Raw genomic sequence first — 57,148 nt, forward strand, 5'->3', positions numbered from 1 at the left:
CCGTTACCGCCACCCTGGACTCCGCCCTGAGTGTTACCCCTCCCGCCACCCTGGACTCCGCCCTGGGTATTGCCGTTACCGCCACCCTGGACTCCACCTTGGGTGTTCCCGTTACCGCCACCCTGGACTCCGCCCTGAGTGTTACCCCTCCCGCCACCCTGGACTCCGCCCTGGGTGTTCCCGTTACCGCCACCCTGGACTCCGCCCTGAGTCATGCCGTTACCGCCACCCTGGACTCCGCCCTGAGTGTTACCCCTCCCGCCACCCTGGACTCCGCCCTGGGTATTGCCGTTACCGCCACCCTGGACTCCGCCCTGGGTGTTACCCCTCCCGCCACCTTGGACTCCGCCCTGAGTGTTACCCCTCCCGAAACCCTGGACTCCGCCCTGGGTGTTGCCGCCACCCTTGCAGTTCCTTTGAGGGTTTCCAGGGCACGGCCTTTCCGGCAGCACCGTCGCGTGAGTGCCTGTAGCTGTCGGGGCAGCGAACGCGACGGAGGGCGTCAGGGCACCTCCCGCAGCCAGAGCAGCCGATGCGGTCAGCAGCGCCGTACGCTTTGCGAATTTCTTGGACACGATGATTCCTTTCCGATGAGCAGACCCTGCCGATTCCGATGAGTAGGGCCCTGCCGATTCGCAGCCCAATTCAATTACGGAAGATATTCTCCGCAAAATGCGCTGCTAGGTCGGTTCCCGACGGGATCGAGTGAGTCATCCGTTTGACCTGATGACTTGATTAAGCCCGGACACTCCGACCGCCTGACCCTCCGGAATCTCATGGCTCGACAGACGGCGGCAGCCGGCTGAACTCGCTGCCAGAGTCATTTCGGAGGCGCGGGGTGGGCGACATGCTCTGCGGGCCGGTTTGAGCCGCGAACCGGCAACCCCAGGTTCTGGGACTCATTGGCCAGCATGCGCTGCTGCAGCCGGAGGCACATCGGGTGAACACCCCAAGTTCCACCCCGGCACACCCCACATCCCACCCCGGCATCCCGCGACACCACCCCACCGGCCGACCTGTCCTGATCGGTCTGGATCTTTTGCGCGGGTCCGGACACGGAGGGAAACTGGCTGGTAATGGACCTGCTAGAGCGAGAGGCCGTACTCCAGGACCTCACCGGTCACCTGCGGGCGGCCGTGAACGGCCCTGGACGCCTGGCCCTTGTCCGCGGCGAGGCCGGCATCGGCAAGACCACCGTCGTCCGCCAGCTGGCCAAACTGGCCGATCCCCACATCCGGATCCTGGTCGGCGCCTGTGACCCGCTGGCCACACCCCGCCCCCTGGGCCCTCTGATGGACTCGGCCCCGCGCTTGGGCCGGGCGGTGCGCACTGCCCTGACCGGGGCGCTGGCCGGCACCTGCCGTCCTGATGAGGTCTTCGACTGCCTGCTCGCCGACCTGAGCGCCTACCCCAGCCTGCTGGTCGTGGAGGACATCCACTGGGCCGATGAGGCCACGATGGACCTGCTGCGTCACCTGGCCCGACGCCTCCCGAGCATTCCGGCGCTGGTGGTGGCCACCTACCGCGACGACGAGATCGGCCGCACCCACGACTTGACCACTCTCCTCGGCACCCTGGCCGGCTATCCGTGGGTGTACCGCCACGACCTCGCCCCCTTGAGCCGCCGGGCGGTGGCCCAGCTGGCCACCGGACACGCCGTCGACACCGAGCAGCTGTATCACGTCTCCGCCGGCAACCCGTTCATCGTCACCGAGATCCTGGCCGCCCCTGACGAGCCCATCCCGGCCACGGTGCTTGAAGCCGTCGCCGGCCGCCTGGCCGTCCTGTCGGCCGCAGCGCGCGCGGTCGTCGACGTGCTGGCCGTCCTGGGGCGCCGGGTCTCGCTGCCACTGCTGGCCAGCATCCTGCCGGCCCCGGAGGAGGCGCTCGACGAGGCCGTGGCCTGCGGAATCGTGCGCACCGACGGGCAGGTGACCGAGTTCCGCCATGAGCTGACCCGGCTGGCGGTGCTGGAGGCCGTCCCCGCCGCCTACCGTCTGCGGGTACACCGGCAGGTGCTGGCGGCGATGCGGTCCGGCCCGGTCGCTGCGGATGATCTGGCGCTGCTCGCTGATCATTCCGAGGGCGCCAGGGATCCGGCCGCCGTGTTGAAGTACGCGCCCGCAGCGGCTGCCCATGCTGCCGCGTCGGGCGCGCACCGGGAAGCAGCCGCCCAGTACGCCCGCGCCCTGCGGTACGCCGACCGCCTGCCGCCCGACCAACGGACCTCCCTGCTGGAAGGCCATTCGCAGGCCTGTCTCCTGTCCAGCCGACTGGATGAGGGGGTCGCTTCTCGCCGTAAGGCGGTGAGGCTGCGCCGTGCGCTGGGCGACCGGCTGCGCGAGGGGGAGGACCTGCGCTGGCTGTCGAGCTGGCTGTGGCCGGCCGGGCAGACCGCCGAGGCCAGACAGACCGGCCTGGATGCAGTGCGGGTCCTCGAAGGGATGGGGCCGAGCCGGGAGCTGGCCTGGGCGTACCTGAACCTCTGCCAGCTGGCCTGCTACGAACATGAGGGGGTGGCGGTGGCCGCCGCCTACGCCGAGAAAGCGATCGCTCTGGGTGAGCGCTTCGGCGATACGGGGGTGGTCGTCCAGGCGCGCTTCCATGCCGCGGCGGCACGAATGCTGAGCGAAGGGTACGGCTGGGAGGACTGCGAACAGGCGGTGTCCAGCGCGATGACGCAGGATCTGTCGGTGGACGCGGGCTTCCTGGGCCTCAACATGTGTTGGTTCGCCGCGCTGCAGCGTGATGCCGCCCGGACCACCGCGGCCGCGAGCCGGGCGGAAGCCTATTGCCTCGATCGCGACCTGCTGTCCTACCTACTGTGCACGAGGGCCTGGGGCAGCTGGGGGCTGCTGAACCGGGGCTTGTGGATCCAGGCCGCCGATGCCGCACAGCAGGTCCTGTCCCATCCTGGCTCACCACCGGTCGGCCGGGCCCTGGCCTTGACCGTCCAGGGCCTGGTGCGGGCCCGTCAGGGCAGGGCCCAGGTGTGGCCGCTGCTGGAGCAAGCGGCGAGCCTGGTCGACTCGAACTGCCTGCTGGACACGGGCCTGGGGTGGGAGGCCCGGGTCGAGGTGGCCTGGCTGGCCGGTGATCACAAGCTGGTGCAGGCGGAGGCACAACGCGGTCTGGACGCGTTGGCGGAGCGCACCCATCCCTGGCTGTCAGGGCCCCTGGCCTGCTGGATCCGCCGCGCCGGAGGGGATCCCCCGCAGGTGCCGGCGGCCGAACCCTACGCGCTGGAGCTGGCCGGCGACTGGGCCGGCGCCGCGGCACGATGGGACGGGCTCGGCTGCCCGCACGAGGCCGCGCTGGCCCGCCTGTCCGGCGACGCACCCGCGCTGCACCAGGCCCTGGCCGCCTTCGAGGCCCTCGGCGCCCGATCGGCCGTGGCGCGCACCCGCGCCGTGATGCGTACCCGCGGTGTCCGCCCGATCCGTCGTGGCCCGCGGGCGGCCACCCGGGCCAATCCGTACGGGCTGACCAACCGGGAACTGGACGTCCTGAAGCTGCTGGACGAGGGCCTGTCGGATGCCGAGATCGCCGCCCGCCTCTACATCACTCCCAAGACCGCCGGGCATCACGTCGGCGCGGTACTGACCAAACTCGGCGTCCACACCCGCCACGAAGCCGCCCGCAAACTCCACCATTCCGAGCGCTGACAGGGCCCGCAACAATGAAATGCCGAAGAGGTCCTTTCATTGCGCAACCAGCCCATGGCGGCTTTGCTTCCCTGACTGGAGCGCATTCCCACAAAGCCGGCCCGCAGCACCCATTCTCATTCAGGTGCCTACGCCTTCACATCCGCCGTCTGTGATTATCGTCAACAGTCCGAACGGCATTCGCCCGAGCAACACGAGTCCGGGCGACGGCTCAGAGCGCGTCTTTCGACGGCGTGATCGGCGTGCCGGACTTACGGCAGGGAGGCAGGACGGACCACGGGAAGTTGATCCACTCATCCGTGCGCTTCCACACGTACTCGCACTTCACCAGCGAGTGCGACTTCTCGTAGATCACGGCCGAGCGCACCTCGGCCACGGCGTCGAGGCAGAAGTCGTGGACCAGCTTCAGGGTCTTCCCGGTGTCGGCGACGTCATCGGTGATGAGCACCTTCTTGTCCGAGAAGTCGATCGCGTTGGGCACGGGCGCCAGCATGACGGGCATCTCGAGCGTCGTCCCCACACCCGTGTAGAACTCCACGTTCACGAGGTGGATGTTCTTGCAGTCGAGGGCGTACGCGAGCCCGCCGGCCACGAAGACGCCACCGCGCGCGATGGACAGCACGATGTCCGGCTCGTACCCGTCGTCGGCGATCGTCTGCGCCAACTCGCGCACGGCGGTGCCGAACTTCTCGTACGTAAGGTTCTCGCGTACGTCACTCATACTGCTGCTCACACCTGCGTTCGATGGAAATTGAGGAAGGAACGGGAGGCCGTGGGGCCGCGCTGGCCCTGGTAGCGGGACCCGTAGCGCTCGCTGCCGTACGGGTGCTCGGCGGGCGAGCTCAGCCGGAACATGCACAGCTGCCCGATCTTCATGCCCGGCCACAGCTTGATCGGCAGCGTCGCGAGGTTCGACAGCTCCAGCGTGACGTGCCCGGAGAACCCGGGGTCGATGAAGCCGGCGGTCGAGTGCGTGACGAGCCCGAGCCGGCCGAGGGAGCTCTTGCCCTCGAGGCGCGAAGCGAGATCGTCCGGCAGGGAGATGACCTCGTACGTGGAGGCGAGCACGAACTCGCCGGGGTGGAGGATGAAGGGCTCGTCGCCCTCCGGCTCCACGAGCCGCGTCAGGTCGGCCTGCTCCACCGCGGGGTCGATGTGCGGGTAGCGGTGGTTCTCGAACACCCGGAAGTAGCGGTCGAGCCGCACGTCGATGCTCGAGGGCTGCACCATGGATTCGTCGTACGGATCGATGCGGACCCGCCCGGCGTCGATCTCGGCCCGGATGTCCTTGTCTGAGAGAAGCACGTAGCGAGGATACGCAGAGCGCGCGGGCCCGCCACAATCCGGCCATTGCACCGCGACTGTGGCGCACCCGCGCGCCCGTTCTTCGGCTCCGCGCCGACTACCGCTTCTCGAACTCCACAGGAACTGCGTTCCTCAGCCGCGCACACCGCGGACATCGGATCAGCCGGCCGGGTCCGAGCCGGTCGGCCTGCTGCATCGGGAACGAAGCGGTGCTGAAGACGTGCCCCTCGGCACAACGAACAAAGGTGCGCTCCATCGAGTCCCAGAGTCCCTTCCCCACGAGCCACTACGCCATTTCTGGCTGACAACGAGGGGTCACATTACGGGATGAAAGGGACGCCGCTCCAGGCGGCACTCCGGCTACCGAAGGACCCTCGAAGCCGGCCCCACCGTACGCCTCAACTCCCTTCACCCGCAGTCACTTCCAGCACGCACAACGCAGCCAGGCCCCCGGGCAAAAGCACCGGGGGCCTGGCATGGGGTACAGTGTGCGACGTTACGACTCCGGATCCCCGGCGTCTTACGCGGGTGTAGTTTAGTGGTAGAACATCAGCTTCCCAAGCTGAGAGTGCGAGTTCGATTCTCGTCACCCGCTCCATAGTTGAGGCCCAGGTCAGCGACCTGGGCCTTGTTCGTTGTCCGGGCCTGTCCCGCCCTGTTCAGCTGTAGCGCACCACATCTGCACCGTCGGTCAGGCGGCTGTTCTTCCCGGTTCATACGGTGCCTTCCGCATGAACCGGGAAGCCGTAAGCCGTCTGCCAGTGCTTTGGATCTCAGATGGTGCAGCCGGGGCCGCTGAGGGGGCGGATGCAGACGTTGCGCGAGGCACCGCCGTTGTTGGTGTTGGTGCCCGGGCCGCCGTCGAGGAAGTCAGCGCCGTTGCCGCCGAAGAGAGCGTCGTTGCCGTTGCCGCCCCTGAGGACGTCGGCGCCGTCCTGGCCCTCGATGCGGTCGTTGCCGTCGCCGCCGCCGATGACGTCGTTGCCGTCGCCGCCGCACAGGATGTCGTTGCCGCCGCGGCCGTCGATGACGTCGTTGCCGCCGAGGCCGAAGATGACGTCGTTGCCGGGCGTACCGATGAGGACGTTGGCCCGGTTGGTGCCGACGATGGTGGGCGTCGCGTTGGCACAGGTGAGGGTGGCGGGCGGACGGACGGTGATCGTGAACTGCCTTGAGGCCGGGGGCACGTCCGGGTCGGGGTCGGTGGCCGTCACGGTGAACGTGTACGTGCCGGCCGTCGTCGGAGTACCGGAGATCACGCCGCTCGTCGTGTTGAGGTTCAACCCGGCAGGCAGAGAGCCGCTGGTGACCGCGAAGCTGGGGGCTCCGGTGCCGCCGCTGGTCTGCAGGGTGGTGGAGTAGGCGACGTTCTGGGTGGCGTCGGGCAGCGGACTGGTGGTGACGAAGGCCAGATCCTGGATCGTGTAGCTGATCTTCACCTGGCCGTTGGCGCTGGGTGTTCCGATCGGCGAGGCGCTGTACGTGGTGCCCGTTCCCGTGGCAGTGGCGAAGCTGCTGCCGCCGCCACCGCTCCCCCCGCCGGATGCACCAGCGGTGGTGGCGGAAGCGCCACCACCGCCACCGCCGAAGTAGCCGCCTCCGCCGCCTCCGCCGCCACTGACGACGAAGCTGGTGCCACAGCCGGTGTAGTCGCCGCCGGCACCTCCCGTACCGACCGTCGCACCGGAGAATCCGCCGCCCGCGTTGCCGGCCTGGCCCGTGCAAGACCCGGCGACAGCTCCCGTGCCTGCCGTACCTCCCGCGCTGGTGGTGCCTCCGCCACCGCCGCCACCGGGCGCACCGCCGAGAGACCCGCCTGTGGCTCCGTCGGTGCCGTCGGGGGTTCCGCCATTACCACCCTGGGTCGGGAGATTGCGTCCCCCGCCGCCGCCCCCTCCACCAGCTACCACCAGCAAGTTTGCGCCCGTCGCCACGCTTGACGCGCCGCCCCCGCCCGCGCCGGTGGACAGCGGAGTGGTGGTTCCGTTTCCGCCCGCACCGCCGCCGTTGTACCCACCGCCGCCCCCGGAGCCAGTACAGGACGCGCCGCCGGAACCACCCACGTTGACGGTGAGGACCGTGGGGGTCGCGGAGGCCGGAAGAGTGCTGACCACGCGCGCCCCGGTACCACCCGTCGACCCATTGGGACAGGTTCCGCTGACGGCACTGCCGCCTCCGGCGCCGTCAGCGGTGATCGTCGCCACCGCGTTCGCGGGGATGGTGAGACTCTGCGGGGCACCCGTGAAGGTGAAGGTCTGATCGATGTCGACTGCACGATGGGACGCCGTGGCCGCCGCCGCTCCAGGAGTCATCCCGAGACCGGACAGGGCCACGCAAAGGGCTGCCGCAGCGCCTGTGCTGTACCACCGCCGGCCATGGCCGGACCCTCCACGCCGTCGCCCCGCCCTCGCGATCAAAGACGGTCGCGCAAGTCTTTCGTTCACCGATCTCTCCCGGTTCCTTCGTGTCAGCCCTGTCTGAGCCCGTGCGCAGTCAGCAGCAGGCCGGCGCCTCCATACCCCACGGTGCGCGCAGGCGCACTCTATGTTACGAAAAGAACCACAACAGTAAATAAGTCCTTTTTGCGCATCCTTCGAGCGTGTCTGGCATGCCCCTGCCCAGGCAGGTGACCGCATCCATCCCCACCCGCTCAGAAGCAGACGGAGAACACCGGCGTGGGTCTGCGGGGCCCGGTCAACGGCTCCAGGACTCACGCGATGGGGGTGAGTTCAGGGGGACTTCAAGTGATGGGTGTCGTTGAGGGTCTGGACCGTGGCGGTGTCGTCGTTCTTGTACGTCACCGTCGACAGGGAGGCCGCTGCTACTTCCATGCGGAACAAAGTCTGTGGTGGGGCCTGGAGGGCCAGGCGGATCAGGGTTCTGAGGGGGACGACGTGGGAGACGACCAGAACCGTGGCGCCGGCGTACTGGGCCATGAGGCTCTCTCGTACGGCGGCGACCCGGCGGGTTACCTGTTGCATGGTTTCGCCCGCGCCCGAGGGTGGGCTGTCCGGTGAGGCGAGCCAGGCGCTCAGGTTGTCCGGGTAGCGTTCGCGGACTTCGGCGAAGGTCAGGCCCTCCCAGTCGCCGAAGTCCGCTTCCCGCAGGTCCCGGTCGACCTGGACGCTCAGGCCGAGGCGCGCGGCCACGGCGTCAGCGGTCTCCCGGCAGCGCCGCATCGGTGACGTGACGACCGCCTCGATGTCGCCGCGGTGGGCGAGGGCCTCTGCCGCCGCCTGGGCTTGGCGGTGTCCGACCGGTGAGAGTCCCGGGTCGGATCCCCCGCTGCCGGAGAGCCGCCGCTCCGGGGTGAGCGGGGTTTCGCCGTGCCGCAGCAGTACGAGCGTCGTCACGTCACTCACTTCGAGGTCTGCGCGAAGTGGTCCCGTACGGCGTCGGTCTGCTTCTCCATGATGTCGATGATGCCCTCGACCACGGTCAGGTCGGCGTCCTCGGCGATCTCCAGGGTCCGTGACCAGTCGAAGAAACTGCGGGCCGGGTCGTTGGTGATGGGGAAGACGCGGATGGTGGCCTCGTAGCTGGCGACTCCGCTGGTGGGGGCGACGGCCCGGTAGGACTGGGTCTTGTTGATCTCGTCGCGGGCGGCGATCTCCTGCTGGACGACCTTGCCGCTGAGCGTGAGCTTGAAGTCGTAGCGGGCCGGGACCGTTTCGACCGAGCCGCCGTCCACCCAGCTGGTGTCCCGGTGGACGTCCATGTCGCCGGGGGACACGATCTCCAGGATCTGCATGGCGTCGCGGATGGTCACCCACACGGTGTCCGGGTCGGCGTCGAGGATGGTCGAGTGGTACATGGTGTGCTTGCGCTGGATCGTCGGCACGGGTTGTTCCTTCTTCTGGTTGTTGTCGCTCAGGCTTCTGGTTGGTGGCGATCGGGAGTTGTCGCTCAGGAGTTGTCGGTCTTGGCTATGAGGTGGTTGCCGAGGATCAGGTAGTCGATCTCGGTGCCCATGAAGCAGTTCAGGGCGTCGGTGGGGGTGCAGACGATGGGTTCGCCGGCGACGTTGAACGAGGTGTTGATCAGGCAGGGGGTGCCGGTGAGTTCGATGAACTTCCGCAGCACCGCCGTGAGCCGCGGAGTTCCCTCGTCCGTCAGGGTCTGGATGCGGGAGGTGCCGTCCACGTGTACGGCGCCGGGGATGCGGTCCTTGTACGCGTCGCGGACGGGGAAGACGAACGTCATGTACGGGGAACTGGTCTTGCGCCCCATGTCGAAGATCTCCGGCGCCTGCTCTTCCAGGACGAGGGGAGCGAAGGGGCGGAAGGGCTCCCGGTGCTTGACCCGGGTGTTGATGATGTCCTTGATGTCGGCGAAGCCGGGGTTGGCGAGGATGCTGCGATGCCCCAGCGCGCGTGGCCCGTGCTCGACGCGGCCCTCGAACCAGCCGATGACGACCTTCTTCGTCAGCAGTTCCGCCACGTGGTCGACGACCTCGTCGTCGTCCAGGCGCGAGACGACGACACGGCCGGTGAAGCCCTCGAGCGCCTCCTCGATCTCGGCTTCGTCGTAGGACGGGCCCAGATAAGGGCTGACGGGTGCGGAGGCGGCGAGGACGTCCGCGGGAGCGGTGTCCGGGTGGCCCAGCCAGGCGTGGACCGCGGCTCCGATGGTGATGCCGGTGTCCGAGGCGCCGAAGCTGACCTGCATGTCCTCGAAGCGGGAGCCTTCGAACATCGGAGTGTTGTTCAGGCAGTTGAGGGCTACGCCGCCTTCGAACAACAGCCGGTCGAGATCCGTCCTCTTCTCCAGGTGACGGACCTGGTGGGCGGTCGCGACGTTCAGCATCTCCTGCGCGGCGGCGGCGATGCGGGCCTTGTATTCGAGGGTGTCTTCGAAGGGCCCGAAGTATTCCTCGAACAGGGCGTCATGGCTGTGGAGGTTGTCGGTCTGAAGGGGCTTGGTGAAGGTGTAGCGGCCGTCGTCGTGCAGCGTAAGAAGGCGTTCGACGAACGGGTTCGGAGTCGGCGGGCCGGTGTATCCCGCCAGGCCCATCACCTTGTACTCGTCGTTGTTGGGGACGAAGCCGAGGAAGCGGGTGATGGAGGAGAACAGGGTGCCGATGGAGTGCTGGGCGACGGTGACGGTGTCCTCGAAGACGGTGATCCGGCCGTCGCGGATCTCGCCCGTCAAGGTCGAGAAGCGCTCGGCGCGGCCGTCGCTGACGAGGAACGCGGAGTCCTTCATGCCGGCGAGGTAGTAGCCGGTCGTCGCGTGGGCCAAGTGGTGAGGAACGAACCGGACCTTGGCCGGGTCGGGGCGGTGTCCGGTGCGGGCCTCGAAGTCCGCGAGCATCGCTTCGTGGCTGACGACCTGGTCGAACAGGTCGGCCATGTCACACATGAGTCCGGTCTTCGCGTCCCGCGCCAACGGCGAACTGCGGATGCCGTCCAGGATGTCGTCCAGAACCTGGGGAGACCAGTTCCAGGGGAAGGCGAACAGGTCGACGTCATCGAACGTGATCCCGGCTTCCTTCAGGCACCAGTCGATCGCGTTCTCGGGGAAGTCGGTGGTCTTCTTCTCCCGGTTGAGGCGCTCTTCCTCCACCGCGGCGACCAGGCGGCCGTCCACCAGGACCGCGGCGGCGGCGTCGTGGCCCAAGAGGTAATGCTTGTTGATGCCGGTCGCACCGAGACGTTCGGAGAAGAACTCCGACACCCGGCTGAAACCATTACATCCAAGAACAATCACGGCATTCTTTCCTGTTCTGGCCTGTTATGGGGCTACTTGACGATCAGCAGGTCGCGGAGCTGTTCCCCGGCCGCGGGTGCCTGGCACAGGCCCGCACCGGTGAATCCGGCCGCGTACAGGAAGCGGCGGGTGGGGTGTTCGCCGATGAAGGCGGCGTTGTGAGGGCTGGCGTCGAAGTCGCCGCTCCACGCGCGATGCAGACCGATGCCGTCCAACGCGGGGAACAGGGTGCCGAGATGGCCGGCGACGCGACCGAGCCAGGCCTCGCGTGCTTCGCCCGCCTTGGGTGCGCCCATGGCGAGGAGGATGCGGTCCTTCCATGAGCGGATCCGCAGGCCTGATGTGGCGTGCATCGTCATGGGCATCTCGCGGTGCGGGGAGGGCGGGACGTCGGTGAACAGCATCTCCATCGCGTGGGGTGCCAGCGGCAGGTCGACCGATGCCAGGGCCGCCACCTCGCCGGACCAGGGCCCGGCCGTGCACACGATGCTGTCCGCCTTGATGCTGCCCTGCGGGGTGTGGACGGTGTTGTCGTCGTCGATGCGTGTGACGGGTGTGTGGGTGAACAGGCGGGCGCCGTGGTTGCGGGCGGCGGCGGCGTAGCCGCGCACGATGTCGAGGCCGTCCACGTGGTACGCCTCAGGGGCCCAGGCGGCGGCCAGGACGGCGCGCTCGTCGATCAGCGGGTTGAGCTCGGCCGCTTCGCGGGCACTGATCAGGTCGACTTCGACGCCGGCGGCCTGCTGGGCTCGACGGCCGGCCTCGAAGTCGGTGATCTGCTGTTCTTCGGTGAACAAGGCCATGAACCCGAGCCGCTTCAGGCCGAGGGAGACTCCGGTGTGGCGCGCGAAGTCGTGATAGGCGTTCAGGCTGCGCACGGCCCTTCGCCCGGTGTCGGGGTTGCCGGGGAAGTAGGTGCGGACCATGCCCGCCGTGTGCGCGGATGCCCCGCCACCGAGGCCTCCGCGTTCGAGCAGCACGGTGTTCACGCCGACTTCGGCGAGGTGGTAGGCGGCGGAGGTGCCGATCACTCCCCCGCCGATGACGACGGCGTCGGCGCGGGCAGGCAGGGCGCTCAAGATCGTCCTTCTCCAGTGGTGTGGGGTTCAGGTGCGGATGGCAGGGCTCAGTGCCGACTGACTGCCGGTGCCGTCATCTCCTCGGCGGACTCCGCTACGGACTGCGCTACGGGCCGCTACGGGCTCGGCTACTGACTGCGCTACGGGCTCGGCTACACGCCTGCCGCGGCGCCCTGCTGGCGCAGGTGGTCTCCGGTCTCCCACGGGTACAGCTGGAGGTTCCAGCCGCCGAGGCAGTTGATGTAGAGGGCCATCTGACTGGTGACGGCGTAGAAGTCGTCACGGTCGAGGCGGTCGACGACCTCGAGGAAGCGCTGGGTGAACGCCCACAGCTTCTCCAGGCCGCAGTAGCCCAGGAACTCGGCGGGGACGCCGACCAGGAGGCGGGCCATGTGGACCAGGGAGTCCATGGGCATGCCCTGGACGGCACCGCGGACGAGACCGCCGTAGGCGGCGTAACCCAGGGGCCGGGTCTCGCCGTTGACGAACAGCAGGGTGGGCAGGACCGTGCCGAAGTTGCCTGCCTGGGAGGGGATGACGCCCTGGTGGAGGTCATCCAGCTCGGCCGGGGGCACGAGCCAGATCTTCTCGGTCTCGGCGCGGATGTCGGCGATCAGGCGGCCGGCGTCCGCGTCGGTGGCGTGGAGCATCGGGATGCCATGACCGCCCTGCTCGCCTGCGCGGCGGACCTCGGCGACGATCTCCTTCTTCGTGGAGTAGACGGCGTCCCAGATCGCGGCCCCGGCTTCCAGCAGGGCGGGCATGTCCGCCTCACGGATCTGACCGACGGGGGTGGCGGGCATCGGCTCGGTCAAGGTGCCGTACTTGATGCCCAGGTGCTGCAAGCCGGAGCAGAACACGGTGCCGTTGGGGGCCTCGCGCCGGTCGGGGATACGGGTGGTGTGGGGGGTGTGCAGCAGAGTGGGTATCGGCGCCACGTGGTAGAGGTGTTCCCCCGCGATGAGGGCGTGTCCCTGGAGGCTCTGGTAGGGCAGAGACTCCCACAGGGCATCGGCGAGTGCCGGGTTGCGGTCGTCAAGGTCGGCGGTGACCGTGATGCCGAGGTCGGGCCAGGAGATCTCGATCTGACGGCCAGGCAGCTTCTCGGGCAAGGCTTATCCAGTTCGTCGGTTCGGCTTGCTTTTCCGAGGAGTACACCGGCAAGTGGCTTGATTCAGGCAGGCGTTGAAGACATGAAACCTTGATCAGCTCGGGATCCGTAGTTTGTAGGATTCTACGAAACCGCAGCTCAGTCGGCCGGAAACCGCAGCCCGGCGCCGTACGCGAGCACAACGTGACGCGCATGAGCGTGACGGACACAAACGTGACGGGCATGAGGCAGCTCCCACCCCGTCTGCCGTCGAGCCAGGCAGAGCCGAGCCGACACGGCCACGGCGTCCAGGGCATTCGCACCTGGCGCTCTCCACGGTGTGCGGGTCGACTGCATACGGGATGGGAGCTGGGGGGAGGGCGGGAGTTTGAGGAACTACGCCCTGGGTTGATTTGAGGAACTACGCCCCGGGTTCGAGGAACTACTACGAGTTCAGTTGCGGAACGAGTTCAGCGGTGGCACGAGTTCAGCGGTGGCCGCACGACGCCTGGCGGAGTCCGGATTTGAAGCCGTCCTTGAATCCGCGCTGGTAGTCCTGCCTCGAGTCCTTGTGGAAGGCGGCGTTTTCGCCGTTCTTTCCGTTGCCGTTGCCGTTCCCGTGATGGTCGTTGTGGTGGTTGCAGTTCCTCTGCCCCTGGTGGAGCCCGGATTTGAAGCCGTCCTTGAAGCCGCGACGGTAGTCCTGGTTCGAATTGGGAACCTTGACGCTCGTACTTGTACTGACGTGAGTCTCGCTCGGTGTGGCCGCGGAAGCCGCCTGCCAGCCGATCGGCGCAAGAGAAACCGCCGCGGCGACGAAGACCGAGCTCAGGACGACTCGGCTTCTTTTGATTGCGAGCATAACTATCCCCTTGGACTAGTTCCTCACAAAGAGTCAATTTCACTGTAGCCGTCCATATGGGTGACGCAACCGCGCCGGATGACCAGCTGTTTCCTGCCCGAGCGCCTTTCCACTCCCCGGATAAACGGACGCTTGTCATGCCGCCATGCGGTATTCGATTCGGCCAAGCGCTGTCCCCTTCCCGGCCCCGGCCGGTACCCCCTGCGACGGGCCCTGGAGCGCTGCGTATCGTCTCCGGGACTTTGTCGGTCACTCTTTTCTGGAGTCCTGCATGGAACACAACTCCCGTATGTCCCTCACTCGTCGGGGACTGCTGCGTGGTGGCGCCGGGGTCGGGCTTGCCGCGTTCGGGGTCGGGTACGGGGCCGCGAGTGCCGCCGCTTCGGTGGGCACGACCTCGCGGTTCGATCTGTCGCAGCCGTCGTACGACCTGTTCCGCGACAAGAACCTGCACAGCAACCGCGTCCAGCAGAGCTTCGCCTTCGACTCGGTCAACAAGCGCCTGTTCGTCGCCGCCAAGCGTCTCGACAGCCCGGAGTCGGCCGGTGACCTGTGCATCAGCGAACTCGACTTCGCCGGCAACTACGTCTCGTACATGCACCTCAACGGCTTCGGGCACGGTGTCGCCTTCGGCATCCGTGCGATCGGCAGCGCCAGCTACCTGTGGATCGAGACCGAGGCCAACGGCAACGGGTACGGCTCGAAGCTCGGCTTCATCCGGTACAGCCCCGGGACCACCGTCGACGCCGCCGCCGAGGGCTACGGAAAGTTCACGCCGGTCGCCGGCGCCACCGAGTTCACGTGTTCCATGGACCCGGTCTACGACCGCATGATCGTCCGCTACCACAAGGACGGCGCCAAGCGCATCGCGGTCTACAACAACTCGGACACCGACAACTCCGACTTCAGCTCGCCCGTCGCCATGTTCACCCCGCCGGCCATCTCCGGCACGCCGCAGGGATACACGCTCTACGGCTCCTACATGTACTTCATCACCGGTGACGGCTACTCGGCGTCGAACCCCGACCCGGGCAATACGTACATCACCAGCATCAACATCAACACCGGCGCCATCGCCCAGGGCCCCACCCTCACCAAGGCCGGCTCCACGCTGGTCTACCGGGAGCCCGAGGGGCTCGCGATCTACCGCACCGACGCGGGTGAGTCTCGTCTCTTCCTCGGCTTCGCCTCCGGCGAGGAAGGCGACCGGCGTTCCAGCATCTTCTATAAGAACGCGCTGGTCTGACGCGCCGGCTTGTGACGGAGGGGCCCGGGTCGCTGCTGCGGCTCGGGCCCCTTCCGTCACAGGCGTCACACATCTTCGCAAGAGCATCACACTGTGCTCGCATTGCCTTCGGAAAGCGTCGATAGCGTTGCTGGCCGCTCGATCTCGCGTGCGAACGTGACCAAATGCCCGGCGTCCCGGCGGCGCAGTCAGCCACAGAAAGATCGAAGATGGACTACTGCTCCTCGTGCCGTCGGACCCTCAACGGAGCGCTGGTGTGCCCGGGTTGCGGCGCCTACGCCCCTGACATCGCCCCGCCCACGGCGACGTCGTACCAGTCGACCGTTCCGCGCCCCTCGCACGCGGCGGGCTCGGCGTCCTCGGCTTCGTCGTCGGCGCTCTTCGGAATATCCCCCGCCGCCGACCGTGGCCGTGGTGGCGGTTCCGCGGCGGCTGCCGGTGCCTCCGGCTCGTACGCCGACTCAGGCTCGTACGCCGACTCGTTCGACGACTTCGACGCCTTCTCCACGGCCAAGGCCTTCGACGTGGCCGACGCGGGCGGCGAGGCCGCCACCGTCGGTTCCGTGGACGTCTCCGCGCCCGTGGCCTCTTCGCAGACCGGCCGCGCCGCCCGGCGGCGGAAGCTGGCGCAGTGGAAGAAGAACAAGCGCCGGGCCGTCGCCGCGACGGCCGTCGCCATCGTCGGTGGCGGGCTCACCATCGCCGCGCTGCCGAACAACGCCTCCCCCGACCGCACCCACGCCTCCGCGGCCCCGGACCCGGTGACCACGTCTCCGGCGCTGGCCAACACGGACTCCTCTACGGACACGCCGGACGACCGGGCCTCGCGGAGCGGCAGCGACCGTTCGCACAAGTCCACCGGCCCGCGCCACGCCCGCCCGGCCACCGCGCCCGCGCCGGCCACGTCCGCCGCGTCGACCGGCGCCCCGCGCCACGCCGCCCCGGCCCGGACCGCCGCCCCGCACACCGACTCCGCGCCGGCCGCCCCGCACACCGCCCCCGCCCCGCAGACCTCTTCGCCCGCCCCCGCCGGCCAGTCCGGCGGCGGTACGGCTACGGGTTCCGGCTCAGGCACGGCTACGGGTTCCGGCTCGGGTACGAGTACGGGTTCCGGCTCAAGTACGGGGTCGGGTTCGTCCGGCGGGGACCAGGCGACGACTCCCGCGCCCGCCCCCTCCACGGCGTCACCCCAGCCGGTCTGCGTGCTCGGCATTCTCTGCATCAGCTGAGCAGCGCCGCAACGACCGAGGCCCGGCCCGGGGTTCTGACCCCCGGGCCGGGCCTCTGCACGTAAGTGACGTGACGGTTACGCCGCCACCGCCAGCGGCGCGGGCGCTGTGAACTTGTGGGCCGGTACGTCCGGCAGCGCCCTGCGGGCCAGGCCCGCGAGGGTGCCGCCGGGTCCGATGTCGAGGAACGCCGTGCAGTCGAGCTCCTCGTGGAGCGTGTTCAGGGACTCGACCCAGCGGACCCTGCTGACCAGCTGGCGGGTGCTGAGTTCCTGCCACTGGCTGCCGCCGTAGTGGGCGCGGGCGTCGACGTTCGCGACCACCGGCAGCACGCCGGCCGCGAAGTGGGTCAGCTCCAGGGCCCGGCGCAGGGCCGTGCTCGCGGGCTCCATGTAGGGGCTGTGGCAGGCGGCCGTCACCGGCAGGACGCTGTAGCGCAGGCCGGACTCCGCCGCGCGTGACGCCGCCGCGCCGATCGCCGCACGGCTGCCGGCGATCACGGTCTGCTGGGGGCTGTTGTGGTTGGCCACCCACAGGTCCTCGCCCTCCTGCTGGAAGGTGTCGACGAGGGCGGCGACCTCGTCGACGGTGCCGCCCATGACAGCGGCCATCCCTCCCGGCCGGCGCCGGGCGACCTCCGCCATGGCGCGACCGCGCTCGCCCACCAGCCAGGCGCCGTCGGCCACCGAGAGGACACCGGCCGCGACCAGCGCCGTGTACTCGCCGAGGCTGTGGCCCGCGACCGCCCCGACCCGCGTGTCCGTCTCGCGCCGGCGCAGCTCCGACCACGCGAGCAGGGACGCCGTGAACACCGATATCTGGGCGTGGTCGGTGCGCGAGAGGGTCTCCTGGTCGGCCGTGAGCAGCAGCTCGGCCACGTCGAAGCCGGAGGCGCGCGAGACGGACTCGACGAGTTCCCAGGACTCGGTGGCGCGCCAGGGCTCGCCCATCCCGGGCCGCTGAACTCCCTGTCCGGGAAACAGGACGGCGTATCGCGGCGAGGAGTCGGACGACTCGTGGAGGTGCGTGGTCATGATCTTCCCTTCCGGTGGCGGTCGGTACGAATCGTGCGGCCGGCCCGCTCAAGCCGTGGAAAAGGAATGCTGTTTTTGCCTGCCTTGAGTCGCGCATTGTCGCCCTCCCCGAATGCTCTTCCCCGGGTGGCGCCATCGGGGTGCCGGTCGGATGGGAGGACATGGCATGACCACCGTCGTCGAGAAACCCGTCGTACAGGACCCGGTCGCCTCCGGGGAGAGTGAGCCGGAGCGGCCCGACAGCGTGCATGTGCGCGTCGAGGAGCTGCGCCGGCTGCGCGCCGAGGTCCACGCGGGACCCGGGGTGCGGGCGACCCAGGCGCAGCACGACCGGGGCAAGCTCACGGCCCGCGAACGCATCGAACTCCTCCTGGACGAAGGCTCGTTCACGGAGCTGGAGCCGCTGCGCAGGCATCGCGCGACCGGCTTCGGCCTGGAGAAGCGCAGGCCGCACACGGACGGTGTGATCACGGGCTGGGGCACGGTCGAGGGCCGTCAGGTCTTCGTCTACGCGCATGACTTCCGTATCTTCGGCGGCGCCCTCGGCGAGTCCCACGCGGCGAAGATCCACAAGCTGATGGACCTCGCCGAGGCGTCCGGCGCACCGCTGGTCAGCCTCTGCGACGGGGCCGGCGCCCGGATCCAGGAAGGTGTCACGGCGCTCGCCGGTTACGGCGGGATCTTCAGCCGCAACGCCCTGTCCTCGGGGGTGATCCCGCAGATCAGCGTGATCCTCGGGCCGTGCGCGGGAGGCGCCGCGTATTCGCCGGCGCTGACCGACTTCACGTTCATGGTGCGGGGCGTGGCGCAGATGTTCATCACCGGCCCGGACGTCGTGCAGGCGGTCACGGGTGAGCGCGTGAGCATGGACGAGCTGGGCGGGGCGGACGTGCACGCGTCGGTCTCGGGTGTGTCGGCGTTCGCGTACGACGACGAGGTGTCCTGCCTGGAGGACGTGCGCTATCTGCTGTCCTTCCTGCCGTCGAACAACCGGCAGGCGCCGCCCGCGGTGGCCACCGACGATCCGCCGGACCGGCGCACCGACGCGCTCGCCGACCTGGTGCCCGCCGATCCGGCCCGCGGCTACGACGTGAAGGCGGTGATCGAGGAGATCGTCGACGACGGCGAGCACTTCGAGATCCAGCCCGACTGGGCGAACAACGTGGTGTGCACGCTGACCAGGATCGACGGGCACGTCGTCGGCATCGTCGCGAACCAGCCGATGGCCAGCGCGGGCGTCCTCGACATCAAGGCGAGCGAGAAGGCCGCGCGGTTCGTGTCGCTGTGCGACGCGTTCAACATCCCGCTCGTCACGATGCTCGACGTGCCCGGCTTCCTGCCGGGCGTCGACCAGGAGCACAACGGCATCATCCGGCACGGCGCGAAGCTGCTGTACGCGTACTGCAACGCCACCGTCCCACGCATCCAGCTGATCATGCGCAAGGCGTACGGCGGCGCGTACATCGTGATGGACTCGCGCTCCGTGGGCGCGGATCTCTCCTTCGCCTGGCCCACGAACGAGGTGGCGGTGATGGGCGCCGAGGGCGCTGCCAACGTCATCTTCCGGCGGCAGATCGCCGCCGCCGACGACCCCGCCGCGATGCGCGAGCAGATGGTCAAGGAGTACAAGGCCGAGCTGATGCACCCGTACTACGCGGCCGAACGCGGCCTCGTGGACGACGTCATCGAGCCCGGCGAGACCCGGGCCGTGCTCGCCAGGTCGCTGGCCATGCTGCGCACCAAGCACCGGGCGCTGCCGCAGCGCAAGCACGGGATCACCCCGCTGTGAGCGACGTGAGCGACGTGAGCGACGTGAGCGACGTGAGCGACGTGAGCGACGTGAGCGACGTGAGCGACGTGAGCGACGTGAGCGACGTGAGCGACGTGAACGCCACGAGCGCCGTGAGCGGCTCCGACGTGCTGCGGGAGGCCGCGTTCCACGTCGTGCGCGGTAATCCGACCCCCGATGAACTGGCCGCGCTCGTCGCGGTGTTGACCGCCACGCTGCGCTCCCGCGCCGACGCCGGCGAGGACGCCGTCGTGGTGCCCGCCCGCGCGCAGTGGGACCGGCCCGCCGACGGCTACCGCAGCCCGCTCGCCTGGGCGGCCTGAGCACGCCCGAAAGCGCCTTGAGGCCGCCTTTAGTGAACGCTTTGCCACCCCCCTCGACAATGAAATCAAGCGAGGGAAGGGAAAAGGGAATTACCGGAGTTCCGGATAATTTCCCGCTCTCCTCCCCGCGCCGCATCAGGAGGACGAATATGAACCCCGAGACCCTGAACCCCGAGACCGCCGAATCCCCCGCAGTCAGGACCTGCCTGCCGGGTGCCGCGAACCTCGAATTCATGCGCACCGTGGACCGTTCCCTTCTCCACCGCTGGGCGCTCTCCGAGGTCTTTCTGACGGACAGCCGGCAGACCGGCGATAACGACTACCTCGCCGCGGCCCAGCTCCCCCCGTCCCACGCCTACTACACCGAGCACACCTCGCGGCTCGGTGCCCCCGACCCGATGCTGCTCCTGGAGTGCTGCCGGCAGGCAGAGACGTACGGCGGCCACGAGTTCGCCGGGGTGTCCCGCAAGAGCAAGTTCCTGCTGCGGTCCTGGTCCATGGAGCTGCCGGGCCTGCTCACCCTGCCCGAGGAGGAGACGCCGGGCGAGCTGCGGATCTCGGTGCGCACCAGCAACCGCCGCGGCACGCCGGGCGATGTGCGCCGGCTGACCTTCGGCATCGACATGAAGCTCGCCAAGCGGTGCCTGGGCTTCGTCAAGATGGACGTGGGCTACATACCCGCCGAGGTCTACGACGCCGTGCGCGTCCAGGGCCGCGGCAGGCCACTCGTCCCCTTCAAGGACATCCCGCGCGAGAACGCCTATGTGGCCCCGCACCTCGTGGGCCGCAGCTCCCCGTCGAACGTCGTGCTCGCCTCCGCCACCGTCAACACGGACAACGCGCACGCCACGGTGCGCATCCCCCTCGACAACCGCAGCATGTTCGACCACGGCCAGGACCACGTGCCCGGCATGGTCCTCATGGAGGCCGCCCGCCAGCTGTGCCTGCTCGGCGTCTCCGACCTGTGGGGCGCCTCCGTCAGCCGCACCACGGTCGCCGGCTTCGACTTCGACTTCATGCGCTACGCCGAGCTCGACGCCCCCACCACGGTCCACATCCGCAAGACGGAGCCGTACGCGCACGAGGACAACCTCAGCCTGATGCTGCCGGACCTGCGGACCTTCTACATCGACTTCGTGCAGGACGGCGACGTCATCGCCTCCGGCCGGATGCACACCACGACGTCCGCGGCGGTCACCGCGCTGCCCGAGGGGGAGGAGTGCCTGTGATCCCCGGCCAGGTGTGGCTGTCGGCCGCCCAGTGGCTGCCGCCAACCGCCGAGAAGACCGTCGACGCCCTCGCCGACGGCAGGGTGACGGCCGCCGAGGCCGACGCCATGGGATACGAGCAACTGCCCGTGTCCGAACGGGAGTCGGCGCCGCAGATGGCCGTACGGGCCGCGCACCGCGCCCTGTCGCGGGTCGGTGCGAAGGCCGAGGACGTGTCCGCGACCCTGCACGCCTGGACCTACTACCAGGGCCACGACTTCTGGTCGCCCGCCCACTACGTGGCCGCGGAGACCGGGGCGCACGGAGCGGTTCCCACCGGCATCCAGCAGATGTGCAACGGAGCGGCGGCCGCCCTGAGCACCGCGGTGGACCGCATCGCGGCCGGCGAGGGCACCGCACCGGTCCTCGTGACCACGGCGGACCGCTTCGCCCGGCCGGGCTTCGACCGCTGGGCCGGCGACTACGGCGTCTGGTACGGCGACGGCGCCACCGCGGCCGTCGTCGCACGGGCCGCCACCCCCGACGACGTACCGGAGGGCGCGCTCACCCTGCGCGCCCTGCGGACCCGGGCCGTCCCCGCACTGGAGGTGGCCCACCGCGACACCGGCGCGTTCCACCCGGCGCCGCACACCAGCAGCACCGCAGTGGACGTGCGCCGCACCAAGAAGGCCTTCCTCGCGACGCAGGGCAAGCCGGAGTTCCTGGGCCGGCTGCGGCGCGAGACCAGCGAGGTCCTCGCCGACGCCCTGTCCGACGCGGGGATCGGCAGGGGCGGCCACAAGCTGCGCACCGTACTGCTGCCGAGGCTCGGCCGGGCCACCGCCCGCGACGTGTACGGGCCGGCCGTCGCCGAGGTCACGGACGCGCCGGTCGCCGACCTCGGCGACCGCACCGGCCACCTCGGCGCCGGGGACCTGCTGTCCAACCTGACCGCACTGTCCGCGGGCGCGAGCCCGTACCGCCTCGAACGCGGCGAGTACGCCGCCGTGCTGAGCGCCGGCGCGGGATTCACCTGGAGCGCCGTCGTGGTGCACCGCCCCTGACCGCCACAGCCACCGACTCGAAGAAAGGCACACCTGTCATGACGATCCCTCTGCGCGAGGGCCCCGGCGGACGACGTCCCGTCCTTGTCGTGGGCGCGGGCCCCGTGGGCCTGGTGCTCGCCACCGAACTCCTCAGCCAGGGCGTTCCGGTGAGACTGATCGACAACTCGGCCGCCGGGCCCGTCCAGCACTCCCGCGCCAGCGTGGTCTGGCCGCGCAGCCTGGAGCTCCTCGGCCGGATCGGCGCGGCCCAGGGCGTCGTCGACGCGGGCAACCGCCTCGACTCCGTGCAGTACTACTCCGACAAGCGGGCCATCGGCGCCATCGAGATGAGCCGGCTGACCGACACCCCGTACCCGTGCGGTGTGGTCATCCCGCAGGACACCACCGAGGAGGTCATCCGCACCCGGCTGGCCGCGTACGGCGGCGAGATCGAGTTCGGGACGCTCACCGGCCTCGACACGTCCGGGCCCCGCCCGGTCGCCGAGGTGGAGGGCGCCGAGGGACGCGTCGAGCAGATCGAGGCGGACTGGGTGATCGGCGCGGACGGCGCCCGCAGCGCGGTGCGCGAGTTCGCCGGCATCGAGCTCCTCGGCACGGGCAACGACGTCCTCTTCGCCATCGGTGACGGCCCGGTCGACGGCGACATGGACCCGCACTCGCTCGTCTACTGCTACTCACGCACCGGCGCCCTCGGCATCGCGCCGTTCGGCAACGGGCAGTTCCGCCTCGCGATCAGCGTGCCGGACTGGGACAAGGAGGAGGGCCCGCCGCGGGAGCTGTTCCAGCACTTCCTCGACGAGCGCTCGCCGCGCCCCGGCCTGGTCGGCAAGCTGGACTGGTCGACGATCTTCCGGGCCCGGCGCCGGGTCGCCGAGACGATGCGTGCGGGACGCGTGTTCCTCGCGGGCGACGCCGCCCACGTGTTCAGCGCGGCCGGCGCGCAGGGCATGAACACCGGCATCCAGGACGCGGTCAACCTGGCGTGGAAGCTCGCGGGCGTCGTCAACGGCCTGTTCGAGCCGGGCATCCTCGACACGTACGACTCCGACCGGCATCTGGCCGCCGAGCGCATCGTCCTGACCACCGCCAAGCAGACCAGCTGGGGTCTGTTCAAGCGGCGCCACGAGATAGCGGCCCGCGACGGCGCCCTGCGCCTGGCCTCGCGCACCGGTCTCCTCCAGCGTTTCGGCGCCCCGCTGATGGCACAGCACGACGTCAGCTACCGGCCCGCCGAGTCCCTGCGCGACACCCTGCCCGGACTCACCCGCAAGGTCCGCGCCGGTGACCGCCTCCCCGTGTTCGCCGCGCACGGCACGCCCCAGAAGGGCGCCGAGCGCTGGCCCGCGATCGACCCGGCGCGGCTCTCGCTGCTGCTGTGGGCGGGCGAGCGGCAGGACTCGGGCTGGGTCGCGAGCCGGGACGCGCTGACGGCCGCCGCGCCCGAGAGCGTCCGGGTGCAGGACATCTCCGCCTGGCCGGGTTTCGCCCCGCTCCTCGGCAAGGCCCCCAGGGCCGTCCTCGTACGGCCCGACGGGCACATCGCGGCGCTGACCGCGCCCGAACCGGCCGAGGTGCGCACGGCGCTACGCCGGGCGGGCAGCTCCTTCAAGGCCATGGCGCGTCCCGTACGGGCCGTGCCCGCGCAGCCCGCCCCGGCCGCCCACGAGATCGAGGAGCTGGCCTCATGAGCCGCGCCGCCGTGGTCTGCGGTCTGGGTGGCGCGCTGCCCGCGACCGCCGTCACCAACGAGGAGCTCGCCGCCCAGCTCGACACGTCCGACCAGTGGATCCGGACCCGTACGGGCATCGGCCTGCGGTACGTCGTCGCGCCGGGCGAGTCCACCTCGGACCTCGCCGTCGCGGCCGGGGAGCGCGCCCTGGAATCGGCCCGCAGGAAGGCCGACTCCGACGCCGCCTCCGACACCGAGGCCGAAGTGGACCTGGTGGTTCTCGCCACCAGCACCCCCGACCGGCCCTGCCCCGGCACCGCACCGGGCGTCGCCCACCGGCTCGGGCTCGGCACGGTCCCCGCGTTCGACGTCGCGGCGGTCTGCACCGGGTTCGTGTACGCCCTGGCCACCGCCGCGTCCATGATCACGGCGGGGGTCGCCGAACGGGCCCTGGTGATCGGCGCGGACACCTTCTCCACGATCCTCGACCCCGTCGACCGCACCACCCGCGCCATCTTCGGCGACGGCGCGGGAGCGGTGGTCCTGCGGGCCGGCGAGTCCGGCGAACCCGGGGCGCTCCTCGGCTTCGACCTGGGCAGCGACGGCGGCGGCGCCGACCTCATCACGGTGCGCGCCGGCGGCTCGCGCCAGCGCTCGACGGGTGAACCGCCCGCCGAGGGCGACCAGTTCTTCGCCATGGAGGGCCGGCCCGTCTTCACCCAGGCCGTGATCAACATGAGCGAGTCCTCGCAGCGCCTGCTCGACCGGGTCGGCTGGACGCCGGGCGACCTCGACAAGGTCGTGGCGCACCAGGCCAACGTCCGCATCCTGCACGCCGTCGGCGAGCAGCTGGGCCTGGAGGACAAGCAGATCGTGGTGAACCTGGACCGGGTCGGCAACACCGTCGCCGCCTCGATCCCGCTCGCCCTGTCGGACGCGGCCGCCGAGGGCGACCTCGTACCGGGCCACCGCGTGGTCCTCACGGGCTTCGGCGGCGGCCTCACCTGGGGCTCGGCCGCGCTGGTCTGGCCGGACATCGAACCGGTCACGCGGTCGTAGCCGCGCAGTGCCCCGCAGCACCCCGAGCCTCAACTCGCCTCACCCACAGCCCAATTCGCAGGCACCTCATTTCCCAGGCGCCTCATCTCACAGACAACAGGAGTCAGTCATGACCGCTCTTTCCACCGAGTTCTCCCTCAAGCACCAGGTTTCCGGCCTCATCAGCGAGAAGTTCGGCCTCGACGAGGCGGAGCTGCTGTCGGGCGCCACGTTCGACGAGCTCGACATCGACTCGCTGATACTCGTCGAGCTCAGCCTGATCCTCCGCAAGGAGATGGGCATCGTCCTGGTCGAGGGCGAGCTCAAGTCGTCCTTCACCCTCGACGAAGCGGTCGCCGTGATCTCCGCGAAGGCGGACCAGGCATGAGCGGCGTGGCCCGGGGCCGCGGCGTCGCGGTCACCGGTATAGGCCTCGTCACCCCCGCCGGCATCGGCGTCGACGAGAACTGGCGGCGCGTCCTGTCGGGCGTGTCCGCCGCCACCACCGACCCGGAGCTCAGGGGCGAGCGGGTCGACATCTCCTGCCGCGTCCCCGGCTTCGACGCGACGGCCGAACTGGGCCGGCGCAACGCCTGGAAGCTCGACCGGTTCGCGCAGCTCGCCATCGTCAGCGCCCGGCAGGCCGTCAAGGACGCGGGGCTCGACTGCGGGTCCTGGGACGGCACCCGCGTCGGCGTCGTCATCGGGAACTCGCTGGGCGGTGTCGCCACCCTGGAGAAGCAGCTGCGGACGTACTTCGAGGGCACGCCCGACGACGTGTCCGCGCTGATGATCCCGATGGGGATGGTCAACATGGTCGCCGGGTACGTGGCCATGGACCAGAAGATCCACGGGCCCAGCCTCGTCACGGCGACCGCCTGCGCGTCCGGGGCGTCCGCCATCGGCACCGCCCGCGAGTGGCTGCTGTCCGGCCTGTGCGACGTGGTCCTGGCCGGCGGCACCGAGTCGGCGATCAGTCCGGGCACCCTCAACGGCCTGTCCCGCATGGGCGCCCTGTCGGCCCGCACGGACGACCCGGCCGCGGCGTCCCGTCCCTTCGCGCACGACCGGGACGGCTTCGTGGCCGGTGAGGGGGCGGCCATCCTCGTACTGGAACGGTGCGCGGACGCCACCGCCCGCAACGCGCGGCGCTACGCCGACATCGCCGGGTTCTCGGCGACGTCGGACGCGCACCACGCGACCGCGCCCCACCCGCAGGGCGCCGGCCTGGCCCGGGCCCTGCGGGACGCCCTCAACGACGCGGGGGTGTTCCCCGACGAAGTGGAACACGTGAACGCGCACGGCACGTCCACCCCGATGAACGACCTGACCGAGGCCCGCGCCCTGCACTCGGTGCTCGGCGACCGGGCGGCGGTGACCTCCACCAAGGGAGTCACCGGACACACCCTGGCCGCGGCCGGCGCGGTCGAGGCCGCGTACACGGCCCTGGCGCTGCACCACGGCGCCCTGCCGCCCACCGCCAACGTGGACTCGCTCGACCCCTCGATCGACGTCGATATCGACGTGGTGACGGGGAAGGCGAGGCAGCAGAAGATCCAGGTCGCCGCGAGTACGTCGCTGGGCTTCGGGGGGCACAACGCCGCCCTCGTCCTCACCGCCGCCTGAACGGGCCGGGGCACCGCCACCCCGGCCCGTGCACCACCCCCCACTGGCCTCAATGATTTCTCTCACCTCAATCACCTCTACTGACAAGGGAGTTCGCGTGGAGACGCGTCAGCTCGGCACGACCGGCCTCGAGGTCAACCCCGTCGGTCTCGGCTGCATGGGAATGAGCTGGGGATACGCCGAGTCGCTGCGCGACGACGCGGCCTCGGTGGACGTCATCCGGCGCGCGCTCGACGCCGGGCCCATCCTCATCGACACCGCCGACGCCTACGGGGCGGGCCACAACGAGACCCTCGTCGGGCAGGCCCTCGCCGGACGCCGCGACGACGCCGTCGTGGCCACCAAGACCGGCATCGTCGTGGACGAACTCGCCACCCGCACCCTGAGCCGCAACGGCTCCCCCGAGCACATCAGGCGCTCGGCCGATGCGTCGCTGCGCCGCCTCGGCGTCGACGTCATCGACCTCTACTACCTGCACCGCGTCGACCCCGAAGTCCCGCTCGCCGAGTCCTGGGGCGCCCTCGCCGACCTGGTGCGCCAGGGCAAGGTCCGTCATCTCGGCCTCTCCGAGGTCACCGCAGGGGAGGCGGCCGCCGCCCACGCGGCGCATCCCGTCGCGGCCGTCCAGTCCGAACTGTCCCTGTGGACCCGCGAACCGATCGACCCGCACACCGGAATCGCCACGTGGTGCGCCGCCAACGGCGCCGCGTTCGTGCCCTTCGCGCCCTTGGGCAGGGGCTTCCTCACCGGCCGCTACACCCGGCCCGACGACTTCGAGGACGGCGACTTCCGCGCCACCAACCCGCGTTTCCAGAGCGAGGCGTTCACCGCGAACCTGCGCATCGTGAAGGCCGTCGAAGACGTCGCCGCCCGGCACGGCGCCACCGCCGCCCAGGTCGCGCTCGCCTGGACCCTCGCCCAGGGCGACCACGTCGTCCCCATCCCCGGCACCAAGCAGCTGCGCTATCTGACGGCGAACCTGGCCGCGGCCGGCCTGCGCCTGACCTTCCAGGACCTGCACGACCTGGACGCCGCGCCCGCCGCCACCGGCAGCCGCTACTGATGCCCCCACCCGCGAAGGCAGGAGCAGCACCATGGCCGACCACGCCCGCACCACTCCCACCACCGACTCCGTTCCGACCGCCGACTCCGTTCCCTCCGCCGAGGACGCGCCGCCGCCCTTCACCGTGGCCGTTGTCGGCCTGGGCGGCACCGGGCTCGCCCTCGCGCGCCGCCTGACCCGCGCGGGGCTGCGCGTCATAGGCATCGACGACGACCCCGCGGCCCTGGTCAGGGCCCTGCGGCTGAGTCCCGGGGAGCGCCCGCGCACCCTGACCCGCTTCCCGGCGGGCGTCGCCTCGGCCGACCTGGTCATCGAGGCCGTACCGGAACCCGCGGCCCTGAAACGGGCGGTGCTCGCCTCCTTGCGCGAGCACCGCCGGCCCGGGACGCCCGTCCTCACGACGGCGCTCACCACCGCCCTCGCAAACCTGGAGGACGCCGCGGGACCCGGCCTCTTCGCCCTGCGCTTCCTGCGCGCCGACGCTCTCGACGCCGTCGAGCTGGCCCGCGCCCCGCGCGCCGGGGACGCCGCGGCGGCCCGGGTCCTGGAGATCCTCACGGCGGCCGGGATCAAGGCCCACCAGGTCGGCGACCGGCCCGGCTCCCTCGCGCCGGGCCTCCTGCTCGGCCTCCTCAACGAGGCCGCGTGGATGGTCCACGACGGGTACGCGAGCGCCGAGGACGTCGACACGGCGGTCCGCCTCGGCTGCGGCTGGAGCGAGGGGCCGCTGGCCGCGCTCGACGCGATCGGCCTGGACACGGCGCGCGACGTCCTCGCCCGCCTCGGCGACCTCGGCGGCGGCCTGCGCGCCCCGGCCCCGATCCTCGACGAGCTGGTCGCGCAGGGCGCGCTCGGCGCCAAGTCTGGCCGCGGCTTCCGCCGTTACGAGGAGGGGGCCGCCGAACGCCGGACCGTGCACCCCACCGCCCCGCCCGGGCGCAATGTCGTCGTCATCGGCTCGGGCACGATGGCCACCGGGATCGCCGAGGCGTGTGTGCGCGGCGGGTTCCGCACGACGCTCCTGGCCAGGTCCGAGGAGAAGGCCGCGGCCGCCGCCGAACGCATCGACTTCGCGCTCCAGCGCAACGCCCCGCCCGCAGACGCAAGTTCCGATGACACAGGGCCGGCCCCCTGGACCGCGACGAGCGACCGGTCCGCGCTCGCGAGCGCCGACATCGTCGTCGAGGCCGTCGTGGAGGACCTGGAGGTCAAGCGGCGGCTCTTCGCCGAGCTCGGCAAGGTGTGCCCGCCGAACACGCTGCTCGCCACGTCGACGTCGAGCCTGCCGGTGGGTGCCTGTACGGAGACCGCGGGCCGCCCGGCGCACGTCCTCGGCCTGCACTTCTTCAACCCGGCGCCGCTGATGCCGCTGGTGGAGCTGGTCCCCGGCGAGCGCACCAGCGCGCACACCCTCGCGCGGGCCCGCGCCGTGGCCGAGCGGCTCGGCAAGCAGACGGTGGAGTGCGGGGACCGGGCCGGGTTCATCGTCAACGCCCTGCTCTTCCCGTATCTGAACGAGGCCCTGGGCCTCCTCGACGCCGGAGAGGCGACGACGGCGACGCTCGACCTGGCCCTGAAGTCGGTGGGCGGCCAGCCGCTCGGTCCCGTACGCCTTCTCGACACCGTGGGCGCCGACGTGGCCCTGGAGGTGCAGCGGCGGCTCCACGCGGACCCGGCGGTGTGGACACCGGCGCCCGCGACCCTGCTCGAACAGCTCGTCGCCGCACAGCACTTGGGCCGTAAGACGGCGGGCAAGGGAGTGCGCGCGTATCTGACGGCGCGCGCCGCGGCCACCGTTCCCGCAGCGGTCGCGGCCTGACCGGCCGCCCACCCCCACCCCGTCCCAGCCCTCGTAAGGAAGGCGGCTCACATGCCGGCAGAAGACCCCATCTCCCCTGACAGCACGGGTGGTTCAGGCGTCGAGCTCGCGTTCTTCGACGTCGACGAGACCCTGATCACCGTGAAGAGCATGTTCCGGTTCCTGGAGTTCCACTTCCGGGAGCGGGGCCTCGCACCCTCGGCGTACGCCGAAGCCGCCGGCGACCTGCGGGCCAAGGCCGCGGCGGGCGTGTCCCGGCGCGAGACGAACCGCGAGTTCTACCGGCTCTTCGCCGGGCGGCCGGCCGAGGAGGTGTTCGCGCACGGCCGCGCCTGGTTCGACGCGGAGCTCGCGAGCGGCACACTCCTGCACCCGCCCGCGGTCGAGGCCCTGCGCCGGCACCGCGGCGAGGGCGCCGTGATCGCCCTGGTCTCCGGCTCGTTCAGGCCCTGCCTGCAGCCCGTCGCACAGTTCCTGGGCGCCGACGAGATCCTGTGCAGCGAGCCGGAGATCGTCGGCGGCCACTTCACCGGCCATCTGGAACACGCGGTGATCGGCCCGGAGAAGGGTCGCCTGGCACGTGAGCTGATGGCGCGGCGCGCGGTGCCCGCGGCACGCGCCGCCGCCTATGGCGACCACGCCTCCGACCTGGACCTGCTGCGCTCCGTGGGCCACCCGGTGGCGGTCGGCGACGACCTGGTGCTCGGGGCCCATGTGACGCGGGCGGGCGGCCGAACACTGCCCGGGATCGGGCAGGGCGCGGCCGCCGGGGCAGAACGGGCTATCGGCCGGCCGGGGACTTCGCGACCGACACCAGCGCGGTGAAGCAGAGCTTGTCCTCCTGATGCATCGTCACCAGGATGCGGGCGCGGCCCTGCTGGTCGTCCGGCAGCGGCTGCGCGTCCACGCGGCAGGGGCTGTCCAGCTCGACGTAGCGGTGGAAGACGGTCTCCATCGCCTCGGTGACACCCGCCCTCGGGTGCCGCACGGCGCGGGCCGCCTGCTTGGCCGCCTCCAGGAGCAGGATGCCCGGCGCGTGGTCGCTCGGGTGGTCGAAGTACATCGGGTGGTGTGTGTCGATCCGCAGCTGCCAGCGGTCGCGCTCGTCGGTGGGCGACAGGACGGCGTCACGGAACTCCTCGCTGGCCCCGGAGACCGGGGGCGGCAGCGGACGGCTGCGGGCCAGCTCCAGCATCTCCAGGGCGTCGCCGCGGGCGCCGCGCAGGCGCCGGTAGATCGCGGCGGGCTGGATGTCGAACCGGGTGTGGGCGGTGGCCAGTTGCTCGCCGTCGCGCAGGACCGTGATGTCGAGGGAGAGCGCGGAGACGACGCCCCGCCGGCGCACGATGTCGTAGCACTTGATGTGCAGCTGGGGCCGGCCGCCGGCGCCGCCGCGGCCGAGCGCGTCGAGGCCGAGCGCGTAGCGGTACTCGTCCCACAGCAGGTGGTGGCCGAACGGCACCTCGTAACCCGCGTGCGCGAGCAGCGGGAAGGTCTGCCGGATCGTCTCGGTCAGCAGCACCGCGTCGTCGCGGCGGCTGTCCTGGGTGCTCATCAGGCGTCTGGTGTCCGTCCAGTCCGCGGTGATCAGGAACTCGTCCTCGCCGATGCGCCCGAGGTCCGTGAGGAGAACCTGGGAGGCGTCGTGCTTGTGGACGAGCTCCTTGGTGACGCGAGCAGGTATCGAAGTGATCGTCGAAGCCATGTCGTTCATCAGTGATCCCCCTGTGTGAGCGCTGTCATGCGCTGCCCCCGACGCGGTAGCGGATCCGCGCCACAGCCAGTAACATAGAGGGCGTTCTTTTTTTTGTCGAGACCGGGACGTGGCATGGCAGCACCGAAGCAGGAACGCGCAGTTCAGACCCGGGAGCAGCTCCTGCGGGCTGCGGCCGAGGTTTTCGACGAGTACGGATATGCCGGCGCGGGGATCAACAAGATTCTCCAGCGGGCGGGCGTGACGGCGGGGGCGCTTTACTTCCACTTCAAGAACAAGCAGGACCTCGCGCTGGAAGTGATGCACGCCCAGCGCACCACCATCGAGCCGCACGTGCCGTCCACCGGGCTCCAGCGCCTGGTGGACATCACCCTCATCTGGTCGCACTCGCTCCAGGCCGACCCGCTGCTGCGGGCAGGCGTGCGCCTCACGGGCGAGCAGGCCAGCTTCGGCCTCCAGGACGCGTCCCCGTACGCGGTCTGGGCGCGCAGCTTCGAGGAGTGTCTCGAAGTGGCCCGCGAAAACGGCGAGTTGCGCGAGCACGTGGAGCTCGGTGAGCTCGCCGAGTTCGTCGTCGGCGCGTGCACCGGCATGCAGGAGTACGCGCAGGTCGTCTCCAAGCGGGCCGACCTGCCGCGGCGCACGGTGAACATGTGGAAGCTGCTGCTGCCCGGCGTCGCCGACGACCTGACCCTCGGCCGGATCGAGAACAGCCAGGAGCGCGCGAAGTCCCTGTGGACCACCCTGGGCGCGCACGACAAGGGGAGCGAAGATGACTGACCTGCCTCGCCGGCTGCGGCTCGCCGCCGTCAACATCGACGGCGTCCTGCTCAACGACACCTTCAGTCCGCTGATCCACCAGTTCGTCACCGGCCGCGGCGGCGTCTACTCGGCCGACGTCGAGCGCCGGGTCTTCTCCCAGCGCCAGGCCGTCGCGGGTGAGGCCATGGCGGAGTCGGTGCCGCAGGAGATGACGGGGCAGCAGGCCCTGGAGGCGTACTTCGAGGAGCGCACCCGCTATCTCGCCGACCACCCGGTGGAGATCATGGACGGCGCGCCCGCCCTGCTCGACCGGCTGCGCGCCGCGGGCCTGCCCTTCGTCTGCTACGGCGGGCTCGACAAGTCGCACTTCGACGAGCATCTGGGCGCGTACGCCCACCAGTTCGCCGGGCCGCGGTACATCTGCACGAACGAGGTGCGGCCCGGCCTCAAGGAGATCACCGCGCACTTCGGCCTCGACCACGGCGAGGTGCTCTTCATCGACGACGTGGCGCGGGTCGCCGAGGCGGCCAGGGCGCTGGACGTGCCGTTCATCGGCCACCCCAGCACCTTCGAGCACAGCCATCAGGCGGAGCTCATGCGGGAGACCGGGGTACGCCACCTCGTCGGCTCCCTGCACGAGATCGACGACGCCCTGCTGCGCACGCTGGACGCGGAGGCGGCGGCCGGAACGGTGTGGACCCATGACCGGGCGACCGCCGGCATCTGAGGTCGCGTCAGCGGCGTGAACGCTCCTGCCGGGCCCAGGTCCGGCCGGAGCGCTCACGCCGTACGGGGATCAGACGGCCAGAACACCGCCGTCGACGGGCACGGTCGCCCCGGTGACGAAGGACGACGCGTCGCTGCACAGCCACATCGCCGCCTCGGCGACCTCGGCCGGCGCGGCGAAGCGCTGCTGCACGGCCCGCGCGAAGAACGTCTTCTCGATGCCGGGCGCCTGGTCGATGACGGACTCCATCATCTCGGTCAGCGTGCTGCCCACGGCGAGCGCGTTGACGCGGATGCCGCGCGTCCCGTACTCGGCCGCGGCCGCCTTCGTCAGTCCGATCACCGCGTGCTTGGCGGCGACATAGGGGGCGCCGACGCCGGTGGCGATGAGGCCTGCCGTGCTCGCCGTGTTCACGATGGACCCGCCGCCGGTGGCCAGCATGGCGCCGATCTGGTGGCGCAGGCAGTTCCACACGCCCCGCACGTTGATGTCCATCACGGAGTCGAAGTCGTCGTCCGGCGTCTCGTGCAGCTCTGTGCCGAGCGTGGCGTGACCGGCGTTGTTGAAGGCGGCGTCCAGCCTGCCGAAGCGTTCCACCGCGGTGGCGACGGCCCGCTGAACGTCCTCGCCGCGGCGCACGTCACCGACGACGGCCACCGCCTTCCCTCCGTCCGCCGTTATCTCCCCCACCAGCGCGTCGAGTTGCTGCTGTCTGCGGGCCATGAGCACTACGGGGGCGTTCCTTCCGGCGAACAGGCGCGCCGCCGCCGCGCCGATGCCCGACGAAGCCCCCGTGATCATCACTACCCGGCCGTCCATGTCACGTACGTCCTTGATCATGCCGGGCAGTCAAGCAGGTGTTGCCCGACGCCGGGAGACGGCATCTCGCCCCTCGGCCCTGATCGACCTGCCAAGAACGTTCCGGGCCGCGGCTCATGGGGTGTTCTTGGGAAAGTCTTGACCTACGGTAGATCTATGGCACGCCAGGAGAGAGCAGAACTGACCCGGCGCCGGCTCATCGAGGCCGCTGCCGCCGAGTTCGCCGCGCACGGGTACGCCGGCACCTCCCTGCTCGGGATCGTGAAGTCGGCCGGGGTCACCATGGGTGCCCTGACCTTCCACTTCTCGTCGAAGTCCGCCCTGGCGGACGCCGTCCAGGAAGCCGGGGCCGCCGCGACGCGCGCGGTGCTGCACGGGGGCGAGGCCGACCCGGGACTCCGGGGCGTGCTCGTCGACACCCTGGCGCTCGCCGAGGCCCTGGAGACCACCCCGAGCATCAGGGCTGCCGCGCGCTTCACCCGCGAGGGCCGCGGCGCCGAGTCCAACTGGTACGCGGCCTGGATCCCCCACATGCGCGAGAGCCTGGAGCGCGGCTGGCCCGACGAGCACCCCGGCTCCGGTCTGACCCCGGTCTCCACCGCCGCGCTGCTCACGTACGTCATGGCCGGAGTCGAGGCCACCGCATCGGCCAGGGGCGCCCTGCGGGACGCGTCCGGAGCCGACCCCCAGGACGAGCTGGCGCAGGCGCTCCAGGCGCTGAGCGCACTCGCGTCCCCGGCCAAGTCCCTCTGAGGGAACCTCAACTCACGTACTGGACAAGGCTCCTCGGGCGCTCCGGCATCAACTGAACGCACCGTTCCGGGCACGGATCGTACGCACGGCGACACCCGGCACTGAGCCGGACCACCCCTGCGCCCAAATATTCAACTTCCCCTCCGCACACGAAGGCCGCGCCCTCCTCCCAGCTCAGGGCCCCTGTAGCCCGGCCGCGGCACCTGCTGCGGACTCGCCGCCCCCTGCCCTCACCGAGAACTGGGCTAGAAAAATAGAGAACGTTCGCTATATTTCCTGGGCAGGGACGTCGAGGGAGAGGAGCCCACCCATGGACCGGACGTTCGACGACAGAGCGCGGACCGCCGGCGCGGCCCCCGCGCCCGCCGTGCACCGGCTCTTCGCCCACCTGCCGCGCGCCGACCAGCGCCGGTGGGCCGAGGTCTACGTGAAGGGCCTGCTCACCACCCCGGGCAAGAAGTCGCTGCGGCGGATGGCGGCCTCCGTCACCCCGTCCCCGACGGCCTCGCAGTCACTCCAGCAGTTCGTCAACGTCAGCCCCTGGGAGTGGCGCCCGGTCCGCGCCGAACTCACCCGCTGGGTCGCCGGGCACACACCGGTGCGGTCCTGGACGGTGGCCCCCGTGGTCATACCCAAGCGGGGCAGCCTCGCCGCCGGGGTCCACCGGCGCTTCGTGCCCGGCCTCGGACGCACCGTCAACTGCCAGCTGGCGCTAGGTGCGTTCCTGACCTCCGGGCTCGGCGACGTCTCCGTGGACTGGCAGCTCTACCTGCCGCGCCGGTGGACGACGGACAGCAGGCTGCGCGAGCAGGCCCGCATCCCCCGCGCCACCGGCTACACCGACGCCGCCGGGCTCTGCCTCGCGCTGCTCGACCGGCTCGCGCGGACCACCCGCCGGGCACCCGTCGTCATCGACCCCGAAGGCCACATGGATGCCGAAACGCTCATCGAGGGACTGGAGGAACGCGGCCACGACTGGATCGTCGCCGTGCCCGACACCCTCCGCCTCGCGCTCGCGCCCACCCAGGGCACCGCCCCCGCGCACCCCCTGGAGACCATACGCACCCTGGTCCGCCGGCACGCGTCACCGCGTACCGCCGCCCGGACGGAAGGCGCATCCGACAGTCCCCGCCTCGGCGCGCTGTCCACGCTGATGCCGCTGCCCGGCGGGGACCGGCCCTGTCTGCTCGTCGGGGAATGGACATCGCCGTCCCCGCGGCCCGGCCGGACCTGGCTGACCAATCTGCCCCCCGACCGCCACTTGGAGGCGGGCGCTCTCATCGCGGAGCGCGCCGCCGCACGGGCCGGAGCCGACGAGACCGAACTCGGACTGCACGACTTCGCCGGCCGCTCCTACGCCGGCTGGCACCGCCACGCGACGCTGGTCTCCGCCGCCTCCGCGCAGCGCAGGCTCGGCCACGACGGCTGCCGGCACATTCCGCACCCCCCGCACCGCACCGCACCGTAAGGCCCACCACCAGGCCCACCACCTGTTTGTCCACCCACTCGCCGTCCGCCGACACGGACAGCGCGTCCATCACGAGGGAGGGGCAATGGAGTTCCGACTCCTTGGTCCGATAGACGTAACCGAGCAGGGGCACGACATCACGCCCACCGCACCCAAACAACGCCAGGTGCTCGCCCTGCTTCTGGCCAGAGCCAACCGCCGGGTGTCCGTACCGGCCCTTCTCAACGAGGTGTGGGGATACGAACCGCCCCGCACCGCCACCACAGCGCTGCAGACCTACATCGGGTCCCTGCGCAAGACGTTCGCCACCGCGACCGGCACGACCGTGCGCCACATCGCCGAACACCGTCTCGTCACCGACGGGAACGGTTACGTCCTGAAGCTCGCCGACGGCGAATGGGACCGGCCCCGCTTCGAGCAGCTGGTCCTCCAGGCCCGCGGCCTGATGGAGGCGCGCGACGCACAGCGCGCCACCGAGGTGCTCGGCGAGGCCCTCGCGATGTGGCGCGGCACCCCGTTCTGCAACGTCAAGGCGGGCAGTCAACTCACCGCACAATCCAGGGTGTTGAACGAGGCCCACCTCGCGGCCTGCGAGGTCCGGGTGGACGCGCTGCTGTCGACCGGCCGGTTCCAGGAGGCCGTCGGCGAGGCCGTCGCGCTCGTCGAGGAGCACCCGTACCACGAGAACGTGCACGCCCAGCTGATGCGCGCCCTGTACGCGTCAGGCCGCCGCGCCGCCGCACTGGAGGCCTACCAGTCGCTGCGCCGCCGTATGAGCGACGACCTCGGCATCACGCCCTCGCCCACCACCAGGTCCCTGCACCACGCGATGCTCCAGGACCGCCCCGACGACCGGTACCTGTCCGCCGCGGGAGCCGTCCACTGACCGACACCCGGACCCACCCCGGGCAGGCTCAGCCGCCCTCGGACTCCCACAGGGTCTCCAGCGCCCTGGTGGGGCCGCCCAGCGAGCGCACATGCTCCAGGGCCGCGCCCACGAACGCCCGCAGCCGGCCCGTCTCGTGGTCGGTGGGCCAGATGAACGCGTACTCGATGCGGGGGGCATCACTGAACGGCCGGAACACCAGGCCGGGGCGCGCGTAGTACCGCACACCCGCCGCGGCGACCGGCGTCACCCCCTTGCCCGCGAGGACCAGCGACAGCGCGTCCTCCCAGTGCGTGATCGCCTGGCCGTGCGGAATGGGCCGCCCCGACGGCGTCTGCCGCGGGAAGTGATGGTCCAGCCAGTGGGCCGGCACCGGCCTCGTCACCGTCAGCAGCGTCGCCTCCGCCAGATCCTCCACGCTCAGCGTCTCGCGCCGCGCGAACGGGTGCGTGGACGGCATGAGCAGCACCCGCGGCTGCGACAGCAGCACCGGGCCCGTCGTCAAGTCGGCCTCCGCCACCGGGAGTTCGGTGACCTGAAGGTCGATGTCCCCGGTGCGCAGCGGCCCGTAGGGGTCGGATATCTGCACCTGTCGTATCTGCACGTCCACGCCCGGATGCCGGCGCGCGAACACCGCGGCGACGCTGTGCAGCAGATGGCCCGTGAACGCCCCCGAGAAGCCGATCCGCAGCGTGCCGGTGATCCCCCGGCCGGCCGCTGTGGCTTTGGCGATCTCCTCCTCGATACGGCGCTGAGCAGGGGCGATCCCGTCCCTGAGCTGCTCCCCGATGGCCGTCATCGTCACGCGCCGGCTGCTGCGCTCGAACAGCTTCGCGCCGATGCGGCGCTCGACGCGGGCGATGGTCTGGCTGACACGGCTCTGCGAGACACCCACGCGTTCGGCGGTCCGGCCGAAGTGCAGTTCCTCCGCCAGCGTCAGAAAGATCTCGATCTCCTGGCGTTCCATGTCCTCCCCGTCCTCGGCGTCCTCGGCCTCGTACCCCTCACCCACCCGCTCACCTCGAACGATGAGCCCGGCGAATCGATCGTTGCACAGATCGTTCTTGTTGCGCAGGTGCCCCGATTCGATGCTGGTCAGGCCCGATCACATACGAAAGGACACCCCTGATGGCTGTCACCGAGTCCTCTCCCCCCACCGAGACCGACGTCCTCGCCCCGCCACCGCCGGTCGCCGATGTCGGCGCCGCCGACAACTCGTTCAGCACGCGGGGCTGGCTCGTCCTGATCACGCTGTGCTGCGCGACGTTCATGTGCGGCCTGGACTTCTCCATCGTCACCGTCGCCCTGCCCGACATCGGCAGCAGCCTCGGCTTCTCCTCGCCCGGCACCCTCCAGTGGGTCGCCACCGCGAGCCTGCTGCCCTCCGCGAGCCTGCTCCCGCTGTTCGCCCGGGTCGCCGACCTGGTGGGCCGCAAGAAGCTGTTCACGTTCGGCGTGGCCCTGTTCACGCTGTTCTCGCTGGGCGCCGCCCTCGCCAATGGCCCCGGCGTCCTGATCGCCACCCGCGTCGGCCAGGGCACCGCCGCCGCGATGATCGCCCCCGCCGCCATCGCCCTCATGACCGGCTACTTCCCCGAGGGCCCCCAGCGCGCCCGCGCCCTGGGCCTCAACGGCGCCGTCATGTCGCTGGGCTTCGTGCTCGGCGCGCTCGGCGGCGGCGTCATCACCAGCGGCTTCAGCTGGCGCTGGACGATGGTCGTGCTGTGCGTCATGGGCGCCGTCGCCCTGGCCGGCGCGCTCGCGCTGCCGGTGATCCGGGAGGCCGCCGCCGCCAAGCGCATGGACATCCCCGGCGCCGTCCTCGCCACGCTCGGCCTGTTCGGTCTCGTCTTCGGCATCTCCACCGGCGGCGACAAGGGCTGGGTCCGCGCGGACTCGCTCGGCTCCATCGTCGGCGGCCTGGTCCTGCTCGGCGCGTTCCTCCTGGTCGAGCGGCGCCACCCCGAGCCGCTGATCCCGCTCAGCGTCCTGGGCCGCCCCACCATCAAGTGGTCCGGCCTGTTCGGTGTCGTCACGTTCGGCATGTGCGCCGGTACGACCGTGCTGCTCAGCCTCTACATGCAGGACGTCCTCGGCTTCACCCCGCTCCAGGCCGGTCTGAGCTACCTCGGTGAGGGCGCGGCCGCGATGCTCGGCGGCATGTACGTCGCGAAGCTGCTCGGCCGGTTCGGCGGCGAGCGGGTCCTCGCGGCCGGTCTGCTGATCCAGGGCGCCGGCACCGTCGCCATGTTCACGCTGCCGCAGAGCGGCAACATCGCGCCGCTCATCATCACGTCCTCGGTCATGGGCCTCGGCCACGTCTTCAGCGTCGTCTCCTTCATCACCGTCATGACGTCGGGCGTCAGCGAGGAGGACCAGGGCGTCGTCGGCGGCCTGTCGCAGCTCCCGCAGTACGTCGCCGCGATCGGCGTCGCCGGCCTCAGCGCGATCGCCGCCGCCCGCACGAACGCCCTCTCGGGCGGTTCGGGTGCCGATGCGGCCGCCACGCTCGGCGGGCTGCACGCCGGAATGGTCACCGCCGGTGTCGTCGCCCTGGTGGGCGCGGGGCTCGCGGCGACCGTGCTGCGCAAGCGCGCCTAGCCGCTGCGCGCGGTGCGGGAATCTGGTCGCGGGGAACGTGCGGGCCGGCTGTGGCTGGTCGCGCAGTTCCCCGCGCCCCTTATCGGGGGTGCTGGCGTTGTCGTGTCTCTGCGGGACGGACCCACTCCCCTTCGCAACATCACCTAGGAGACCGACCCGTGAACGACAGGCGACTGCGCAGGCCTTCGGCCGTGTGTTCCGTGCAGGTGGGTGATCTGAAGGTCAGTTACGTGCCGGACGGCGCCATGCTGTTCAAGCCGCCGGCGCCGCCGCGGGCGGGTGCCGGCGCCGCCTACCTCAACGACACCGCCCATCTGGTCGCCAACACCGGCGGCCTGCTCGTCCAGTCCGACGGACGGGCGCTGCTCATCGACGCGGGGTTCGGCCCGCACTCCGTACCGGAGGACCCCGACCACCCGTACATCGGCGCGGTGCACGGCGGTTCGCTGCTCGACAATCTGGCGCGGCTCGGGGCACGGCCCGACGAGATAGAGGTCGTGGCCTTCACCCATCTGCACAGGGACCACATCGGCTGGGCGTGCACGGATCCGCCGGTGTTCGAGGCGGCCGCGTTCGCGGTGCCGAAGAGCGAGTGGGAGAACCGTCATCAGGTGCCGGGGCTGACCGCCGGGGCGCTGGCCGCGCTGGAGCGCCGGCTGCGGCTCGTCGTCCCCGGCGAGGAGATCTTCCCCGGTGTGCAGACGCTGGCGCTGCCCGGCCACACCGCGGGCCACACCGGCTTCACGATCACCTCGCGGGGCCGCCGCCTGCTCGCGTTCGGGGACGCGCTGCACTCGCCGCTCCAGGTCCGACACCCCGAGTGGTTCACGGTGTCGGAGGGCGACCCGGCGCAGTCGGAGCGCCACCGCCGCCGGCTGATCAGCGAACTCCAGCAGCCGGACACCCTCGGCTTCGGCATCCACTTCGCGGACGTCGTCTTCGGCCAGGTCGTCCCGGACGGGGTGGGGGAAGGAGCAGACTGGCTTCCCGTGTGACGCCGGCGCGCCGGGACCCGTACAGGGCAGGCCGGTACGCGCTTTCCCTCCGGGCCCGTGGACCTCTTGTCGCCCTCGGGCCCATCTGCTTGACTCCGCGCGCCAGCACGCCAACTCACCGGCGGAGGAAGCCATGGAGATCACCCGCAGACATCTGCTGTCCGCCCTGTCGGCCGCCGGTCTCCTGACGGTGATCCCCACCGGACGGGCGAACGCCGCCGACGCGGCCGCGGACAGCGCGCGGCTCCTGGCCAACACCGTGGCCGTCTTCGCCGGGAGCGCCGAGTCCAACGCCCGGCCGGAGACGGCCGCCAAGCGCGCCGCGATCGACAAGGCCGCCCGCGCGAACCTGAAGTCGATGGACGCGGCGGGCCCCGGTGAACTCTTCGCAGGGCTCGTGCTCGGCACCGACGAGGGCAAGCTCAACACGGCGTACAAGCAGTTGTACGAGATCGCCCTCGCGACGCGTGCGCCGGGCGCGGCCCCCGACCTGTACGGCGACGCGACGGTGCAGCGCCGCGTCATCGACGGCCTCACCTGGCTGCACGACCACTACTACGGCGACCAGTCCAAGGGCTACTACGGCAACTGGTTCTACTGGGAGATCGGCCTCTCCCAGTTCATCAGCAAGACCCTCGTCCTCCTCGCCGACGAGGTGCAGGCCTACCGCCCGGACCTGCTGCGCACCTACGTCGCCTCGATGGACGCGTACCTGCGCAACGGCACCGACGGCGACGTGAACCTCGACTCGCGCTTCCACACGGGCGCCAACCTCGCCGACATCACCACGAACCGCATCCTCCAGGGCGCGCTCCTCATCGCGGACGGCGGCGGCGCCCCCGACGGCGAGGCCCGGATCCGCAAGGCCCTCACCGACCAGCTCACGGTCTTCGCGACGATCGACCCGTACGCCCTCAACCACGGGGTCACGGACGGGTATTACGCCGACGGCTCCTTCCTCCAGCACGCCTCCGTCGCCTACACCGGCTCGTACGGAAAGGGGCTGCTCACGCGGGTCGTGCAGACCCTGAAGATCCTCGACGGCACGGGCTTCGCGCACGGCGGGGAGCTGGTGCCGACCGTCGTGGGCTGGGTGCGCGACGGGTTCGCGCCGCTCATCTTCGAGGGCTGGATGATGGAGATCGTCAAGGGCCGGGCGGTGTCCCGCACGGACACCGGCTACACCGACGTCGCGATCGTCGTCGAGGCGGTCGTCGACCTGGCGTCCCTCGCCGAAGACACCGCCGGCGCCGACGCCACGACCGACGCCACGGCGCTGAAGAGCTACGTCAAACACATCCGGGCCACCTCACGCGCGGCCCTCGACCCGTCCTCGTTCGTCTCGCCCGTGAGCATCACGCGCTACGCCGACATCACCGGCGACGCGTCCGTCCCGGCCGAGGACCTCAACCCCGCCTCGCGCACGGTCGCGTTCAACGCCATGGACCGGACCGTGCACCGCAGGCCGGGCTACGCCTTCGCCCTCGCCCGCAGCTCGTCCCGCATCTCCAAGTACGAGTACATGAGCGGCGAGAACCTCATGCCGTGGTTCCAGGGCGACGGCGCGTACTACCTGTACCTGTCCGGCCAGGACCAGACACAGGCGTACGGCGTCGACTACTTCACGGCGGTCTCGCCGTACGCGCTGTCCGGGGTCACCGCCCCGGTCGAGGAGCGCCGCACGGTCCCCGAGCTCTACGGGAAGCCGTACTACGACAACCCGGGCCACCCGCTCAACTTCACGTCGTCGTCCGAGTCGCAGAACACCTACGTCTACTTCCCGCGCGGCACCGGCCCGCACTCGGGCGGAGCCGTCCTCGGCGCGTACGGGGCCGCCGCCATGGTGCAGTCGGACGACGTGCCGTACCGGGACAAGCAGAAGGGCGTCCTGCCCGACGACTTCGTGGTCTACCGCAACGCGACGGCGACGAAGTCGTGGTTCCTGTTCGACGACGAGATCGTGGTCCTCGCGGCCGATGTCGGCGACACGGCCGGGCGGGCCGTGACGACGACCGTCGACTCCCGCACGGCCGCCCCGGACGACCTGACCACGGTCACCGGGGCGCTGCGCGACGGCCGCCCGTGGACCGGCCCCGGCACCGGTGACCTGCACTGGCTGCGCTACGCCAACGCGACCCGCGGCACGTCGCTCGGCTACGTCTTCCTCGACACCCCGCGCGTGCGGGTCTCCCTCGACGAGGTCACCCGCAGCCGCCGCGTGGTCCGCACCTCGAACCCGGACACGGCGGTGACCCGCACGGTCCTCGGCGTGACGGTCGACCAGGCCGCGGGTGCCGAACCGGCTTGTCTGGCCTACGCGTTGGTGCCGAACGCGGGTGAGAGAGCCCTGCGCTCGTACACCCGCCACGACGGCGCCCTGACGGTCCACGCGAACACACCGCGCCTCCAGGCCGTCACCCACCAGGGCCTCGGCCTGACCGCCGCCAACACCTTCACGCCCGGCCGCCACGAGACCGCGGGCCTGCGCGTCGAGGGCCCCGCCTCGGTGCTCGTACGGCGCGGGCGGCGCCACGGCGCCCCGGTCACCGTCGCGGTCGCGGACCCGACGACACGGCGCGACACCGTGACCGTCCTGCTCCGCGGCCGCTCCCTGAGCAAGGTCAGCGCGGACCCGCAGGTGCGGGTGGCCCACGTCCTCGGCGGCACCCGCCTGGACGTGGACACCCGCCACGCGTACGGGCGGAGCTTCACGGTGACGCTGCGCTAGTTCTCCGAGTCCGGCCCTTCGTCACGCCGCCGGGACCCGGTCCAGGAACCCCTGCACCGTACGGATCCGGCCGTCCTCGGCCAGCGAGATCACGTCGGACCCGGCGACGGGCGCGGAGCCGTCCTCGGCCGACACCAGCTCCCAGGTGAACCGGGCGATGTCGTGGTGCCCGTCGACCGTCCCGGTCCGCTTGAACGCGAACCCGGGGAACTGCTCGCGGGCCGCCGCGATCAAGGCGGCGATGCCCTCGTGCCCCGCCACGTCGGCCAGGGGGTCGGTGTAGCTGCCGTCCACGCTCCACGCGGCGGCGACGGCCTCGGCGCGGGCGTCGGCGCCCTCGGCGTTCCAGGCCTCGAAGTAGCGGGCTACGGCGGCTTCGTGAACGGAGATGGCAGTCATGCGGATCGGCCTCCAGCCAGGTCGGATGAGGGACCGGAGCCCGGGAGGAGTGCGCCGCCCGGGTTCCGGATGCCTTCAGCCTGCCGGGCGGGCGGACCGGGGTCGATTACGCCGGAGGTAATGCCGGGAGCGGCCCTGTTCACCCATGCTGTGGTCGGACAGAACCAGATGTGTTGTTCATCGTCAGTGCTGGGGAGGCCAGGATGTTCGTCCCGTTCGGGGCCCTTGATTTTCTGGAACGTGCCGCCACCGTCTACGGGGACCGGATCGGCGTGGTCGACGAACCGGTCCAGCCGGCCGAACCCTGGAAGGACCTCACCTACCGCCGGGTGGCCGGACTGGCGCGCGCCCAGGCCGCCGGGCTCGACGCGCTGGGAGTACCGCTCGGCGCGCGCGTCGCGGTCGTGTCGCCGAACAGCGCGCGGCTGCTGACGTCGTTCTTCGGCGTGAGCGGCTACGGCCGCGTCCTCGTGCCGGTCAACTTCCGCCTCACCGCTGAGGAGGTGAGCCATGTCGTCTCCCACTCGGGCGCCGAAGTCCTCCTCGTGGACCCCGAACTGACGGACCGTCTGGCCGGTGTCCCCGCCAAGCACCGCTTCACCATGGGGACGGCCGCCGACTCCGAGCTGTACCGCTTCGACGCGGAGCCCGTCCCCTGGACACCCGACGAGAACGCCACCGCCACGATCAACTACACGAGCGGGACGACCGCCCGGCCCAAGGGCGTCCAGATCACCCACCGCAACATCTGGGTCAACGCCGTCACCTTCGCCCTGCACGCCGGCGTCACCGACCGGGACGTCTACCTGCACACGCTGCCGATGTTCCACGCCAACGGCTGGGGCATGCCGTTCGCCATGTCCGCGCTCGGCGTGCGCCAGATCGCGCTGCGCAAGGTCGACGGCGCCGAGATCCTGCGCCGCGTCGCCGAGCACGGCGTGACCGTGATGTGCGCGGCGCCCGCCGTCGTCAACGCCGTTCTGGACGCCGCCCGTTCCTGGAAGGGCGCGATCCCGGGGCGCGACCGGGTCCGCATCATCGTCGCCGGGGCCCCGCCGCCCACCCGTACCGTGGCGCGCGTCGAGTCCGAACTCGGCTGGGAGTTCATCCAGATCTACGGCCTCACGGAGACGTCGCCGCTGCTCACGGTGAACCGCGGCCGCGCCGAGTGGGACGAGCTGGATGCCTCCGAGCGCGCCGAGAAGCTCGTACGGGCCGGGGCGCCCGCGCTCGGCGTGAGCCTGCGCACCGACGACGAGGGCGAGGTGCTCGCCCGGTCGAACGTGATCCTGGAGGGCTACTGGGAGCAGCCCGAGGAGAGCGCGAAGGCCCTCGCGGGCGGCTGGTTCCACACCGGCGACGGCGGCACCGTCGGCGAGGACGGCTATCTGACGATCAGTGACCGCAAGAAGGACGTGATCATCACCGGCGGCGAGAACGTCTCGTCCATCGAGGTGGAGGACGCCCTCTTCAGCCACCCCGGCGTCGCGGAGGTCGCCGTCATCGGCGTCCCGGACGAGAAGTGGGGCGAGACGATCAAGGCGCTCGTCGTCCGGGCCCCCGACGCGACGCTGACGGAGGACGAGCTGATCCGCCACTGCAAGGAGCGCCTGGCCGGTTTCAAGGCCCCCACGTCGGTCGAGTTCCGCGAGGAACTGGCTCGCACGGCGACGGGCAAACTCCAGAAGTACAAGCTGCGGGCGCCGTACTGGGAGGGCCGGGACCGGGGGGTGAACTGACGCCTCGCGGAGGGGCCGGTGGGCGGGCATGCACCCGGGCGGACGACCCGGGGTGCCCGGGTCCCCTGCCGTCGGCAGAGTTACCGGCATGGAACCCCACTACGGCACTGTCCCGCTGATTCCGGGCGCCGAGTCCCTGCCCGAGTTGGACATCCCGGAGCCGGGACGGCAGAACCGGCTCTCCGTGCTGGTACGGCTCCTGCTGCTCCTGCCGCACTTCGTCATGCTCGTCGCGCTGTCGGTGGTGACGCTCTTCGCGGCGGTCACCGGCTGGTTCGCGGCGCTGCTGCTCGGGCGGCTGCCCGATCCGGTCGAGCGGTATCTGGCGGAGTTCCTCGGCTACGACACCCGCGTGAACGCCGCCGCGATGCTCCTGACCGGCCGCTGTCCGAGATTCGAGCTCGCCGAGCCGATGGGCTTCCCGGTGCGGGTGCGCGTACTGCAGTCCGTGCACCTCAACCGGCTGGCCGTGCTCCTGCGGCTGCTCCTGGTGATCCCGGCGGCGATCGTCGGGGTGCTCGCCACCGCCGGCTGGTGGGCCGTCTCCGTCCTGTCCTGGCTCGTGGTGCTGTTCCTCGGCCGGATGCCACTGCCCCTGTTCGAGGCGACGGCGGCGGTCCTGCGCTACCGGATGCGGCTCGGCGCGTACGTACTGCTGCTGACCCCCGCGTACCCGAAGCGGCTCTTCGGCGACCAGACGGCGCCGGACGCCATCGTCGGCACCCTCGCGGGCCCGTCCGCCACGCGGCCGCTGTTCCTGGGGGCGGGGGCGAAGGTGCTGGTCGGCGCGTTCCTCGTGCTCGGTCTCGTCGGCGGGGCGGCGAACAGCTCCCGCTACGGCGTCGACGGCCCGGCCGCCGTACAGGCCTCGCTGCCCGGCTTCTGACCACGCGCGGGCCGCGACCGGACGCCGGTGAGACCGAGCCGGTGGCCGGACGCCGATGACCGGACGCCGCTCCTGTGACCAGCCGCGCCTGTGACCAATGGCATGCCAAAAGGCCTGTTCCGGGGCGCTATGCCCCGTTTACGGTGGTCCGCATGTCTCCTCTGGCCCGCATCAGCACCTCGTACGCCCCGCGCTTCGCGGAGTTCGCGTTCGAGCCCGGCTTCACGGCCGCCGTCGACCAGCATGTCGCCGAGCTGCGGGACAAGCTGGAGGCAGGCGGCAGCGCGCTGCTGCCCGAGCCCCCCGACCGGGAGGTCCTCTCGGACTACGCGCTGGGGTTCCTCGACGCGCTCGCCGAGAACGGCTGGCGCGAACCCGTGGGCCACGACTACGCGGTGTGCCGCCTCACCGCCATCAGCTGGCTGGTGAGACGGCACGATCTCGCGTAGGCGAGCCTGACCGACGGACGCGCGTCACATGTCGTCGGTGCGCTCGCGCTCCTGGACGGGCTGGTTCGTCAGCGCGTCCTCGCGCCCCGACTGGTAGGCGGAGAGACCGCCGCGGGCCTTGGCCGTCTCCTGCTCGGCGGTGTTCAGCATGCGCTCCCAGCGCTGCCGCATCGGGCCGATGAGGCCGCCGCCCACACCGACGACGACGATGCCGACACCGGCGGCGAGCGCCGCGATCAGGATCGGCTGGGTGATCGCCGTGGCGATGCCCGCCTGGCCGAGCGCCGCGATCACGCCGAGCGCGACGATGCACGCCCAGACGATCGTGCCGATCGTCTTCCCGTACGAGACCGACGACAGCGCGTTGGTGACGACGTCGCGCACGACGTTGGCGATGGCCATGGCGATGACGACCAGCGCGATGGCGACGATGGCGCGCGGCAGCCAGGCCACGATGCCGCTGATCATGCTGCTGACGGGGTTCGGGCCGAAGACACCCAGAGCGATCTGCAGGGTGATCAGCAGCAGGGCGTAGTAGACGATCTTGACGACGATCGCCGTCATGTCGTACTTGGAGCCCTCGAGCATGCGGGCCGCGCCGGCGCGGTCGGCGAGTTTCTCCGAGCCGACCCGGCGCAGGACCCGGTCGAGCACCTTGGCGATCATCTTCGAGATGAACCAGCCGATGGCCAGGACGACCAGGAAGCCCACGAGCTTCGGCACGAACTGGGCGACTTTCGACCAGGCGTCGCTGAGGCCCGAAGTGAAGTCCACGGCGAGCGTGGGTCTGTCGGCGAGCTGGGGCATGAGTGGTCCTCCACTCGATGGGGCCCGTACGCGCTGCCGCGCCGGGCGATCAGGCCCCCCACAGGTGCGGTGATGTGCTCCTCCGTGGATATCAGCGCGCCGATGGACGCGGCCCCTGGGCCGCGTCCATTCGTGTGACAGCTGACGGTCAGGCTGCGAGCCCGTCCGAGTCCTTGTACGGGACGCCGTCCTTCGCCACGAGCAGGACGTTCTCGGGCTTGCCGAGGGAGGCGATGTCGGTGAGCGGATTGCCGCGCGCGATGACGAGGTCGGCGCGCTTGCCGGGCTCCAGCGTGCCGATCTCGTGGGCCAGGCCGAGCAGCTCGGCGGCCTCGGACGTCCCCGCGAGGATCGCCGCCATCGGGGTCATGCCGGACTCGACGAGATACGCCAGCTCGCGCAGGTTCGTGCCGTGTGCCGCGATGCCGCAGTCCGTGCCCATGGCGACGCGCACGCCGCGCTCGATGGCGTGCGGGATGTGCCGGCGCGCGACGGTCTGCCAGTGCTTCTTCTTGGCGTACGCCCAGCTCGCGGCCTTCAGCGGGTCGGGGTCGGTGTTCGCCGTGGTCAGCGTCGGCACGAGGAACGTGCCGCGCTCCAGCATCAGGTCGATGGCCTCGTCGTCGATCTCGTAGCCGTGCTCGACGCTGGCGACGCCGCCGCGCACGGCGTTGAGGATGCCGCCGCGGCCCTGCGCGTGCGCGGCGACCCGCTTGCCGCGGTGGCCCGCCGCGATCTCGGTGATCGTGCGGATCTCGTCCTCGAGGAACCCGTCGTCGTCGGGCTGGTCGGTCGGGCTCCACACGCCGCCGGTCGCGGCGACCTTGATGCAGTCGGCGCCCTTGCGCAGCAGGTCGCGCACCGCGCGCCGGCAGTCGTCGACACCGTCCGCGAGGCGGCTCATCCCCGGGTCGGTGACGCCGTCGTCCGTCCCGGCGCGGAAGTCGCCGTGGCCGCCGGTGGGGCTGAGCATGGCGATCGCGACGAGCAGGCGCGGGCCGACGAGGAGCCCGTCGTCGACGGCCTTCCTGTGCCCGGCGTCCGCGCCGCCCAGGTCACGGGCCGTGGTGACTCCGGCGAACAGCGTCTGCCGCATCCGGGGCGCCGACAGGAAGGTGCGCAGGGACCTGGGCATCGCGTTGAGTTCGGCGTGGTCGAGCGCTCCGCCCGGCGCCGCCATGTGGACGTGGCAGTCGATGAAGCCGGGCAGGATCGCGTCGCCCCGGACGTCTATCTCCCTTGTGCCGGCGGGGAGTTCGGGCCACCGGTCACCGGGCCCGGCCCACCGGACCAGACCGTCCTCGACGAGGACGGCACCGCCTTGCACCGGCTCGCCGCCTCTGCCGTCGATGAGCAGTCCGTTGCGGAACAGGAGAGGGACGGCGGAGGTGGGAGCGGCGGTGCCTTCGGGGGTCGGTCCGGTGGTCATGGAGGGCGGGTCCTTCCGTGATGCGGGTGGAGAGGGGTGGTGCGTCGGTACGTGGCGGGGGCCGTCAGCCGACCGGGGCGGGCTGCTGCGGTACGGCGTCCACGTCTGCGGGGGTCTGCCGGCCCGTACGATCACGGCCGCCGCGGCGGCGACGAGCAGCGAGACGCCCGCGCAGCACCACCACACGGTCGTGTAGGCGGACTCGGTGGGGATCTCGGTGCCCTTGAAGGTGATCGCCGTGAGGATCGCGGCGAACACGGCGCCGGAGACGCTGCCGCCGAGGGTCTTGGAGGTGTTGTAGACGCCGGTCGCGATGCCGGTGCGGTCGGCGGGGCTGGCGTCGAGGACCAGGGCGGGCATGGCGCTCAGGCCGAGCCCGATGCCGAAGCCGATGACGAGGTTGGCGACGACGAACTGCCACGGTTCGGCGTGCGCGAGGACCAGCGTCGTATAGCCGGCCGCCATGAACGCGCCGCTCAGGGCGAGGACCGCGCGCGCCCCGATCACGCGGGCCAGCCGGGGCACGGCCGCCGAACCCGCGAAGGCCATCAGGCCCCAGGGCGCCATCATCCAGCCGATGCCGAGGGTCCCGTAGCCGAAGCCGTAGCCGAGCTTGTCCGGCGGGCTCGCCAGGAACAGGGACGCGGCGGTCTGCGAGCCGAACAGCGCGGCGCCGAGCAGGAAGCTCGCCCCGTACACCGGCAGCAGGGTGCGCTTGACGGTGAGGCGGATGTCCACGACGGGGTGTGCCACGCGCAGTTCGACGAGGACCCACACGGCGAGGACGAGCACGGCGACGGCGAACAGGCCGAGCGTTCCGCCTCCGGTCCAGCCCCAGCGCGGGCCCTGCGAAATGGCGAGCAGCAGGGCGGCGAGCCCCACGCTCAGCAGGCCGGCGCCCGCCCAGTCGACGGTGCCGCGGGCGCGGGTCTTCGACTCCGGGACGAGGAAGAACACGATGCCGACGCAGAGCACGGTCGCGGCGGCGGGGATCCACAGGATGCCGTGCACGCTGGTGACGACCTCGCTGAGCAGGCCGGCGAGGACCGTTCCCGCGCTCGCGCCGAACGTGAGCGCGCCGACGAGGAGACCGATCGCACTGCGCGCGCCCTGAGGGCTCAGCCGGTCACGGACCAGGCCCATCTCCAGCGGGAGCAGCGCGGCGAGCGGTCCCTGGAGGACCCGGCCGAGCAGCAGCAGCTCGAACGACGGAGCCCAGGCGACGAGTACGGAACCCACCGCGAGGGCGACCGCGGCGATGCGCAGAAGGCGGCGGTGACCGTACAGGTCGCCGAGCCTGCCGAAGATCGGCACGGAGATCGCGGCCGCGAGGAGCTGTGCGCTGCTGACCCAGTTCAGGTCACCGGCGGTGATCTCCAGATCGGCGCCGAGCCCCGGCAACAGGGCCGGCATCATCCCCTGGAGGATGCCGCTGATGAGCTCGACGAAGACCAGGAAACCGACGACCGCGGCGACGCGGGCGCCGCCTGGACCGGGCGCTGCGGGGCCGTGACCGGCCTTGACACGCGACATGGGTTCTCCAGGGTGAACGGCCGCACGCGGGCGGCGGGGACGGGGCGTTCGGGCGGGGCGTGGGGGGTCTGCCTTGCTGTCGAGCGGATGCTTGCTGTCGAGCGGGTGGGGGTCAGGCGGGCTCGGGGTGGGCCGGTGTCAGTTCGTGGGCGGACGTGAGGAGGGCGTGGGCCGTGGCCCGTACGGCGGTCAGGTCCGCCGGGTCCGGAGTGAGACCCGCGGCCGTGAGCGCGGCGGTCACGAGGTCGTCGGCGGCCGTCTCCCGCGCTCCGTCCGCGGGTGGCGGTTCCGGCAGGGGGCGTGGGCGGGTGGCCGGGTCGGGGGTCGCGCGGCGCAGATGCCAGGCGGTGGCCCGCTGATAGGCCGCGCCCGCCGCGAGCAGCGTGCGCTCGGCGTAGGGGCGGGCCACGAGCTGGAGCGACAGCGGCAGGCCCGCCCCGTCCGCTCCCATGGGCAGCGCGAGCGCGGGTAAACCGGTCGCGTTCCAGGGCGCGGTGAGGTTCAGCTCGTCGCCGGGCGCCGCCTCCTGGTGGTAGGGGCGGGCGCCGGCCGGCCAGGTCGGCGTCGCGATGACGTCCACGCCGCCGGGGCCGTCCATCCGGTCCAGGAGAGCGGCGGTGAGTGTCTTTCCGGTGAGGCGGGCCCGGTCGACGAGCCCCGGGCCGAGCGCGGCGCCGGCCGCGGCGAGGCGGCGGAAGGCCCGCCCGTGCAGCTCCCAGCGTTCGGCGAGCCGCGCCCCGTGGACGGCGAACGCCTCGCCGAGCATGACGGTCGCGTTGACGGAGAGCAGCGACGGGAACTCGGGGAGTTCGAACTCCCTTGTCTCCGCGCCGAGTTCGGTCAGCACGCGTAGCGCTTCGGCGAACGCGGACCGGCAGGCGCGGGTGACCCCGGGCGCGTCCACGAGGCCGTAGGGGACGCCTATGCGCAGCCCTCGTACACCTGCCTCACTGGTGCCGGGTGCGTATGACCGTCCCGTGAGCGCCGACAGGAGGAGTCCGCAGTCGGCGGCGGAGACCGCCATCGGGCCCGCCACGTCCTGCGACGGGCTGAGCGGGAGACAGCGGTCGAGGGGGACCAGGCCGTGGGTGGGCTTGAGGCCCGTCGTGCCGCACAGGGCCGCGGGCAGCCGCACGCTGCCGGAGGTGTCCGTGCCGAGCGCGCCGAGGAAGATCCCCGCGGCGATCCCGGCGCCGTTGCCGGTGCTGGAGCCGCCGGTCCAGCGCTCCACGTCCCAGGGGTTGCGCGGCACGGGGAAGGAGTGCGCCGGGTCGGGGCGGCCCATCGCGTACTCGGCCATGGTCGTCTTGCCGATGACGACGGCTCCGGCCGAGCGCAGGCGCGTCACGGCGGGGGCGTCGAGCCCGCGCCACAGGCCGGGGTCGTGGGCCGGGCTCTGTGCGGTGACCGGCCCCTCGGCGGCGGCGAAGTTGTCCTTCACGGCCAGGGGCACGCCGTGCAGGGGCCCGCGTTCCCCGGCGGGCAGCGCGTCCGCCGCCCGTGCCGCGGCGAGGGCCTGCCCGGGGAAGCGGGTGACGAAGACGCCGAGCAGCGGGTCGAGCGCGTCGGCGTCGGCGAGCGCGGCGGTGACGAGTTCACGGCTGCCGACGGCGCCGGTGCGCAGGGCGTGCACCGCATCACTCAAAGATTCGAATGGCTGTTCCATACTGGGCGCGCGACGTTCCATGCGATGACACCTCCAACGTCTCGGCGTGGCCGGTTCCGATCGATGGAGCGATGCTATTCAGACGCTATTCGGACGGGCAGAATTGCGTTTCTGTGGCACTCGCGTAGATCGAATGCAGCTATCTGTCACAACGCCGCCAAGGCGCCCCGCGCCGTGCAGAAGGAGCCCACCCCGCATGGCCGAAACCCCCACCCGCACCCCTGACCGTCTCGACGAGCTGGACCTCGCCCTCGTCAACGCCCTTCAGATCGACCCGCGGGCCCCCTGGACCAAGCTCGCCGCCGCCCTCGACGTGGATGCGGCCACCGTCGCCCGGCGCTGGGAACGGCTCCGTTCGGCGGGCCTCGCCTGGGTCACCGCGTACGCCTACGACGTGGGCGGCGGGGCGCTGGTCGAGGTCGACTGCGCGCCCGGCCAGGACGCGGCCGTCGCGACCGCCCTGTCCAAGGACCCGAAGGTCGTCACCGTCGAGCACACGGCGGGCGGCCGCGACCTGCTCGTCACCGTCATGACCCCCGACTTCAGCACCCTGTCCGCGTACATCGTCGACACGCTCGGCGCCGTCCCCGGCGTCACGTCCTCGCGCGCGCACCTCATCACCCGCAGCTACACCGAGGGCAGCATCTGGCGCCTGCGCAGCCTCACCCGCACCCAGCAGGAGGCCCTCGCCGCGTCCCGCCGCTCCGCGGGCGGCGCCGCCCCCTACCTGGCGGACCACCGCGACCTGGTGACCGCGCTCGGCGAGGACGGCCGCCTCCCCGTCGGCGAACTCGCCACGCGTCTCGGCGTCAGCGTCAACACCGCGAGCCGGCGCCTGGGCCGGCTTCTCGACTCGGGCCGCCTCGTCCTGCGCTGCGACCTGGCCCGCTCCCTGTCCGGTTCCCCCGTCTCCGTCACGTTCTTCGGGTCCGTACCGCCCGAGCATCTCGACGCCACCGCACGGGAGTTGGCGAAGCTCCCGGAGATCCGGCTCTGCGTGGGGACCGCCGGGCCGCAGAACCTGATCGCCACGGTCTGGGTCGCGTCCCTGCTCGACGCGCAGCTCCTGGAGGTCAAACTCGCCGGAAAACTCCCCCACCTGCGCATCGCCGACCGGGCCGTCGCCCTGCGCGCGGTGAAGCTGATGGGACGGCTCCTGGACGCCGAGGGGCGGGCCGTGGGGTACGCGCAGGTGGATGTCTGGGCGTAACCACCCGCCGTCCACGGCGTGTTCGCTCCGCGCGCCCCGCCCGCACTGCCAGAGTGACCAGGTACAGAATCACCCGTTTCGCGCGTTTCATAATTTTAGTGCGTTACGCCGGTCTCCCAGGGAGTGTGGTGAGCATGGCCCACGTGCACGTGATCCTCAATCAGAAGGGCGGCGTGGGTAAGTCCACGCTCGCCGTCAACCTCGCCGCCGTGACCGCGGACGTGCTCGGCGCGGGGACCGAGGGCGGGCAGCCGCCCGTCGTCGCCGTCTCCATCGACCCGCAGGGCTCCGCCGTGTGGTGGTCGGAGCGCGTCGGCGACGGTCTTCCGTTCGACTTCGTGCAGGCCCACGACGACCTCGCCGGGCTCGCCGCGCTCTCCCGCATCCCCTCCGCCCAGCACGTCTTCGTCGACACCCCGGGCTGGCTCGACCTCGCCGAGTCCGCCGGCGAGGACCCCCTCGGCAAGGGCGCCGCCGCGGACGCGCTGCGCGCCGTCCTGTCCAACGCCCACGACGTGATCGTGCCCATCGAGCCCGAGCCGCTCGGCTTCCAGCCCACGCAGCGCACCATCGAGCGCGTCGTGAAGCCGCGCGGCCTGCCCTACCGCGTGGTCATCAACAACTGGGACCCGCGCGACGGCAAGGCCGACCTGGAGCAGACACGCGCCTTCGTCGAGGCCCAGGACTGGCCGCTGGCCCGCACGGTCGTACGGCACTACAAGCTGCACACGCGCGCCTCGGCGGACGGCCTCGTCGTCACCCAGTACGGCGCGAACCGCGTCGCGCTCCAGGCCCGCGAGGACTTCTTCCGCCTCGCCCTGGAGGTGGGCCTCGCCGCGATCCCGGCCCCCGCCAAGCGCTCCACGGGCAGCACCCGTACGAGTACGAAGAAGAGCGCGCAGAGCACGAAGGCCAAGAACGCCAAGAAGGTGAACGTCTGATGGGGCGCCGTACCGATCTGTCCTCCCTGCTGTCCTCCGGCGCCGCCGCCGCCACGGCCACGGCCACGGCCCTGGCCCCGGACACCGCCGGCGAAGGCACGCGGCCCGTCTCCCGCGACGCCGCGCACCCCGTCACCGTCACGCTCGCCGACCTCGCCGAGAACCCCGACAACCCGCGCCACGAGCTGCGCGACCTGGAAGGGCTCGCCGAGACGGTGCGCGAGCGCGGGGTGCTCCAGGCCCTCGGGGTGGTCCCCCGCGCCGTGTTCCTCGCGGCGCACCCGCACCACGAGGAGGCGGTGGGCCGGGCCCCGTACGTGGTCCTGCACGGCCACCGTCGGCTCGCCGCCGCCCGAATGGCGGGCCTGGACGAGGTCCCCGTCCTGGTGCGCGAGGACGCGTCCCGCACCGACGAGGACGCCCTGATCGAGAACGTCCAGCGCGACGACCTGACCGAGCTGGAGCAGGCCCAGGCCATCCAGGGCCTCATCAAGAGCTACGGCTACTCGCAGCGCCAGGTCGCCGCCCGTATCGGCAAGACGCAGGGCTTCGTCTCGCAGCGGCTGTCCCTGATGAAGCTGCGCGAGGACCTCCAGGAGGCGCTGGCCGACGGGCGCGTCTCGGTCGAGGACGCCCGCCGCATCGCCCGCCTCCCCCAGGAGGAGCAGGCGCTCCCCGGCGAGACCGGCACGCCCCCGCCGTCCGTGCCGAAGGCCCGCCGCGATTACGGCGTAATCAAAATCGACAGCCGGGGCACCCCGGAAGAGGTCGTCGAGTCCCTCCGCCGCCATCTCGCCCCCGCGGCCCTCGACCGGATCCTGGAACTCCTCGGCCGCTGAACGCTCCCGCGCGGGCCGGGGGAGGATGGCGGGAGACTCCTCTACCGTTGCCTGAGAATGCGTCACGGAGAGCGGTCATCGCACATGTCCACCATGCCCACCCCGTCGGCCGGGCCCGCCGAGGCCGTCGCGCCGCTGATGCGCGGCATCGACGTGCTGCTGAGGCTCACCGACGCAGGCGGCACGCTGAGCCTCAGCGAGCTCGCGCGGGCGACCGGCCTCGCGCGGTCCACGGTCGACCGGATCTGCGCGACCCTCGCGCACATGGGCTGCCTGCGCCTCGACGGACGTGACGCCACGCTCGCGCCGCCGCTGATGGCCGTGGGCAACGCCTATCTGGGCGCTTTGCGGCTGCCCGCGCTGCTCGGCCCGCGCGCCGAGCGGCTCGCGGACGAGCTCGACGAGTCGGTGTCCCTCGCGGTCCCCGACGGGGACGGGATCCGCTTCATCCACCAGGCGACACGGCGCCGCGCCATGTCGCTCAGCTTCCGCATCGGCGACCTGCTGCCCGCCGAACGCACCGCGCCGGGACCGCTGTTCGCGGGCGCGTGGGACGAGGACATGTGGCAGCGGTGGCGGGCCCGCCGGGCCGCGGATCCCGAGGACCACGGGTTCCCCGCGGTACCGCCCCGCCAGGAGACGGAGAAATCGGAACCGACCTCCGAGTCGGAGTCGTTCGAGGAGCGTGTGGCGCACGCCGGGGCGACCGGCTGGGCTCTCGACGACCAGCTCATCGAGCCCGGTCTCGTCGCGCTCGCCGTGCCCGTACGGGGCCCCGGCGGGGACGTCGCGTGCGTGGCCAGCGTCGTCAGCCACACCAGCCGGCACACCGCCGCGTCACTGCGCGAGGCGATGCTGGGGCGGCTGCGGAACGCCGTCACGGAGATGGAGGAGGCGCTGCGCGCCCCCGCGCCGGTCGCCTCCACGCCCGCCCCGGGACCCGACGCCGCGTGGGCCGCCGAGGCCAAGCAGCGCCTCGGCCGGGACTTCGTCGAATCGCTCGCGCGCGGCCTCGCCGTACTGACCGTCTTCGGGCCCGGCCGCGCCGAGCTGAACCTCACCGGCATCGCCGCCGCGACGGGCCTCGCGCGGGCCACCGCACGCCGCGCCCTGATCACCCTGGAGCACCTCGGATACGTCGCCTCGCGCGGCCGGGGCTTCTGGCTCACCCCCCGCGTCCTCGCCCTCGGCTTCCCGCCCCTGTCCCAGCTGACCCTGGCCGAGATCGCCACCCCCCACATGCGGGCGCTCTCCGCCGAGCTGCACGACTCGGTGTCCCTGACCGTGCTCGACGGTGACGACATCCGGTACACGGCACGCGTCGCGACCAGCCGCGTGATGAGCGTGAACATCTCCGTCGGCACGCGCTTCCCCGCCTTCGCCACGTCCATGGGCCGGGTCCTGCTCGCGGATCTCGCCCCGGCGGAGCGGGCCGCGTTCCTCGCCCGCGCCGACCTGACCCCGCTCACCCCGCGCACCGTCACCGGAGCCGACCGGCTCGGCGCGCTCCTGGACGACGTACGGGACCAGGGCCACGCACTCGTGGACGGGGAGCTGGAGGAGGGGCTGCGCTCCGTCGCCGTGCCGGTGCGCGACCGTGCCGGGCAGGTCGTCGCCGCGGTGAACGTCGCCACGCACAGCAGCCGCCGCGATCTCGCCCGGGTCATGGACGAGGTCCTTCCCGCGCTGCTCGCCACAGCGGCACACATCGAAGCCGATCTGCACGTCGCCGGCCGGTTCGCCCGTATCCCCGCGGCATAGAGCGCGCGCATGGAACCGGCCGCAATGTTGCGGATCGGAAGGCGACGGAGGTCAATGGAAGACGGGGGAAAAGGCAGAAAGGAGCCGTCATGGCTCACGCGGCACCCGCCTCAGGAACCTCCGGCCTGCGCACCATGGCAGCCGGCTCCCGGCTCCCGATGGCGCTCTCTCTCCTCCTCGGCATCGTCTACGGCTTCTGGGCCTCGGGCATCCGCCGCGACGCCTACCCGAGCCTGAGCCCGAGCCCGATCACCACGGGCAACGTCCTGTTCGGCGTCCTCACGGGCGTCATCGTCGCCGTGGTCACCTTCGGGATCCACCGGGCCTCGTTCCGGCTGCCGCGCGAACTGCGCGCCGTCGCCTGGGCCGCGTGGGCCGGCATCGCGTTCGGCTATCTCTACAGCCTGACCGACGCCACGGTCCTGCGGTCCACGATCATGGCACTGACCGTCGCCGCAGCTGTGTTCGCGACGATGTTCTACCGCTACTACACACACGAGAACTGACCAGGTGACACCCGTTCACGCACACGAGAACTGACCGGGCGACACCCGTTCGGCCGAGCCTTCCACGGCAGACCCCGCCATCTGCCCTGTCCCGCTGGCGCCCCCTGCCGTGCGCCCCTTGCCTGGGAGGGTGATGCGAAGAGCCCTGTCCGCCGCCCTGCTGGTCCTGGCCTGCCTGCTCGTGCCGCTCGGCATGCTCTCCGTATGGGCGAAGTACGAGGTCGGGGACAGTGACCGGTACGTCGCGACGATGGCTCCGCTCGCCTCGGAACCGGCCGTGCGGGACGCGGTCGCCGACGCCGTCACGAACGGCATCATGACGCAACTCGACACGGGGCCGCTCCAGTCGGCCGTCGACGCGTTCGTGCAGGACGCCGTGGAGTCCTTCACCGGTACCGACGCCTTCCAGAACGCGTGGAACACGGCGAACCGGGCCGCGCACGACGCCGTGCAGCAGGCCATCGACGACGGCACCGAAGGCCCGGTCACCATCGACCTCGCGCCCGTCACCGGGCAGGTGAAGCAGCAGCTCAGCGACAACGGCGTGTCGTTCACCGACCGCATCCCCGTCACGCACACCACGATCATCGTGCTGAGCCCGCGCGACCTCGACCGGCTGCGGCAGTCGCTGCCCCCGCTCCAACGGGCGGGCCTGTGGCTGCCGTTCGCGGCGCTCGCCTCCGCCGCCGCGGGCCTCGCGCTCGCCCGG

The 57,148-nt window shown here is 71.3% G+C and carries 48 protein-coding genes and 1 tRNA gene (1 of these 49 cut by a window edge); 32 read left to right on the plus strand and 17 right to left on the minus strand.

From position 1 onward, the window contains the following. The first annotated feature begins 1,076 nt into the window (after positions 1-1,076). Complete coding sequence (locus ACIPWY_RS13585) at positions 1,077-3,665, plus strand: AAA family ATPase (protein ID WP_362901300.1); 2,589 nt, start codon at positions 1,077-1,079, stop codon at positions 3,663-3,665. 211 nt (positions 3,666-3,876) lie between these two features. Here the strand turns inward: ACIPWY_RS13585 and ACIPWY_RS13590 are convergent, their stop codons facing one another. Together ACIPWY_RS13590 and dcd are read right to left on the minus strand one after the other, a co-directional pair. Beyond that, a complete protein-coding gene (locus ACIPWY_RS13590; protein ID WP_362901302.1) occupies positions 3,877-4,386 on the minus strand; it encodes a phosphoribosyltransferase in 510 nt (169 codons plus the stop codon). A gap of 8 nt (positions 4,387-4,394) precedes the next feature. Next, complete coding sequence (dcd, locus tag ACIPWY_RS13595; RefSeq protein WP_127827666.1) at positions 4,395-4,970, minus strand: dCTP deaminase; 576 nt, start codon at positions 4,968-4,970, stop codon at positions 4,395-4,397. A gap of 524 nt (positions 4,971-5,494) precedes the next feature. On the opposite strand from dcd, the gene ACIPWY_RS13600 reads away from it, so the two are divergent. Further along, positions 5,495-5,568 (plus strand) — tRNA-Gly (locus ACIPWY_RS13600). Positions 5,569-5,743: 175 nt separating this feature from the next. On the opposite strand, the gene ACIPWY_RS13605 is transcribed toward ACIPWY_RS13600, so the two are convergent. The 7 genes from ACIPWY_RS13605 to ACIPWY_RS13635 form a co-directional block, all read right to left on the minus strand. Next, positions 5,744-7,084: a putative Ig domain-containing protein gene (locus ACIPWY_RS13605; protein ID WP_362901304.1), complete on the minus strand. Its 1,341-nt coding sequence runs from the start codon at positions 7,082-7,084 to the stop codon at positions 5,744-5,746. A gap of 615 nt (positions 7,085-7,699) precedes the next feature. Next, positions 7,700-8,323 carry a histidine phosphatase family protein gene (locus ACIPWY_RS13610; RefSeq protein WP_401533208.1) on the minus strand — a complete coding sequence of 208 codons (624 nt, stop codon included), beginning with the start codon at positions 8,321-8,323 and terminating at the stop codon, positions 7,700-7,702. A gap of 5 nt (positions 8,324-8,328) precedes the next feature. Continuing rightward, positions 8,329-8,811 (minus strand): SRPBCC family protein, encoded by a 483-nt coding sequence (locus ACIPWY_RS13615; protein WP_362901306.1) that lies wholly within the window; start codon positions 8,809-8,811, stop codon positions 8,329-8,331. 65 nt (positions 8,812-8,876) lie between these two features. Beyond that, on the minus strand, positions 8,877-10,646 hold the full coding sequence (locus ACIPWY_RS13620; RefSeq protein ID WP_362901308.1) for a carbamoyltransferase C-terminal domain-containing protein: 1,770 nt from the start codon (positions 10,644-10,646) through the stop codon (positions 8,877-8,879). Between the two features lie 65 nt (positions 10,647-10,711). Beyond that, positions 10,712-11,758 (minus strand): NAD(P)/FAD-dependent oxidoreductase, encoded by a 1,047-nt coding sequence (locus ACIPWY_RS13625; RefSeq protein WP_401533211.1) that lies wholly within the window; start codon positions 11,756-11,758, stop codon positions 10,712-10,714. A 152-nt stretch (positions 11,759-11,910) separates the two neighbouring features. Continuing rightward, positions 11,911-12,870, minus strand: coding sequence for a hypothetical protein (locus ACIPWY_RS13630; RefSeq protein ID WP_401533213.1), 960 nt, complete (start codon positions 12,868-12,870; stop codon positions 11,911-11,913). Positions 12,871-13,335: 465 nt separating this feature from the next. Beyond that, positions 13,336-13,710 carry a hypothetical protein gene (locus tag ACIPWY_RS13635; RefSeq protein ID WP_351986481.1) on the minus strand — a complete coding sequence of 125 codons (375 nt, stop codon included), beginning with the start codon at positions 13,708-13,710 and terminating at the stop codon, positions 13,336-13,338. Between the two features lie 271 nt (positions 13,711-13,981). On the opposite strand from ACIPWY_RS13635, the gene ACIPWY_RS13640 reads away from it, so the two are divergent. Together ACIPWY_RS13640 and ACIPWY_RS13645 are read left to right on the plus strand one after the other, a co-directional pair. Next, complete coding sequence (locus tag ACIPWY_RS13640; protein ID WP_401533215.1) at positions 13,982-14,956, plus strand: teichoic acid biosynthesis protein C; 975 nt, start codon at positions 13,982-13,984, stop codon at positions 14,954-14,956. A gap of 209 nt (positions 14,957-15,165) precedes the next feature. Beyond that, a complete protein-coding gene (locus ACIPWY_RS13645) occupies positions 15,166-16,185 on the plus strand; it encodes a hypothetical protein (RefSeq protein WP_362901317.1) in 1,020 nt (339 codons plus the stop codon). Positions 16,186-16,262: 77 nt separating this feature from the next. Here ACIPWY_RS13645 and ACIPWY_RS13650 read toward each other — a convergent pair whose 3' ends face one another. Continuing rightward, a complete protein-coding gene (locus ACIPWY_RS13650; protein ID WP_362901319.1) occupies positions 16,263-17,219 on the minus strand; it encodes an ACP S-malonyltransferase in 957 nt (318 codons plus the stop codon). Between the two features lie 166 nt (positions 17,220-17,385). Here ACIPWY_RS13650 and ACIPWY_RS13655 point away from each other — a divergent pair, with 166 nt between their 5' ends. The 11 genes from ACIPWY_RS13655 (at position 17,386) to ACIPWY_RS13705 (ending at position 29,646) form a co-directional block, all read left to right on the plus strand. Then, the gene (locus tag ACIPWY_RS13655) at positions 17,386-19,008 is read left to right on the plus strand and encodes an acyl-CoA carboxylase subunit beta (RefSeq protein ID WP_362901321.1); all 1,623 of its coding nucleotides are present in this window, start codon (positions 17,386-17,388) and stop codon (positions 19,006-19,008) included. Beyond that, positions 19,005-19,331, plus strand: a complete 327-nt coding sequence (locus ACIPWY_RS13660; RefSeq protein WP_401533218.1) for an acyl-CoA carboxylase subunit epsilon — start codon at positions 19,005-19,007, stop codon at positions 19,329-19,331. The genes ACIPWY_RS13655 and ACIPWY_RS13660 overlap by 4 nt, the downstream gene beginning before the upstream one ends. 149 nt (positions 19,332-19,480) lie before the next feature. Next, the gene (locus ACIPWY_RS13665; protein ID WP_362901325.1) at positions 19,481-20,560 is read left to right on the plus strand and encodes an AfsA-related hotdog domain-containing protein; all 1,080 of its coding nucleotides are present in this window, start codon (positions 19,481-19,483) and stop codon (positions 20,558-20,560) included. Beyond that, a complete protein-coding gene (locus ACIPWY_RS13670) occupies positions 20,557-21,603 on the plus strand; it encodes a 3-oxoacyl-ACP synthase (RefSeq protein WP_401533220.1) in 1,047 nt (348 codons plus the stop codon). The genes ACIPWY_RS13665 and ACIPWY_RS13670 overlap by 4 nt, the downstream gene beginning before the upstream one ends. 38 nt (positions 21,604-21,641) lie before the next feature. After that, complete coding sequence (locus tag ACIPWY_RS13675; RefSeq protein WP_393699406.1) at positions 21,642-23,294, plus strand: FAD-dependent monooxygenase; 1,653 nt, start codon at positions 21,642-21,644, stop codon at positions 23,292-23,294. Continuing rightward, positions 23,291-24,334 (plus strand): beta-ketoacyl-ACP synthase III, encoded by a 1,044-nt coding sequence (locus tag ACIPWY_RS13680; protein ID WP_362901330.1) that lies wholly within the window; start codon positions 23,291-23,293, stop codon positions 24,332-24,334. Before ACIPWY_RS13675 ends, ACIPWY_RS13680 begins: the two co-directional genes overlap by 4 nt. 109 nt (positions 24,335-24,443) lie before the next feature. Beyond that, the gene (locus ACIPWY_RS13685; RefSeq protein ID WP_362901332.1) at positions 24,444-24,701 is read left to right on the plus strand and encodes a phosphopantetheine-binding protein; all 258 of its coding nucleotides are present in this window, start codon (positions 24,444-24,446) and stop codon (positions 24,699-24,701) included. Then, a complete protein-coding gene (locus ACIPWY_RS13690) occupies positions 24,698-25,939 on the plus strand; it encodes a beta-ketoacyl-[acyl-carrier-protein] synthase family protein (protein WP_362901334.1) in 1,242 nt (413 codons plus the stop codon). The genes ACIPWY_RS13685 and ACIPWY_RS13690 overlap by 4 nt, the downstream gene beginning before the upstream one ends. Before the next feature lie 97 nt (positions 25,940-26,036). Then, positions 26,037-27,002 (plus strand): aldo/keto reductase, encoded by a 966-nt coding sequence (locus ACIPWY_RS13695; protein WP_393699402.1) that lies wholly within the window; start codon positions 26,037-26,039, stop codon positions 27,000-27,002. Between the two features lie 31 nt (positions 27,003-27,033). Continuing rightward, on the plus strand, positions 27,034-28,821 hold the full coding sequence (locus ACIPWY_RS13700) for a 3-hydroxyacyl-CoA dehydrogenase family protein (protein WP_401533224.1): 1,788 nt from the start codon (positions 27,034-27,036) through the stop codon (positions 28,819-28,821). Positions 28,822-28,872: 51 nt separating this feature from the next. Continuing rightward, entirely contained in the window at positions 28,873-29,646 is a 774-nt protein-coding gene (locus ACIPWY_RS13705) for an HAD family hydrolase (RefSeq protein WP_401533226.1), read from the plus strand. Here ACIPWY_RS13705 and ACIPWY_RS13710 read toward each other — a convergent pair. Beyond that, the gene (locus ACIPWY_RS13710) at positions 29,603-30,535 is read right to left on the minus strand and encodes a ScbA/BarX family gamma-butyrolactone biosynthesis protein (RefSeq protein ID WP_362901342.1); all 933 of its coding nucleotides are present in this window, start codon (positions 30,533-30,535) and stop codon (positions 29,603-29,605) included. The genes ACIPWY_RS13705 and ACIPWY_RS13710 overlap by 44 nt on opposite strands. 114 nt (positions 30,536-30,649) lie before the next feature. On the opposite strand from ACIPWY_RS13710, the gene ACIPWY_RS13715 reads away from it, so the two are divergent. Together ACIPWY_RS13715 and ACIPWY_RS13720 are read left to right on the plus strand one after the other, a co-directional pair. Further along, positions 30,650-31,315: a ScbR family autoregulator-binding transcription factor gene (locus tag ACIPWY_RS13715; RefSeq protein WP_362901344.1), complete on the plus strand. Its 666-nt coding sequence runs from the start codon at positions 30,650-30,652 to the stop codon at positions 31,313-31,315. Beyond that, positions 31,308-32,024, plus strand: a complete 717-nt coding sequence (locus ACIPWY_RS13720; RefSeq protein ID WP_362901346.1) for an HAD family phosphatase — start codon at positions 31,308-31,310, stop codon at positions 32,022-32,024. Before ACIPWY_RS13715 ends, ACIPWY_RS13720 begins: the two co-directional genes overlap by 8 nt. 69 nt (positions 32,025-32,093) lie before the next feature. On the opposite strand, the gene ACIPWY_RS13725 is transcribed toward ACIPWY_RS13720, so the two are convergent. Beyond that, the gene (locus tag ACIPWY_RS13725; RefSeq protein WP_362901348.1) at positions 32,094-32,864 is read right to left on the minus strand and encodes a glucose 1-dehydrogenase; all 771 of its coding nucleotides are present in this window, start codon (positions 32,862-32,864) and stop codon (positions 32,094-32,096) included. 135 nt (positions 32,865-32,999) lie between these two features. Here ACIPWY_RS13725 and ACIPWY_RS13730 point away from each other — a divergent pair, with 135 nt between their 5' ends. The 3 genes from ACIPWY_RS13730 to ACIPWY_RS13740 all read left to right on the plus strand — a co-directional run bounded on the left by ACIPWY_RS13730 (position 33,000) and on the right by ACIPWY_RS13740 (position 35,950). Further along, entirely contained in the window at positions 33,000-33,596 is a 597-nt protein-coding gene (locus tag ACIPWY_RS13730; protein WP_362901350.1) for a TetR family transcriptional regulator, read from the plus strand. A 310-nt stretch (positions 33,597-33,906) separates the two neighbouring features. Next, a complete protein-coding gene (locus ACIPWY_RS13735; RefSeq protein WP_401533230.1) occupies positions 33,907-35,064 on the plus strand; it encodes an IS701 family transposase in 1,158 nt (385 codons plus the stop codon). A gap of 85 nt (positions 35,065-35,149) precedes the next feature. Next, positions 35,150-35,950, plus strand: coding sequence for an AfsR/SARP family transcriptional regulator (locus ACIPWY_RS13740; protein ID WP_351986483.1), 801 nt, complete (start codon positions 35,150-35,152; stop codon positions 35,948-35,950). Positions 35,951-35,978: 28 nt separating this feature from the next. On the opposite strand, the gene ACIPWY_RS13745 is transcribed toward ACIPWY_RS13740, so the two are convergent. Beyond that, the gene (locus tag ACIPWY_RS13745) at positions 35,979-36,962 is read right to left on the minus strand and encodes a LysR family transcriptional regulator (RefSeq protein ID WP_362901354.1); all 984 of its coding nucleotides are present in this window, start codon (positions 36,960-36,962) and stop codon (positions 35,979-35,981) included. Positions 36,963-37,078: 116 nt separating this feature from the next. On the opposite strand from ACIPWY_RS13745, the gene ACIPWY_RS13750 reads away from it, so the two are divergent. The 3 genes from ACIPWY_RS13750 to ACIPWY_RS13760 all read left to right on the plus strand — a co-directional run bounded on the left by ACIPWY_RS13750 (position 37,079) and on the right by ACIPWY_RS13760 (position 42,274). Beyond that, positions 37,079-38,551 carry an MFS transporter gene (locus ACIPWY_RS13750; RefSeq protein ID WP_393699389.1) on the plus strand — a complete coding sequence of 491 codons (1,473 nt, stop codon included), beginning with the start codon at positions 37,079-37,081 and terminating at the stop codon, positions 38,549-38,551. A 158-nt stretch (positions 38,552-38,709) separates the two neighbouring features. After that, positions 38,710-39,546, plus strand: a complete 837-nt coding sequence (locus ACIPWY_RS13755; RefSeq protein ID WP_362901358.1) for an MBL fold metallo-hydrolase — start codon at positions 38,710-38,712, stop codon at positions 39,544-39,546. Positions 39,547-39,679: 133 nt separating this feature from the next. Continuing rightward, complete coding sequence (locus tag ACIPWY_RS13760; RefSeq protein WP_401533233.1) at positions 39,680-42,274, plus strand: polysaccharide lyase family 8 super-sandwich domain-containing protein; 2,595 nt, start codon at positions 39,680-39,682, stop codon at positions 42,272-42,274. Between the two features lie 21 nt (positions 42,275-42,295). On the opposite strand, the gene ACIPWY_RS13765 is transcribed toward ACIPWY_RS13760, so the two are convergent. After that, complete coding sequence (locus tag ACIPWY_RS13765) at positions 42,296-42,673, minus strand: nuclear transport factor 2 family protein (protein ID WP_362901362.1); 378 nt, start codon at positions 42,671-42,673, stop codon at positions 42,296-42,298. Positions 42,674-42,876: 203 nt separating this feature from the next. On the opposite strand from ACIPWY_RS13765, the gene ACIPWY_RS13770 reads away from it, so the two are divergent. From ACIPWY_RS13770 to ACIPWY_RS13780, 3 genes are all read left to right on the plus strand, one after another. Beyond that, on the plus strand, positions 42,877-44,412 hold the full coding sequence (locus ACIPWY_RS13770) for an AMP-binding protein (protein WP_393699384.1): 1,536 nt from the start codon (positions 42,877-42,879) through the stop codon (positions 44,410-44,412). Positions 44,413-44,500: 88 nt separating this feature from the next. Further along, positions 44,501-45,298, plus strand: a complete 798-nt coding sequence (locus tag ACIPWY_RS13775) for a DUF4389 domain-containing protein (RefSeq protein WP_393699382.1) — start codon at positions 44,501-44,503, stop codon at positions 45,296-45,298. A gap of 152 nt (positions 45,299-45,450) precedes the next feature. Further along, positions 45,451-45,747, plus strand: a complete 297-nt coding sequence (locus tag ACIPWY_RS13780; RefSeq protein WP_362901368.1) for a DUF6401 family natural product biosynthesis protein — start codon at positions 45,451-45,453, stop codon at positions 45,745-45,747. Between the two features lie 24 nt (positions 45,748-45,771). Here the strand turns inward: ACIPWY_RS13780 and ACIPWY_RS13785 are convergent, their stop codons facing one another. From ACIPWY_RS13785 to ACIPWY_RS13795, 3 genes are all read right to left on the minus strand, one after another. Further along, a complete protein-coding gene (locus ACIPWY_RS13785; protein ID WP_362901370.1) occupies positions 45,772-46,554 on the minus strand; it encodes a mechanosensitive ion channel family protein in 783 nt (260 codons plus the stop codon). Between the two features lie 148 nt (positions 46,555-46,702). After that, on the minus strand, positions 46,703-49,516 hold the full coding sequence (locus ACIPWY_RS13790; protein WP_401533238.1) for an MFS transporter: 2,814 nt from the start codon (positions 49,514-49,516) through the stop codon (positions 46,703-46,705). 112 nt (positions 49,517-49,628) lie between these two features. Next, the gene (locus ACIPWY_RS13795; protein WP_401533240.1) at positions 49,629-51,149 is read right to left on the minus strand and encodes an amidase; all 1,521 of its coding nucleotides are present in this window, start codon (positions 51,147-51,149) and stop codon (positions 49,629-49,631) included. 229 nt (positions 51,150-51,378) lie between these two features. On the opposite strand from ACIPWY_RS13795, the gene ACIPWY_RS13800 reads away from it, so the two are divergent. The 6 genes from ACIPWY_RS13800 to ACIPWY_RS13825 all read left to right on the plus strand — a co-directional run. Then, positions 51,379-52,392 (plus strand): Lrp/AsnC family transcriptional regulator, encoded by a 1,014-nt coding sequence (locus ACIPWY_RS13800; protein WP_383895385.1) that lies wholly within the window; start codon positions 51,379-51,381, stop codon positions 52,390-52,392. Between the two features lie 134 nt (positions 52,393-52,526). Next, positions 52,527-53,333: a ParA family protein gene (locus tag ACIPWY_RS13805; RefSeq protein WP_362901380.1), complete on the plus strand. Its 807-nt coding sequence runs from the start codon at positions 52,527-52,529 to the stop codon at positions 53,331-53,333. After that, the gene (locus ACIPWY_RS13810) at positions 53,333-54,172 is read left to right on the plus strand and encodes a ParB/RepB/Spo0J family partition protein (RefSeq protein WP_401533245.1); all 840 of its coding nucleotides are present in this window, start codon (positions 53,333-53,335) and stop codon (positions 54,170-54,172) included. The genes ACIPWY_RS13805 and ACIPWY_RS13810 overlap by 1 nt, the downstream gene beginning before the upstream one ends. A gap of 84 nt (positions 54,173-54,256) precedes the next feature. After that, positions 54,257-55,933: an IclR family transcriptional regulator C-terminal domain-containing protein gene (locus tag ACIPWY_RS13815; RefSeq protein WP_393699372.1), complete on the plus strand. Its 1,677-nt coding sequence runs from the start codon at positions 54,257-54,259 to the stop codon at positions 55,931-55,933. Positions 55,934-56,022: 89 nt separating this feature from the next. Then, a complete protein-coding gene (locus tag ACIPWY_RS13820; RefSeq protein ID WP_362901386.1) occupies positions 56,023-56,439 on the plus strand; it encodes a hypothetical protein in 417 nt (138 codons plus the stop codon). A 133-nt stretch (positions 56,440-56,572) separates the two neighbouring features. Then, a protein-coding gene (locus ACIPWY_RS13825; RefSeq protein WP_393699766.1) for a hypothetical protein crosses the window boundary here: on the plus strand, positions 56,573-57,148 show its 5' portion. The gene runs 333 nt beyond the window's last position; 576 of the gene's 909 nt are visible here — the first part of the coding sequence; the start codon lies at positions 56,573-56,575; its stop codon lies off the right edge, out of view.

This window comes from Streptomyces sp. NPDC090032 (genome assembly GCF_044748025.1).
In the GTDB taxonomy this organism is placed as follows: Bacteria; Actinomycetota; Actinomycetes; order Streptomycetales; family Streptomycetaceae; genus Streptomyces.

What these genes read in the sequence shown, in the direction of transcription:
- ACIPWY_RS13780 (WP_362901368.1), top strand. Translation starts at nt 45,451, where the DNA reads ATGTCTCCTCTGGCCCGCATCAGCACCTCGTACGCCCCGCGCTTCGCG.
- ACIPWY_RS13785 (WP_362901370.1), bottom strand. Translation starts at nt 46,554, where the DNA reads ATGCCCCAGCTCGCCGACAGACCCACGCTCGCCGTGGACTTCACTTCG.
- ACIPWY_RS13820 (WP_362901386.1), top strand. Translation starts at nt 56,023, where the DNA reads ATGGCTCACGCGGCACCCGCCTCAGGAACCTCCGGCCTGCGCACCATG.
- ACIPWY_RS13815 (WP_393699372.1), top strand. Translation starts at nt 54,257, where the DNA reads ATGTCCACCATGCCCACCCCGTCGGCCGGGCCCGCCGAGGCCGTCGCG.
- ACIPWY_RS13770 (WP_393699384.1), top strand. Translation starts at nt 42,877, where the DNA reads ATGTTCGTCCCGTTCGGGGCCCTTGATTTTCTGGAACGTGCCGCCACC.
- ACIPWY_RS13710 (WP_362901342.1), bottom strand. Translation starts at nt 30,535, where the DNA reads ATGAACGACATGGCTTCGACGATCACTTCGATACCTGCTCGCGTCACC.
- ACIPWY_RS13655 (WP_362901321.1), top strand. Translation starts at nt 17,386, where the DNA reads ATGACCACCGTCGTCGAGAAACCCGTCGTACAGGACCCGGTCGCCTCC.
- ACIPWY_RS13665 (WP_362901325.1), top strand. Translation starts at nt 19,481, where the DNA reads ATGAACCCCGAGACCCTGAACCCCGAGACCGCCGAATCCCCCGCAGTC.
- ACIPWY_RS13760 (WP_401533233.1), top strand. Translation starts at nt 39,680, where the DNA reads ATGGAGATCACCCGCAGACATCTGCTGTCCGCCCTGTCGGCCGCCGGT.
- ACIPWY_RS13635 (WP_351986481.1), bottom strand. Translation starts at nt 13,710, where the DNA reads ATGCTCGCAATCAAAAGAAGCCGAGTCGTCCTGAGCTCGGTCTTCGTC.
- ACIPWY_RS13810 (WP_401533245.1), top strand. Translation starts at nt 53,333, where the DNA reads ATGGGGCGCCGTACCGATCTGTCCTCCCTGCTGTCCTCCGGCGCCGCC.
- ACIPWY_RS13690 (WP_362901334.1), top strand. Translation starts at nt 24,698, where the DNA reads ATGAGCGGCGTGGCCCGGGGCCGCGGCGTCGCGGTCACCGGTATAGGC.
- ACIPWY_RS13805 (WP_362901380.1), top strand. Translation starts at nt 52,527, where the DNA reads ATGGCCCACGTGCACGTGATCCTCAATCAGAAGGGCGGCGTGGGTAAG.
- ACIPWY_RS13765 (WP_362901362.1), bottom strand. Translation starts at nt 42,673, where the DNA reads ATGACTGCCATCTCCGTTCACGAAGCCGCCGTAGCCCGCTACTTCGAG.
- ACIPWY_RS13720 (WP_362901346.1), top strand. Translation starts at nt 31,308, where the DNA reads ATGACTGACCTGCCTCGCCGGCTGCGGCTCGCCGCCGTCAACATCGAC.
- ACIPWY_RS13705 (WP_401533226.1), top strand. Translation starts at nt 28,873, where the DNA reads ATGCCGGCAGAAGACCCCATCTCCCCTGACAGCACGGGTGGTTCAGGC.
- ACIPWY_RS13715 (WP_362901344.1), top strand. Translation starts at nt 30,650, where the DNA reads ATGGCAGCACCGAAGCAGGAACGCGCAGTTCAGACCCGGGAGCAGCTC.
- ACIPWY_RS13650 (WP_362901319.1), bottom strand. Translation starts at nt 17,219, where the DNA reads ATGACCACGCACCTCCACGAGTCGTCCGACTCCTCGCCGCGATACGCC.
- ACIPWY_RS13680 (WP_362901330.1), top strand. Translation starts at nt 23,291, where the DNA reads ATGAGCCGCGCCGCCGTGGTCTGCGGTCTGGGTGGCGCGCTGCCCGCG.
- ACIPWY_RS13675 (WP_393699406.1), top strand. Translation starts at nt 21,642, where the DNA reads ATGACGATCCCTCTGCGCGAGGGCCCCGGCGGACGACGTCCCGTCCTT.
- ACIPWY_RS13800 (WP_383895385.1), top strand. Translation starts at nt 51,379, where the DNA reads ATGGCCGAAACCCCCACCCGCACCCCTGACCGTCTCGACGAGCTGGAC.
- ACIPWY_RS13775 (WP_393699382.1), top strand. Translation starts at nt 44,501, where the DNA reads ATGGAACCCCACTACGGCACTGTCCCGCTGATTCCGGGCGCCGAGTCC.
- ACIPWY_RS13640 (WP_401533215.1), top strand. Translation starts at nt 13,982, where the DNA reads ATGGAACACAACTCCCGTATGTCCCTCACTCGTCGGGGACTGCTGCGT.
- ACIPWY_RS13590 (WP_362901302.1), bottom strand. Translation starts at nt 4,386, where the DNA reads ATGAGTGACGTACGCGAGAACCTTACGTACGAGAAGTTCGGCACCGCC.
- ACIPWY_RS13730 (WP_362901350.1), top strand. Translation starts at nt 33,000, where the DNA reads ATGGCACGCCAGGAGAGAGCAGAACTGACCCGGCGCCGGCTCATCGAG.
- ACIPWY_RS13740 (WP_351986483.1), top strand. Translation starts at nt 35,150, where the DNA reads ATGGAGTTCCGACTCCTTGGTCCGATAGACGTAACCGAGCAGGGGCAC.
- ACIPWY_RS13750 (WP_393699389.1), top strand. Translation starts at nt 37,079, where the DNA reads ATGGCTGTCACCGAGTCCTCTCCCCCCACCGAGACCGACGTCCTCGCC.
- ACIPWY_RS13790 (WP_401533238.1), bottom strand. Translation starts at nt 49,516, where the DNA reads ATGTCGCGTGTCAAGGCCGGTCACGGCCCCGCAGCGCCCGGTCCAGGC.
- ACIPWY_RS13725 (WP_362901348.1), bottom strand. Translation starts at nt 32,864, where the DNA reads ATGATCAAGGACGTACGTGACATGGACGGCCGGGTAGTGATGATCACG.
- ACIPWY_RS13700 (WP_401533224.1), top strand. Translation starts at nt 27,034, where the DNA reads ATGGCCGACCACGCCCGCACCACTCCCACCACCGACTCCGTTCCGACC.
- ACIPWY_RS13685 (WP_362901332.1), top strand. Translation starts at nt 24,444, where the DNA reads ATGACCGCTCTTTCCACCGAGTTCTCCCTCAAGCACCAGGTTTCCGGC.
- ACIPWY_RS13735 (WP_401533230.1), top strand. Translation starts at nt 33,907, where the DNA reads ATGGACCGGACGTTCGACGACAGAGCGCGGACCGCCGGCGCGGCCCCC.
- ACIPWY_RS13645 (WP_362901317.1), top strand. Translation starts at nt 15,166, where the DNA reads ATGGACTACTGCTCCTCGTGCCGTCGGACCCTCAACGGAGCGCTGGTG.
- ACIPWY_RS13585 (WP_362901300.1), top strand. Translation starts at nt 1,077, where the DNA reads ATGGACCTGCTAGAGCGAGAGGCCGTACTCCAGGACCTCACCGGTCAC.